This window comes from Corynebacterium axilliensis (assembly GCF_046097495.1).
GTDB lineage: Bacteria > Actinomycetota > Actinomycetes > Mycobacteriales > Mycobacteriaceae > Corynebacterium.
This window is the reverse complement of the sequence record NZ_CP175768.1, coordinates 57522-113532: the sequence shown is the minus strand read 5'-3', so window position 1 is coordinate 113532 and position 56011 is coordinate 57522. Positions and strand designations below refer to the sequence as shown.

58 protein-coding genes (2 of these 58 only partly in view) are annotated in these 56011 nt (G+C 64.0%); 26 read left to right on the top strand and 32 right to left on the bottom strand.

Annotation, left to right across the window (positions count from 1 at the left end; translation table 11 throughout):
- Positions 1-538: the 3' end of an acyltransferase family protein gene (locus tag ACKFR8_RS00655; protein ID WP_408930304.1), read on the top strand. 2966 nt of this gene lie to the left of the window's left edge; the window shows 538 of its 3504 coding nt (coding positions 2967-3504); its start codon lies off the left edge, out of view; the stop codon is at positions 536-538.
- Between the two features lie 98 nt (positions 539-636).
- Here ACKFR8_RS00655 and ACKFR8_RS00650 read toward each other — a convergent pair whose 3' ends face one another.
- Both ACKFR8_RS00650 and ACKFR8_RS00645 read right to left on the bottom strand, forming a co-directional pair.
- On the bottom strand, positions 637-960 hold the full coding sequence (locus ACKFR8_RS00650; protein ID WP_408930303.1) for a putative quinol monooxygenase: 324 nt from the start codon (positions 958-960) through the stop codon (positions 637-639).
- A 101-nt stretch (positions 961-1061) separates the two neighbouring features.
- Entirely contained in the window at positions 1062-1622 is a 561-nt protein-coding gene (locus ACKFR8_RS00645) for a hypothetical protein (RefSeq protein ID WP_296132018.1), read from the bottom strand.
- A 174-nt stretch (positions 1623-1796) separates the two neighbouring features.
- Between ACKFR8_RS00645 and ACKFR8_RS00640 the strand changes: the two genes are divergently transcribed.
- Positions 1797-2711, top strand: a complete 915-nt coding sequence (locus ACKFR8_RS00640; protein ID WP_408930302.1) for an AEC family transporter — start codon at positions 1797-1799, stop codon at positions 2709-2711.
- Here ACKFR8_RS00640 and ACKFR8_RS00635 read toward each other — a convergent pair.
- From ACKFR8_RS00635 to ACKFR8_RS00615, 5 genes are all read right to left on the bottom strand, one after another.
- On the bottom strand, positions 2708-4576 hold the full coding sequence (locus tag ACKFR8_RS00635) for an ABC-F family ATP-binding cassette domain-containing protein (protein WP_408930301.1): 1869 nt from the start codon (positions 4574-4576) through the stop codon (positions 2708-2710). The genes ACKFR8_RS00640 and ACKFR8_RS00635 overlap by 4 nt on opposite strands.
- Before the next feature lie 68 nt (positions 4577-4644).
- Positions 4645-5571, bottom strand: coding sequence for a 4-(cytidine 5'-diphospho)-2-C-methyl-D-erythritol kinase (locus ACKFR8_RS00630; protein WP_408930300.1), 927 nt, complete (start codon positions 5569-5571; stop codon positions 4645-4647).
- Positions 5568-6419 carry a 16S rRNA (adenine(1518)-N(6)/adenine(1519)-N(6))-dimethyltransferase RsmA gene (rsmA, locus tag ACKFR8_RS00625; protein ID WP_408930956.1) on the bottom strand — a complete coding sequence of 284 codons (852 nt, stop codon included), beginning with the start codon at positions 6417-6419 and terminating at the stop codon, positions 5568-5570. Before rsmA ends, ACKFR8_RS00630 begins: the two co-directional genes overlap by 4 nt.
- Before the next feature lie 42 nt (positions 6420-6461).
- A complete protein-coding gene (locus ACKFR8_RS00620; protein ID WP_408930299.1) occupies positions 6462-7610 on the bottom strand; it encodes a transglycosylase family protein in 1149 nt (382 codons plus the stop codon).
- Positions 7611-7844: 234 nt separating this feature from the next.
- On the bottom strand, positions 7845-8669 hold the full coding sequence (locus ACKFR8_RS00615; protein WP_296132034.1) for a TatD family hydrolase: 825 nt from the start codon (positions 8667-8669) through the stop codon (positions 7845-7847).
- Between the two features lie 47 nt (positions 8670-8716).
- Between ACKFR8_RS00615 and ACKFR8_RS00610 the strand changes: the two genes are divergently transcribed.
- The gene (locus ACKFR8_RS00610) at positions 8717-9106 is read left to right on the top strand and encodes a GNAT family N-acetyltransferase (RefSeq protein WP_408930298.1); all 390 of its coding nucleotides are present in this window, start codon (positions 8717-8719) and stop codon (positions 9104-9106) included.
- A gap of 8 nt (positions 9107-9114) precedes the next feature.
- Positions 9115-9618, top strand: coding sequence for a GNAT family N-acetyltransferase (locus ACKFR8_RS00605; protein WP_296132041.1), 504 nt, complete (start codon positions 9115-9117; stop codon positions 9616-9618).
- 32 nt (positions 9619-9650) lie between these two features.
- Here ACKFR8_RS00605 and ACKFR8_RS00600 read toward each other — a convergent pair whose 3' ends face one another.
- From ACKFR8_RS00600 to rsmI, 4 genes are all read right to left on the bottom strand, one after another.
- Entirely contained in the window at positions 9651-10850 is a 1200-nt protein-coding gene (locus ACKFR8_RS00600) for an MFS transporter (protein ID WP_408930297.1), read from the bottom strand.
- 15 nt (positions 10851-10865) lie between these two features.
- Positions 10866-12698 (bottom strand): methionine--tRNA ligase, encoded by a 1833-nt coding sequence (gene metG / locus ACKFR8_RS00595; protein ID WP_408930296.1) that lies wholly within the window; start codon positions 12696-12698, stop codon positions 10866-10868.
- 98 nt (positions 12699-12796) lie between these two features.
- Positions 12797-14632, bottom strand: a complete 1836-nt coding sequence (locus ACKFR8_RS00590) for a BCCT family transporter (RefSeq protein ID WP_408930295.1) — start codon at positions 14630-14632, stop codon at positions 12797-12799.
- A 255-nt stretch (positions 14633-14887) separates the two neighbouring features.
- Positions 14888-15751, bottom strand: coding sequence for a 16S rRNA (cytidine(1402)-2'-O)-methyltransferase (rsmI, locus tag ACKFR8_RS00585; protein ID WP_408930294.1), 864 nt, complete (start codon positions 15749-15751; stop codon positions 14888-14890).
- Positions 15752-15846: 95 nt separating this feature from the next.
- Between rsmI and ACKFR8_RS00580 the strand changes: the two genes are divergently transcribed.
- Entirely contained in the window at positions 15847-17403 is a 1557-nt protein-coding gene (locus ACKFR8_RS00580) for a dolichyl-phosphate-mannose--protein mannosyltransferase (protein WP_408930955.1), read from the top strand.
- A gap of 35 nt (positions 17404-17438) precedes the next feature.
- Here the strand turns inward: ACKFR8_RS00580 and ACKFR8_RS00575 are convergent, their stop codons facing one another.
- Complete coding sequence (locus ACKFR8_RS00575; RefSeq protein WP_408930293.1) at positions 17439-18134, bottom strand: zf-HC2 domain-containing protein; 696 nt, start codon at positions 18132-18134, stop codon at positions 17439-17441.
- A complete protein-coding gene (locus tag ACKFR8_RS00570) occupies positions 18121-18534 on the bottom strand; it encodes a DoxX family protein (protein WP_296132059.1) in 414 nt (137 codons plus the stop codon). Before ACKFR8_RS00570 ends, ACKFR8_RS00575 begins: the two co-directional genes overlap by 14 nt.
- 19 nt (positions 18535-18553) lie before the next feature.
- On the opposite strand from ACKFR8_RS00570, the gene ACKFR8_RS00565 reads away from it, so the two are divergent.
- Positions 18554-19069, top strand: coding sequence for a methylated-DNA--[protein]-cysteine S-methyltransferase (locus ACKFR8_RS00565; protein WP_296132062.1), 516 nt, complete (start codon positions 18554-18556; stop codon positions 19067-19069).
- Between the two features lie 151 nt (positions 19070-19220).
- Positions 19221-19823, top strand: a complete 603-nt coding sequence (locus ACKFR8_RS00560; protein ID WP_296132065.1) for a DNA-3-methyladenine glycosylase I — start codon at positions 19221-19223, stop codon at positions 19821-19823.
- Here the strand turns inward: ACKFR8_RS00560 and glpR are convergent.
- From glpR to ACKFR8_RS00540, 4 genes are all read right to left on the bottom strand, one after another.
- The gene (gene glpR, locus ACKFR8_RS00555) at positions 19820-21202 is read right to left on the bottom strand and encodes a divisome protein SepX/GlpR (protein WP_408930292.1); all 1383 of its coding nucleotides are present in this window, start codon (positions 21200-21202) and stop codon (positions 19820-19822) included. The two genes, ACKFR8_RS00560 and glpR, sit on opposite strands and share 4 nt — an antisense overlap.
- A 216-nt stretch (positions 21203-21418) precedes the next feature.
- Positions 21419-22129, bottom strand: a complete 711-nt coding sequence (locus ACKFR8_RS00550; RefSeq protein ID WP_408930291.1) for a GNAT family N-acetyltransferase — start codon at positions 22127-22129, stop codon at positions 21419-21421.
- A 4-nt stretch (positions 22130-22133) separates the two neighbouring features.
- Complete coding sequence (gene glp, locus ACKFR8_RS00545; protein ID WP_296132073.1) at positions 22134-23432, bottom strand: molybdotransferase-like divisome protein Glp; 1299 nt, start codon at positions 23430-23432, stop codon at positions 22134-22136.
- 56 nt (positions 23433-23488) lie between these two features.
- Positions 23489-24421, bottom strand: a complete 933-nt coding sequence (locus tag ACKFR8_RS00540; RefSeq protein WP_408930290.1) for a UTP--glucose-1-phosphate uridylyltransferase — start codon at positions 24419-24421, stop codon at positions 23489-23491.
- A gap of 70 nt (positions 24422-24491) precedes the next feature.
- On the opposite strand from ACKFR8_RS00540, the gene ACKFR8_RS00535 reads away from it, so the two are divergent.
- The 3 genes from ACKFR8_RS00535 (at position 24492) to mscL (ending at position 26457) form a co-directional block, all read left to right on the top strand.
- The gene (locus tag ACKFR8_RS00535; protein ID WP_296132079.1) at positions 24492-25058 is read left to right on the top strand and encodes a 5-formyltetrahydrofolate cyclo-ligase; all 567 of its coding nucleotides are present in this window, start codon (positions 24492-24494) and stop codon (positions 25056-25058) included.
- 56 nt (positions 25059-25114) lie between these two features.
- A complete protein-coding gene (locus ACKFR8_RS00530; protein ID WP_296132082.1) occupies positions 25115-25795 on the top strand; it encodes an SAF domain-containing protein in 681 nt (226 codons plus the stop codon).
- Positions 25796-25980: 185 nt separating this feature from the next.
- Positions 25981-26457 (top strand): large-conductance mechanosensitive channel protein MscL, encoded by a 477-nt coding sequence (gene mscL, locus ACKFR8_RS00525; protein ID WP_306507671.1) that lies wholly within the window; start codon positions 25981-25983, stop codon positions 26455-26457.
- Positions 26458-26567: 110 nt separating this feature from the next.
- Here mscL and ACKFR8_RS00520 read toward each other — a convergent pair whose 3' ends face one another.
- From ACKFR8_RS00520 to ACKFR8_RS00490, 7 genes are all read right to left on the bottom strand, one after another.
- On the bottom strand, positions 26568-26846 hold the full coding sequence (locus ACKFR8_RS00520) for a hypothetical protein (RefSeq protein WP_296132088.1): 279 nt from the start codon (positions 26844-26846) through the stop codon (positions 26568-26570).
- Positions 26846-27439 (bottom strand): MogA/MoaB family molybdenum cofactor biosynthesis protein, encoded by a 594-nt coding sequence (locus tag ACKFR8_RS00515; RefSeq protein WP_296132091.1) that lies wholly within the window; start codon positions 27437-27439, stop codon positions 26846-26848. The genes ACKFR8_RS00520 and ACKFR8_RS00515 overlap by 1 nt, the downstream gene beginning before the upstream one ends.
- 120 nt (positions 27440-27559) lie before the next feature.
- Positions 27560-29065 (bottom strand): S1C family serine protease, encoded by a 1506-nt coding sequence (locus ACKFR8_RS00510; protein WP_408930289.1) that lies wholly within the window; start codon positions 29063-29065, stop codon positions 27560-27562.
- A 143-nt stretch (positions 29066-29208) separates the two neighbouring features.
- A complete protein-coding gene (locus ACKFR8_RS00505) occupies positions 29209-30762 on the bottom strand; it encodes a HAMP domain-containing sensor histidine kinase (protein WP_408930288.1) in 1554 nt (517 codons plus the stop codon).
- Positions 30759-31457, bottom strand: a complete 699-nt coding sequence (locus tag ACKFR8_RS00500; RefSeq protein ID WP_296132102.1) for a response regulator transcription factor — start codon at positions 31455-31457, stop codon at positions 30759-30761. Before ACKFR8_RS00500 ends, ACKFR8_RS00505 begins: the two co-directional genes overlap by 4 nt.
- A gap of 232 nt (positions 31458-31689) precedes the next feature.
- Positions 31690-31863 carry a 50S ribosomal protein L32 gene (rpmF, locus tag ACKFR8_RS00495; protein WP_296132105.1) on the bottom strand — a complete coding sequence of 58 codons (174 nt, stop codon included), beginning with the start codon at positions 31861-31863 and terminating at the stop codon, positions 31690-31692.
- A 15-nt stretch (positions 31864-31878) separates the two neighbouring features.
- Positions 31879-32148, bottom strand: coding sequence for a type B 50S ribosomal protein L31 (locus ACKFR8_RS00490; protein ID WP_070520710.1), 270 nt, complete (start codon positions 32146-32148; stop codon positions 31879-31881).
- Positions 32149-32553: 405 nt separating this feature from the next.
- On the opposite strand from ACKFR8_RS00490, the gene rpmB reads away from it, so the two are divergent.
- The 6 genes from rpmB to ACKFR8_RS00460 all read left to right on the top strand — a co-directional run bounded on the left by rpmB (position 32554) and on the right by ACKFR8_RS00460 (position 35351).
- A complete protein-coding gene (gene rpmB / locus ACKFR8_RS00485; RefSeq protein WP_005279911.1) occupies positions 32554-32790 on the top strand; it encodes a 50S ribosomal protein L28 in 237 nt (78 codons plus the stop codon).
- Between the two features lie 2 nt (positions 32791-32792).
- Complete coding sequence (gene rpmG, locus ACKFR8_RS00480; protein ID WP_010187624.1) at positions 32793-32957, top strand: 50S ribosomal protein L33; 165 nt, start codon at positions 32793-32795, stop codon at positions 32955-32957.
- A gap of 3 nt (positions 32958-32960) precedes the next feature.
- On the top strand, positions 32961-33266 hold the full coding sequence (gene rpsN / locus ACKFR8_RS00475) for a 30S ribosomal protein S14 (RefSeq protein WP_408930287.1): 306 nt from the start codon (positions 32961-32963) through the stop codon (positions 33264-33266).
- Between the two features lie 15 nt (positions 33267-33281).
- Complete coding sequence (gene rpsR, locus ACKFR8_RS00470) at positions 33282-33536, top strand: 30S ribosomal protein S18 (RefSeq protein ID WP_296133631.1); 255 nt, start codon at positions 33282-33284, stop codon at positions 33534-33536.
- Positions 33537-33738: 202 nt separating this feature from the next.
- Positions 33739-34527, top strand: a complete 789-nt coding sequence (locus ACKFR8_RS00465) for a hypothetical protein (protein ID WP_408930286.1) — start codon at positions 33739-33741, stop codon at positions 34525-34527.
- Positions 34528-34628: 101 nt separating this feature from the next.
- Entirely contained in the window at positions 34629-35351 is a 723-nt protein-coding gene (locus ACKFR8_RS00460; RefSeq protein WP_408930285.1) for a TetR/AcrR family transcriptional regulator, read from the top strand.
- Here ACKFR8_RS00460 and ACKFR8_RS00455 read toward each other — a convergent pair.
- Positions 35348-36031 carry a DNA-binding response regulator gene (locus tag ACKFR8_RS00455; RefSeq protein ID WP_408930284.1) on the bottom strand — a complete coding sequence of 228 codons (684 nt, stop codon included), beginning with the start codon at positions 36029-36031 and terminating at the stop codon, positions 35348-35350. The two genes, ACKFR8_RS00460 and ACKFR8_RS00455, sit on opposite strands and share 4 nt — an antisense overlap.
- Positions 36032-36156: 125 nt before the next feature.
- Positions 36157-37350, bottom strand: a complete 1194-nt coding sequence (locus ACKFR8_RS00450; protein ID WP_408930283.1) for a serine/threonine-protein kinase — start codon at positions 37348-37350, stop codon at positions 36157-36159.
- Positions 37351-37496: 146 nt separating this feature from the next.
- On the opposite strand from ACKFR8_RS00450, the gene ACKFR8_RS00445 reads away from it, so the two are divergent.
- Positions 37497-38291 carry a hypothetical protein gene (locus ACKFR8_RS00445; RefSeq protein WP_296133640.1) on the top strand — a complete coding sequence of 265 codons (795 nt, stop codon included), beginning with the start codon at positions 37497-37499 and terminating at the stop codon, positions 38289-38291.
- 24 nt (positions 38292-38315) lie between these two features.
- On the opposite strand, the gene ACKFR8_RS00440 is transcribed toward ACKFR8_RS00445, so the two are convergent.
- A complete protein-coding gene (locus ACKFR8_RS00440) occupies positions 38316-39236 on the bottom strand; it encodes a hypothetical protein (protein ID WP_296133643.1) in 921 nt (306 codons plus the stop codon).
- A complete protein-coding gene (locus ACKFR8_RS00435; protein WP_296133646.1) occupies positions 39236-40060 on the bottom strand; it encodes a hypothetical protein in 825 nt (274 codons plus the stop codon). The genes ACKFR8_RS00440 and ACKFR8_RS00435 overlap by 1 nt, the downstream gene beginning before the upstream one ends.
- Positions 40061-40248: 188 nt before the next feature.
- On the opposite strand from ACKFR8_RS00435, the gene ACKFR8_RS00430 reads away from it, so the two are divergent.
- On the top strand, positions 40249-41109 hold the full coding sequence (locus tag ACKFR8_RS00430; RefSeq protein WP_408930282.1) for a hypothetical protein: 861 nt from the start codon (positions 40249-40251) through the stop codon (positions 41107-41109).
- Between the two features lie 117 nt (positions 41110-41226).
- On the opposite strand, the gene purH is transcribed toward ACKFR8_RS00430, so the two are convergent.
- The 3 genes from purH to ACKFR8_RS00415 are packed head-to-tail and all read right to left on the bottom strand — an operon-like array spanning position 41227 to position 44916.
- The gene (gene purH / locus ACKFR8_RS00425; RefSeq protein WP_408930281.1) at positions 41227-42759 is read right to left on the bottom strand and encodes a bifunctional phosphoribosylaminoimidazolecarboxamide formyltransferase/IMP cyclohydrolase; all 1533 of its coding nucleotides are present in this window, start codon (positions 42757-42759) and stop codon (positions 41227-41229) included.
- Between the two features lie 31 nt (positions 42760-42790).
- Positions 42791-43396: a phosphoribosylglycinamide formyltransferase gene (gene purN, locus ACKFR8_RS00420; RefSeq protein ID WP_296133651.1), complete on the bottom strand. Its 606-nt coding sequence runs from the start codon at positions 43394-43396 to the stop codon at positions 42791-42793.
- A 38-nt stretch (positions 43397-43434) separates the two neighbouring features.
- Positions 43435-44916, bottom strand: a complete 1482-nt coding sequence (locus ACKFR8_RS00415) for a cell division protein PerM (RefSeq protein ID WP_408930280.1) — start codon at positions 44914-44916, stop codon at positions 43435-43437.
- 592 nt (positions 44917-45508) lie between these two features.
- Here ACKFR8_RS00415 and ACKFR8_RS00410 point away from each other — a divergent pair.
- From ACKFR8_RS00410 to ACKFR8_RS00390, 5 genes are all read left to right on the top strand, one after another.
- Complete coding sequence (locus ACKFR8_RS00410) at positions 45509-46258, top strand: M23 family metallopeptidase (protein ID WP_408930279.1); 750 nt, start codon at positions 45509-45511, stop codon at positions 46256-46258.
- 190 nt (positions 46259-46448) lie between these two features.
- Positions 46449-46994 carry a PadR family transcriptional regulator gene (locus ACKFR8_RS00405; protein WP_408930278.1) on the top strand — a complete coding sequence of 182 codons (546 nt, stop codon included), beginning with the start codon at positions 46449-46451 and terminating at the stop codon, positions 46992-46994.
- On the top strand, positions 46991-47707 hold the full coding sequence (locus tag ACKFR8_RS00400; RefSeq protein WP_296133657.1) for an ABC transporter ATP-binding protein: 717 nt from the start codon (positions 46991-46993) through the stop codon (positions 47705-47707). Before ACKFR8_RS00405 ends, ACKFR8_RS00400 begins: the two co-directional genes overlap by 4 nt.
- Position 47708: 1 nt before the next feature.
- On the top strand, positions 47709-50396 hold the full coding sequence (locus ACKFR8_RS00395) for an ABC transporter permease (protein WP_408930277.1): 2688 nt from the start codon (positions 47709-47711) through the stop codon (positions 50394-50396).
- 376 nt (positions 50397-50772) lie between these two features.
- Positions 50773-51528 (top strand): M23 family metallopeptidase, encoded by a 756-nt coding sequence (locus tag ACKFR8_RS00390; RefSeq protein ID WP_296133660.1) that lies wholly within the window; start codon positions 50773-50775, stop codon positions 51526-51528.
- 26 nt (positions 51529-51554) lie between these two features.
- On the opposite strand, the gene pcrA is transcribed toward ACKFR8_RS00390, so the two are convergent.
- On the bottom strand, positions 51555-54047 hold the full coding sequence (gene pcrA, locus ACKFR8_RS00385) for a DNA helicase PcrA (protein WP_408930276.1): 2493 nt from the start codon (positions 54045-54047) through the stop codon (positions 51555-51557).
- A 121-nt stretch (positions 54048-54168) separates the two neighbouring features.
- Between pcrA and ACKFR8_RS00380 the strand changes: the two genes are divergently transcribed.
- From ACKFR8_RS00380 to ACKFR8_RS00370, 3 genes are all read left to right on the top strand, one after another.
- The gene (locus ACKFR8_RS00380; protein WP_296133664.1) at positions 54169-54525 is read left to right on the top strand and encodes a chorismate mutase; all 357 of its coding nucleotides are present in this window, start codon (positions 54169-54171) and stop codon (positions 54523-54525) included.
- 236 nt (positions 54526-54761) lie between these two features.
- Positions 54762-55664 (top strand): hypothetical protein, encoded by a 903-nt coding sequence (locus ACKFR8_RS00375; protein WP_408930275.1) that lies wholly within the window; start codon positions 54762-54764, stop codon positions 55662-55664.
- A gap of 98 nt (positions 55665-55762) precedes the next feature.
- Positions 55763-56011, top strand: partial view of a trypsin-like serine protease gene (locus ACKFR8_RS00370; RefSeq protein ID WP_408930274.1) — the 5' end (the start) only. Its footprint extends 636 nt past the window's final position; only the first 249 of its 885 coding nucleotides appear in the window; the start codon lies at positions 55763-55765; the stop codon falls past the right edge of the window.

Below are 56011 nucleotides of genomic sequence, written 5' to 3'. Positions count from 1 at the left end.
CACGGAGGCAGCGCCGAAGCGCGCGATGCCGACCGGCGCCGAGATGAACGCCGTGGGTGACTCGGTCATGCTCGCGGCCTCTGAGGGACTGAATGAGAGGTTCCCGGGCATCGTCATCGACGCGGCTATCTCCCGCCACTACACCGCCGTCATCCCGATTCTGCAGGCTCTCAAGGACTCCGGCCAGCTGCGCTCCACGGTGCTCATTGGTTTGGGCACTAACGGCGCGTCCCTGGACAACCAGATGAACGAAATGCTCGACATCATCGGCCCCGACCGTACCGTCATCATGGCGCTGCCCAACGGCGACCGCGAGTGGATGGTTCCGGCACGCCAGGAAATCATCGACACTGCCCGCGAGCACGACAACGTCTATGTGGCCGACTGGTGCGGCATTGCTCAGGAGCACCCCGAGATGGTCTACGACGACGGCATTCACCCGATGCCCGAGGGTGCGGGTCTCTACGCGGACGCCTTCGAGGATGCGCTCGAGCAGTACGTCAACGACGACAAGAACCTCACCTCCCGCTGCGGCTAAGGCAGAGGAACGAAACCTGGAAATGACAGAAGGGGCGCCGCACACTGTGTGCGGCGCCCCTTCGTGTAGGCGTCTAGCCGGTGTGGTGACCGCCGGAATTACTCAACGGAGAACTCAGCCATCTTGTCCCACTCGGTCTTGCCGTCGATGTGGGTGTTGATGATGTTCGGGGTCTCCACGAGGTACTTCGGCAGCTCCTCGCAGGAACGCTTGAAGTGGTCGGTATTGACATGGTCGACATCCTTGCCGTCAGCGTAGGACTCCAGCAGGAAGTAGCGCTGGGGATCCTCCGGATCACGGAACCACTTGAAGTCAATGCAGCCCGGCTCAGCAGCACACGCGGAGGTGTACCAATCGATTTCATCGAGGAAGGTCTCAGCGTATTCGGGCTTGACGTGGAACTGTACGTTGATCAAAATCATGCCGCCCACTGTAGCGCGTCTGTAGAAAACGCGCTGCGCCCCGGCTCAAGCACAGGAAATGCGTGGTCTGGGGCGCGACAGGCAGGTTGTAGCGTGGCTATCTACTTGTTGAAGAAGTACTCCGCCACGTAGACGTAGGTGCCGTCGAAGGACTGGGCAACGCCGAAGCCGGTGCCGTCAGACTTCGTCACCGGCACATCGCGGTTGAGCCAGTTAACGCGGTCCTGAGCCTCAGACACGGTGAGCTTGTAAATGTTGCCGGTGCCTTCTTCGAGGTGGGTCAGGCCATCGCCCGCGTTGCCCTCAAAAGTCACCTGGCCGGCAGCGGCCTGGTTAGCCCACTCCTGCGCAATGTTCTTGGCATTAGCGTCATCGTGGTGGCCCTGCTTGATCAGGTGATCGTGGGTGGCGGTGACCAACTCACCGGCAACGGCCGGGGTCGGCTTCTTGATGAAGTCCGGCAGCTGCACGTTGTACTGCTGCGCCAGATCGTAGGCCTGCGCCGGCAGCTCGATCTGCAGCGAGTTGATCTGCTGGGTTGCCTGGGAGGACAGCTGATTGAGGTCCTGGGCCTGAGCCTGGGCCGCGGTGGCGCCGCTGAGCGCGACGGCTGCGGCTACAGCGGAAGTAGTGAGACGGGAAACACGACGGAATGCATTCATGACCTCTACCGTGCCACACCTGCGCCGCAGCTGGGAAGCGGTCTCACTGTCTGCCCGGGAATTCGATATGGCATTGTTATTCTCCGGAGTTGTTTTGCCCTCTTCGGGGCTGTTTTACTCGTTGACTCGCTGTACTCGCTGCCGCAACTCCCTACTTCGAAAGGAAAGTCACTCGTGCTGGACGTGTTAACAGGCTTTGCCATCATCTTCGTGGTCATCGGGGTGGGCTTCGTGCTGGCGCACCGCGGCGTGATTGGCCAAGGAGAAGCGCGACTCCAGTTCAACCGGGTGGCGTTCTGGGCGGCGACGCCGGCGCTGATCTTTTCCAGCGTGGCGAAGTCAGATACCTCCGCCTTCGCCTCGCCCGTGGTGGCGGTTATCGCGATCGCATCGGTGGCCACCATGTGCCTCTACGCGCTCTTGAGCCTGCTGTTCTTCCGGCGCAGCGGCGCGGAGACCATGGCTGGTGCTGCGGCCTCTAGCTACTACAACTCCGTGAACATCGGCCTTCCCATTGCCACCTATGTCATCGGTGATGCCACCTTTGTCGTCCCTGCGCTGGTGCTGCAGATGGCGGTGCTCTCCCCTTTCATCATTGCTGGCCTCAACGCCCAGGGAACGAGCCTGCGTTCAGTTACACAGTCAGTGGTATCAGGCATTACCGCCCCCGTCGTCGTTGCAGCCGTGCTGGGATTTATTGTCTCCGCCGCGGGCTGGCAGACGCCTGAGGTCATCATGGCTCCGCTGGAAATCCTCGGTGGCGCCTCCATTCCCATGATTCTCATGAGCTTTGGAGCGTCCCTCAAGGGCGAGGGCCTCCTCGCCCACGACCGTCTGCCTTCGCTGACCGCGACGGCACTCAAGCTCGTCGGCATGCCGGCCATCGCTCTCGCCGCTGGCTTGGCGCTGGGTCTGGGCGGCAACGAGCTGTACGCAGCGCTCATTCTGGCGGCGCTGCCCACCGCGCAGAACGTCTACAACTACGCCGCGACCTACCAGGTGGGAGAAACCGTGGCGCGCGATACGGTCTTCCTCACCACGTTTCTCTCCCTGCCTGCCATGCTGGGTATCGCCGCGCTTTTTGGCTAGCCTTCCAGCTTCTCCCCTAGCTCGAGCCATTCCATCTCGAGCTCTTCGCGCTCGCCGGCCACGGCCTTCACATCGGCATCGAGCTGGGCCAGTTCGGCGGAATCGCCCTCGCCGGAGGACATCTTCTCTGCGGCCTCAGCCATCTGCGCGTTGAGCTTCTCCGTCTGCGCGTCCAGCTTGGCCATCTTGCGCTCCAGGGAGTTCATTTTCTTGGTGATCTCGCGCTCCTCCTGAGAGCTCAGGCGCTTCGCGGGAGCCGTGCCGGCAGTGCCGGCAGTGTCGGTCGAGTCGGCGGCATCGGCCGAGTCCTCCCCTGCCGGAGACTTCTCTCCCAGGTCAATGGGACCGCGCCCGGCACCGGCCTCCATCTGCTGGCGGCGGCGCAGATACTCCTCAATGCCGCCGGGCAGGTTCGTCAACCTGCCATCTCCGAAGAGGGCGTAGGTGTTATCCGCAATACGCTCGATGAGGTAACGGTCGTGCGAGATGACCACCATGGTGCCCGGCCAGGAGTCCAAGAGAGACTCCAGTTCCTGGAGGGTATCGATGTCGAGGTCGTTCGTGGGCTCGTCGAGAAGCAGCACGTTCGGCTCGGCCATGAGCACGCGGGTGAGCTGCAGTCGGCGGCGCTCACCACCGGAGAGGTCGCCCACCGGGGTGCGCTGGCGCTTGGCGGAAAAGCCCAGGCGCTCCGCTAGCTGGGAGGCCGACAGTTCTTTCTTGCCCAGCTGGACGTACGTGGCGACGTCCTCCACGGCGTCGAGAAGCCGGCGCTGCGGATCCAAGTCATCGAGTTCCTGCCGCAGCCAGCCCAGGCGCACCGTCTTGCCCTCGATGCGCTTGCCGGCAGCCAGCGACACCTCACCGGCGAGCGCGCGCAGCAAAGTAGTCTTACCGGAGCCGTTGACGCCGACAAGACCAATGCGCTCGCCCGGCGCCAGCCGCCACGTGAGGTGGTCCACCAAGGTACGGCCGTCCGGCGTCGTCACCGTGGCGTCCTCCAGCTCGATCACCACGCGGCCTTGGCGCTGCTTGGAGAAGGCCATGAGCTCAACCTTGTCGCGCGGCGCGGGTACGTCGGCGATGATCGCCTCAGCGGCCTCGATGCGGTAGCGCGGCTTCGAGGTTCGCGCCGGCGCACCGCGGCGCAGCCAGGCCAGCTCCTTGCGCGCCAGGTTCTGGCGGCGTTGCTCCATGGCATCGGCCTGACGGGCACGCTCGGCACGGGCGAAGGTCCAGTCGTTGTAGCCGCCTTCGTAGGCATCCACCACGCCATCGTGCACCTCCCACGTCGTGGTGGCCACGGTGTCCAGGAACCAGCGGTCGTGCGTCACCACGACCACGGCTAGCTTGCGGTCCAGCAGGTGCTGGGCTAGCCACTGCACTCCCTCCACGTCGAGGTGGTTAGTGGGCTCATCCAGCACCACGATGTCTAAGTCCTGGACCAAGGCCGCAGCCAGGTTCACGCGGCGACGCTCACCGCCCGACAGCGAACCCACGGGAGTCTCCAGCCCGAGATCCACGATGCCGAGGCCGCCAAGGACGTCGCGGACCTTGGCGTTGGACGCCCACTCGAAGGTCTCTAAGCCCAGCGGCTCAATAATGACCTGGGAAATAGTAAGGGCAGGGTCCAGCTCGAAGCGCTGGGTCACCACCGCCATGCGCAAGTCCGAGTTGTGGGACACGCGCCCCTGATCCGGTGGCTCGATCCCCGTGAGGACCTCCAGCAGGGTGGTCTTACCGCCGCCGTTGACGCCGACGATGCCGATCCGGTCCCCCGTTTGAACGCCGAGGGAGACCCCGTTGAGAAGGGTCTTGAGGCCGAAGGACTTGGATACGTTTTCCAGGTTAATGAGGTTCGCCATAACGAGAGTCCATCTTAGTGCCTCGCGGCGCATGCCCCAGAACTAGATCAGCGCTACCGGGCCAGGGACTACTCCACCAACGCTGCGCCACTGGCGGGACCAGTGGTGACCAGTCCGCGGGTGCCGCGGTTATCGGCGCATACCTGGGCTACCACCTCGTGGGCGGTATCCGTATCTTCACAGAGGAAGGCGCACGTTGGGCCAGAGCCGGACACCATGCCCTTGAGCGCGCCGGCGGCCTCACCCGTATCCAGCACCTTGCGCAGGTCGGGGCGCAGGGACAGCGCGGCTGCCTGCAGGTCGTTGTGCATCGCCGCCGCAAGCTCGTGCGGGCTGCCGTTTACCAGCGCCTTGCCCACCGCCTCGGTGTCGAGGTGCGGGGAGCTGCCGCGGCCGGCGGCGCGCAGCTCATCGAGCTTTCGGAATACGCTCGGGGTGGACAGGCCTTGCGCGTTCGTGATGATGGCCCAGGTGTAGTTCCCGCGCGCCAGCATCTGCGTAAGCAACTCGCCGCGGCCGCGGCCCAGGGCCGTGCCGCCCATGAGCGTAAAAGGCACGTCCGAGCCGAGGTCTGCGGCGATGCGGTAGAGGATTTTGTGGGCCACGGGGGCGCAGCCGATCTCTTCGCTTATGGCCTGGTTGGCCAGGAGTAGCGCTGCCGCGGCATCCGCCGAACCGCCCGCCATCCCGCCGGCGGCGGGGATGTTCTTAGTCAGGCGCAGCGTGCCGGTGGCGGCATCCGGCTTGCCCAGGGTCTCTGCCACTGCAGTGATCGCGCGCCAGGCCAGGTTGTCGGGCGTGGTCGGAACACCAGCGGCGTGCGGGCCGGTAACCACAATCTCGGTCTCGGGGCCAGGGGTGAAGGAGACCTCGTCGTGCAGCTCCAGCGATTGAAACACCGTGGCCAGCTCGTGGAAGCCGTCCTCGCGGGCGTCACCGACGCCGAGGTGCAGGTTGACCTTGGAATGTGCGCGCGCAGTCCACAGGCGGCTCATGAGTTCTCCGCCAGACGCACGAAGTCCTCCACCGCAAGCTTCTCGCCGCGCAGGCGCGGATCGATATCCGCTGCGCGCAGCGCTTCCTCGGCCGCGGCGGCGGAGCCATAGTGCCCGGCCAGGGCCGCGCGCAGGGTCTTACGGCGTTGCGCAAAGGCGGCGTCAACCAACGCGAAGAGCTGCTCACGTAGCGCGTCGTCGTACGGGTGGGTGCAGTCGATGCGCACCAGGCCGGACTCAATCTTGGGTGCTGGCCAAAACACGTTCTTGCCAATCGTGCCGGCCTGGCGCACCGGACCGTAGAAGGCTGCCTTCACGCTGGGCACGCCGTAGACCTTGCTGCCCGGTGCGGCGGAGAGGCGCTCTGCTACCTCCAGCTGCACCATGACGAGCACGCGACGGATCGAGGGGTAGAGCTCCAGCAGGTACAACAGCACAGGCACCGCGACGTTATAGGGCAGGTTTGCCACGAGCGCGGTGGGCTGACCAAGCTCACCCGGCTCGACGGCTAGCGCATCCTTGTGGACCAGCCTCAGGCGATCAGCCTGCTCTGGGGCGCGCTTGGCGACGGTGTCGGGCAACTTCTGTGCTAGGCGCGGATCGATCTCCACGGCGGTCACGTGCTCGACCTCCCCCAACAGACCCAGAGTAAGCGAGCCTAGGCCGGGGCCGACCTCCACCACGCGGTCCTCGGGGCTGAGCTCCGCGGCGGCGACGATGCGGCGGATCGTGTTGGGATCATGCAGGAAGTTCTGGCCCAACTTCTTCGTCGGAGTCACGTCGAGCTCGGCAGCGAGCTCACGGATCTCCACCGGGCCCAGCAGGTGGGGTTGTGTCATGTCTTCCAGACTAATACGCGCCGCGACAAAGCTGACAAAGCTGACGAAGCTTTAGCGCAGTCCGAGCTTGGCGGTACAGGCGGGCCATGCGCCCCAGCCCTGAGCTGCCTGCACCTTCTGAGCCACGGCGATCTGCTGCTCGCGGCTGGCCTGCCACGCCTCCGGCGCGTACTCGGTGCCACCAAAGGATGCCCACGTCGACGGGGTGAACTGCAGGCCGCCGGAGAAGCCGTTGCCGGTGTTGATGGACCAGTTGCCGGTGGCCTCGCACTGCGCGATGGAATCCCAGACAGACCCTGCAGCGACATCCGGTGCGGTGGACTTCGGCTTGGTGCCGCGCGCGATAAGGGCGGCGACGGGCTCGGTGTGGACGTCTTCCTTGATGACGTCGTTGGACTCTTCCTTGCCGTTGACCTTGACAATCTTGTGGGTCACCGTGCGCGAGCCCGGAGTGCCTTCCTCGCGGACCTCCTCGGTACCTTCCTCCAGCTCCGGGTCATCGACGTAGTTAGCGGGCGCGTCGAAGTCCTCGGTCTTTTCTTCCTCGCTCACCTCGACGCGGTCCACGGTAATGGCCATGCCAGGGGTGACCTTGGTGTCCAGGCTGGGGCTGACACGGTCATCCTTGTCCACGGTGATGCCGCGGGCCTCCAGCACGCCCTTGACGTCCTTAGCCGCCACGTTGGCGTAGGACACACGGCCGCCATCGGAGACCTTGACAATCTTGGGAGAGACGACCTCGATATCCATTCCTTCGGTCACCACCTCGTCTTCGTCTACGGCCTTCTCCCCGGAGGTTACCGCCGCACCCGGCACTACGCCGTCCAGGCCGTTAAGCAGGTCCGACACCGTGAGGTCGGTGGAGGACATCTGCTTCTGTACGCCATCGATGGTCACGGCGACCGGCTTGGCGGTGCGCACGGTGATGGAGTCACCGTTGGCCACCTTCTCAGTCAGGGCCGGGTACACAACGTCGTCGCCCTCGACGCTGACGCCGGCGGCCTCCAGCGCACCGTTGACATCGCCGGCAAAGGTAGCCAGCGTGGTGGTATCGCCGTTGACATCCAGCGTGATGTCCTTCTGGGTACCAGCGGCTACGACGCCGCCCACGGCGAGCGTGCCCAACACGCCGCCGGTTGCCACGCGCAGCGGCAAGGAGCGGGAGCGATTAATACGCTTGATCTGCTTCTTCGGGGACATAAACCTCTTACTCTTCTGTACAACGATAAGAGCCGGGCTTTAGCCGGCATCTGGTGAAGGCGCGAAGATTCGCGCGCCCTAGCCGTAACAGGGGCCGGGCAACTTTGAATAACATTACGGTAACAGCGTCAAGCGATCGAGGAGTAATCCCACGCCGCATGCACTGGCAACACTCTCGTCACAACAGGCACGCCCGCCACCGGTGGCCAGCGCGTTTTCCCAAAGTGAAGATCGTCACACACCGAATACCCGGCCGAAGGTTTCCTGAACTTCGGCGGCCAGATCTTCTACCGCCTGGCCACGCGCCTCGGCCACGCAGCGGTAGGTGTGCCCGATGAGGGACGGCTCGTTGCGCGCGCCACGGAAGGGCTCCGGGGTCATATATGGCGCATCCGTTTCGATGAGCACCTGGCCCGCTGGCGCTAATGCTGCGGCCTGGCGCATCTCCTCGTTGCGCTTAAAAGTCACGTTGCCGGCGAAAGACAGCACGAATCCGCGCTCCAGCGCCTGCTTGGCCACCTTAAGCGGCGAGGAGAAGCAGTGCAGCATCACCGTCGGCGGCTCAGCGCAGTCCCCCAGGATGCGCAGGAGTTCCTCGTCCGCCTCACGATTATGAATCATGAGCGTCTTGCCCACCTTGGCTGCCAGCTCGGCGTGCCAGCGCAGCGCTTCCTCTTGGACCTCCAGGGGTGCTGTGGTTTCCGGCTCGTGGTGGATCCAGTACGTGTCCAGGCCGGTTTCACCGATGGCCACGCAGCGCGGGTCGGCGGCCATCTCGCTCAGGCGAGCCCGCGTCGCCTCATCCAACTCCCCCGCCTTCGTCGGGTGGATAGCACAGGCGGCAAACACGTTGTCGAACTCGTGGGCGGCGGCCAGGGCCTTTTCAGCCTCTGCCAGGCCGTCACCCACCGTGACTAGGCGCTCCACTCCGGCGTCGTGCGCGCGGGCCACGAGGTCGGCGTCGGCATCGCGGCAGGAGGCGAGGTGCGTGTGGGCGTCGATAAGCTGGCTCAGGCCCTCGGCGGGCACGGGCGTGGGGCGTGGCTTCTTCTTGGACATGGCTGCGAGTGTAGTCCTCCTACATCTTTCGCACCGATCCCGCCACCGTGGAAGAGCGCACGGAACACCTCCACCAGCTGCGCCGCGACAGCTGCCCCTGTTTCATCGCCTGCGCCGACGACGGCACCTATCTGGGCTGGGCGCTCTACCACCCCTACCGCGACCCTAAAGTGTGGGTGGGCTGCTACGACACCACCATCTACCTCGAGCCCGCTGCACAGGGACGCGGGGTGGGCACGCGCCTGCTCGACGCCCTGGTGTCCCACGCCCGCGCGGCGGAGAACGTCCATACGCTGCTGGCACTCATCGTGGCCGACAACGTGGCGTCCATCAAGTTGCACGAAAAGTTCGGCTTTGCCAGTGTAGGTACGTTCCAGGAAGTCACCCGCAAAGCTGGGCGCTGGCTCGACCTCACCCATTTGCAGCTCATGGTTTAAGGAGAATCATGCACGTTCGTCCCGCAGTGCTTGACGACGCCCCCGCGATCGCCGCCATCTACAACGCCGCCTCCGCCGCGAAGCCCGCGGCGAACTTGGTGACGTGGCAGGAATCCGTTGAAGACCGCGAACAGTGGCTGGCCCAGATGGACAAGGACGACTACCCCGTATACGTCGCCGTGCACGACGACGAAGTCGTCGGCTGGGCCGCCTACTTCCAGTTCGTCACCCCCGCCATCTACTACGGCACCGCGGAGGACTCCATCTACATCGCCGAGTCCGCGCGCGGCAAAGGCGTGGGCCGGGAGCTCATGGACACGCTCATGGAGCATGCCAAGGACAACGACTACGTCCAGACCATGATCACCTACATCGTGGACACCAACGAAGCATCGCTGGCGCTACACAAGAAGTTCGGCTTTGTGGAGACCGGCCGGATGCCCAACATCCACACCAAGGACGGCCAGCGCCTGGGCCTGGTGCACCTGCAGCGCGATTTCGACCGCTCCTAGCAGGGCGTGCCCTGGTAGCGGAAGCGGGCTTATTAGTGGGCGCCGGCGAGCTCGTCGTCGATATACACGTGCTTCGTCGCCCGCAGGCCGGCGACCAGCATGCCGAGCGTGAGCACCATGAGCCCGATGAGCACGGCGTTCCAATTTCCGGTAACACCGCGCACCATTCCCACCAGTAGCGGCACGAGACCGGCCAGGATATAGCCGCCCGGCTGAACAAACCCGGATAAGCGCGCCGTCGTCAGCGCGGTACGAGTGCGGGCGGTCAGCAGCGCCAAGGCGAGCGGGAAGCACATTCCGCCGATGCCCAGCAGCGTGGCCCAGACCAGCGGGGCGTGCTCCGCGGCCAAGAGCACCCCGGCCCAGCCGGCGCACGTGCTCAGCGCCAGCACCACGGGCACGGGCGCCAGGCGGTCCAGGCGGGCGATGAGCCACGGCATGACCACACCACCGACGATGTTGAACACGCCGATGACGGCAAGCGCGACGCTCGCAGTGTTCTCGCCCACGCCCTTCTCCACGAGCATGCGCGGCAACCAGCCCATCTGGACGTAGGCCATGGTGGATTGCAGCCCGAAGAAGAACAGCATGGCCACCGCGGTCACAGACGTGTAGATAGGCCGCGGGGCCTCCGCACCGTCGACCGCACCGTGCGCGACGTCCTTGCCCGCGCGCGGCAGGATAACCAGCCAGACCGCCAGCTGCGCGGCGGCCGGCAAGCACCAGATCCACAGCGCCGACTGCCACGAGTTACTGGTCACGGCAGATAGTGGCCCCACCGCGCTGGATACGCCCAGCATGGTGGTGTAGGTGGTCATCAGCGCCACCAGAAAGCGGCCCGAGCCATGTTGCTTCACCCACGCGGGAAGCAACACGTTGGCCAGCGCAATGCCCGCCACCACGCAGACGGTGAGCGCAACAAAGAGCGCAAAGTTTCCCACCCAGGGGCGCAGCGCCAAGCCCGCGACAAGCGCCACCGAGCCGAGCGCCAGGGTGCGGCTTAGCCCCAACCGGCGGGCAATCGGTACGGCCGCCAACCCCATGACGGCAAAGCACAGTCCCGGCAATGCGGTCAGCAGGCCGGCCTGCCCGGAGCTAATACCAAAGAAGTCCTGGATTTGCCCCAACACCGGCGCCACCGAGGCGATGCCGGAGCGCAGATTCACCGCCGTAAGACACACGACGGCAAATGCGAGTGCGGGCGCGATCCTGCGCGCCGAAGATGAGGACACTACTAGCCTCCGCGGCTACTTCTGAACAGGCGCCCACTCAGGGCCGGTCTCCCCCAGCTCCGGATCGAGCTTGGCCACCAGCGGCTTCGGCTTCTGCAGCGGGGTGCCCGGGGCAACGTCCACGCGCTGCCAGGAGGCCTGCTGCGCGCAGTAGTCACCGGTGATGATCGGGTACGGGTGGTTCTCCGGCGGCAGTCCCACGCCGACGAGCTCAACGGGCATGTCGTCCACCACGTCCTCGATGCGCGGCTGCGCTGCCCACTCGCCCTCTCGTCCCAGCGTCTCGTGCACCTTCTGCGCGGTAAACGGCAGGAACGGGGTGAGCATGACGTTGCAGTCCGAGACCACCTGGAGCGCCGTCCACAGGACGGTAGCCAGGCGCTCGCGCTGCGTCTCATCCTTGGCCAGCTTCCACGGCTCCATGGCGGCGACGTACGCGTTGGCCTCGCCCACCACGTGCATGATGGCCGTCATGGCCTGCTTAAACTTGGACTGCTCCAGGAACTCTGCAGCGGTAGCGAAGGTCTCCTCCGCCAGGGCCAGGATGTCCGTATCGGCCTGCTCCAGCGCGGCCGGGGCGGGGACCTCACCGAAGTTCTTGTACGCCATCGACACCGTGCGGTTGACCAGGTTGCCCCAGCCATTGGCCAGCTCGTTGTTGATGCGGCGGACGAACTCATCCCAGGTGAAGTCCGTGTCGTTATTCTCCGGACCGGCTACGGAGATGAAGTACCGCAGCGCGTCCGGACCGAACTCCTTGAGGAAGTCCTTGACGTAGATAACCACGCCCTTGGAGGAGGAGAACTTGGAACCAGACATGGTCAGGTACTCGGAAGAGACGATCTCCGTGGGCAGGTTCAGCTCGCCGTAGGTGTGCAGCTCACCGCCCTTGGCGCCCTTTCCGGCATATCCCAGCAGCTGGGCGGGCCAGATCTGGGAGTGGAAGGTGATGTTGTCCTTGCCCTGGAAGTAGTAGTGGCGGGCTTCCGGGGTCTGCCAGTACTGCTTCCACGCCTCCGGGTTGCCGGTGCGGTGTGCCCACTCGATGGAGGAGGACAGGTAGCCGATCACCGCGTCGAACCACACGTAGAGCTTCTTCGCGCCGTTGTCCTGCCAGCCCTCGACCGGAATCGGGATGCCCCAGTCGATATCACGGGTCATGGTGCGCGGGCGCATGTCCTCGAGCAGGTTGAGGGAGAACTTCAGCACGTTGGGGCGCCAGTCCTCGCGGGTCTTCAGCCACTCCTCCAGGGCATCCTTGACCGCGGGAAGGTCGAGCAGGAAGTGATCGGTCTCAATGAACTCAGGGGTCTCGCCATTGATCTTGGACACGGGGTTGATGAGGTCGATCGGGTCCAGCTGGTTGCCACACTCATCGCACTGGTCACCGCGCGCGCCATCGGCGCCACAGATGGGGCAGGTGCCCTCAATGTAGCGATCCGGAAGGGTGCGGCCGGTTGAGGGCGAGATGGCACCCTTAGTGGTCTCCTTGATCATGTAGCCGTTCTGGTACAGGCCCTTGAACAGCTCCTGCACCACCGCGTAGTGGTTGCGAGTGGTGGTGCGGGTAAAGAGGTCATAAGACAGGCCGAGACCAGCCAGGTCGGTAACGATCTGGCGGTTGTAGCGGTCCGCCAGCTCGCGGACAGTCACTCCCTCCTTGTCGGCCTGCACCAGCAGCGGAGTGCCGTGCTCATCGGTACCGGAGACCATGAGGACGTCCTTGCCACGCATTCGCTGGAAGCGGGCGAACACATCGGAGGGAACGCCGAAACCCGCCACGTGTCCGATGTGGCGGGGTCCGTTGGCGTAGGGCCAAGCAACATTAACGACAACTGTCTCAGTCATGGCCTCTACTCTATCGAACACCCCCTCACCGTATACACAGTGAGGGGGTGATTGATGCAGGCTAGGCTTCTAGGGCCTAGCGGACAAGCGCGGGCTGATTAAGCCTTGTGCTTGTGGTGGTGACGGCGGGCCTTGTAGGCCTGCTCGCGCTGGAACTCGCGGTGCAGACGGCGCTCGCGGGCCAGCTTGCGCTGGAAGGCCTGCGACTCGCGGTACTCCAGGTAGATGACGTCGTTGCTCAGATCCTTGTAGATGGCGAACATGAGGCCCACCACGATAAAGAGGAACGGCAGCGCTGCCACGATGGTGACGTTCTGCAGGTTGGACAGGGAGTCCTCGCTGGACAGCAGCAGCGTCAGGCCAACAGCTGCGGTGAGCAGGCCCCACGCGGCGGACAGCCACGGCTTAGCGGTGGTGGCGCCGGACTGGGACATGGAGCCGATGACTGTCGACGCCGAGTCGGCCGAGGTGATGAAGAACGTGGCCAGCAGGATGGCGGCGATGATGCCGGCGATGAAACCGCCAGGCAGGTTGTGCAGCAGGTTGAACAGCTCCTGCTCGGAAGAGTCGCCGGAGATGGACTGACCGTTCTGCTCCATGTGGATGGCGGTGCCGCCGAAGATGGCGAACCAGATGGTGGACACGCCAGCCGGAACCAGCAGCACGCCGATGCAGAATTCGCGCACGGAGCGACCGCGGGAGATGCGTGCCAGGAACATACCGACGAACGGGGACCAGGACACCCACCATGCCCAGTAGAAGATGGTCCAGGTGGACAGCCACTCGCCGGCGGTGCCGTTGTTGGACTCCGCGGTACGGGCGATCATCTCGGTGAAGTTGGCCAGGTAGTTACCGATGGAACCCGGGATCTGGTTAAGGATGGAGACCGTCGGGCCCAGGATGAACACGAAGATGGCCAGCAGTGCTGCCAGGATCATGTTGGCGTTGGACAGGTACTGGATGCCCTTACCCACGCCCGACATGGCGGAGAGGATGAAGGCCAGGGTCAGGACCAGGACGATGCCGACGACAACACCCTGGGACGGGTTCTGGATGATGCCGGAGGCCTGCAGGCCGGCCTGGATCTGGGTAGCGCCCAGGCCCAGGGAGCAGGCGGTGCCGAAGACGGTGGCAAAGATGGCCAGAATGTCAATGATCTTGCCTGCCGCACCGTCGGCGGCGCGCTGTCCGATGAGCGGCACGAAGGCCTGGCTCAGCAACTGCTTACGGCCAATACGGAAGGTGGAGTACGCAATGGCCAGGCCCACGATGGCGTAGACAGCCCACGGGTGCAGCGTCCAGTGGAACATGGCGGTGGCCATGGAAGTCCCCACCTCGTGCTCGCCGTGGCCCGGCACGCCGTTCTTGAAGTAGTTCAGCGGCTCGGAGGCGCCGTAGAACATCAGACCAATGCCCATGCCGGCGGCAAACATCATCGCAATCCAGGACACCGTGGAGAACTCAGGTTCTTCGTCGATGTTGCCCAAACGGATGGTGCCGAACTTGGACGAGGCAATGTAGATCACGAAGACCACAAAGACGGTGCCGAACAGCACGTATGCCCAACCAAAGTCAGTGACTACGAAGTTCAGAGCATCGCTAGCAAAAGAGCCAAAGTTGTCGGGAGCGGCAAGGCCCCACGCCACAATGGCGGCAACCAGGATGCCAGCGACACCTACGATGCCCCAATCAATGGGCGAGTCGATGCCGCCAGGGCCGAACTCCTCGTCCTCGTCGTACTGCTCCTCCACGGCCGGGGCGGCCGCAGGATTGAAATCCTTGTTGGACAGCATGTCCTGGAGCTGACTCGTGGCGGACGCCGCCTCAAGGCGCTCGTCGACGGTCTCGTAGTCTGTGCGGTCAGTGTGCGAACTGGGAACGCTGGGCGAGGAACCCACATCCTTTACATTGTCACTATTGGTCGAGTCTGTCATAGACCTGACTTTGGTAACATCTCCGCAGCGAGTCAAACCGAAACGGGCACAAGTCCACGCCCTTTCACCGCATAAGCGCCATGCCAGCGCCTCCCCCTATACCGCTTTCCTCTCCCGCATTTTCGTAAATGACGCAGATAGCGGCGGATTTTACGAGCACTGGCAGGCTACTCACAGCTGAAATCTATAACAATTTCGTAACAGTCGCGTATTTTCGGGTCACCACATACGACCACTGACACCGACACGGCCTCCCTACTGCTCAGCCTCCTTGTCGCGGGCGGCAAGATACGCATCGTACAACTCACGGTTGGACCACTCGGTGCCTGCCGCCGCGTGCTTGCAGGCTTCCTTCGCGCGCACCCCGCGCCCTACCTCGGCCACGACCTGTGCCACCAGTTCTTCCAGCGAGGCCGGCTCCGCCGCCCCGCCTTCGATAACAACGGTAATCTCACCGCGCGCGTTGTCCTGGGCCCACTCGGCAAGCTCCCCCAGGGTGCCGCGCTGTACCTCTTCGTAGGTTTTGGTCAGCTCGCGGCAGACGGCGGCGGGGCGGTCGGGGCCGAGGATCCGGGCGGCGTCGCCCAGCGTCTGCGCTACGCGGTGCGGGGATTCGAAGAAGACGATGGCACGGCGCTCCCCCACCAGCGACTCCAACCACGCCGCTCGCGGACCGGGTTTGCGGGGCGGGAAGGCGTCGAAAAGAAAATGCCCCACGCCCAGCCCAGACAGGGCCAACGCCGTAGGCACTGCCGACGGCCCCGGGAAGCAGGTCACCGGCACACCCGCTGCAGCCGCGGCGGAGACAATGGAGTGCCCGGGATCCGACACCAACGGCATCCCGGCATCAGTGACCACTAAGACACTGCCGGTACGAGCCTGCTCCACCAACCGCTGCGAACGCTCTGCCTCATTGTGGTCAAAGTTGGAGACCACCGAGCCGCGAATCTCTACGCCCAATGCCTGCGCGAGGTTCCGCACGCGCCGCGTATCCTCCGCTGCAACCACATCGGCGTTCGCCAGGGCGTGGATGAGACGCGCAGAGGCATCACCCGGATTGCCCAAGGGAGTGGCGGCAAGGATGACACCGCGCGGCAGGGGATCAAGCTGAATACTCATACACCCCAGCATGGCACACCCTGTCGGCGGCGCACGCTAGACTCTTCCGGGTGAGTATCGCAACGTCCCCCGCTCCCCACCGCGCCGCCCGCCCCGTGCAGCGCGGCGAGCACCCACGCCCAGCACCGCCGGCACCCCGCCCTTATGTGTGGGGCAGGGCAGATACCATCAGCACGCTGGTGATAGCACTCTTGGCGTTAATTACGCGCTACGTCGGTCTCACCGACCGCGTTTCTGACGGAACCCCGGTCTTCGATGAGAAGCACTACGTCCCGCAGGCCTGGGACATCGTGACGAGTTGGACCAACCTGTTCCTCGGCGGAATCGAGACCAACCCGGGCTACGGCCTGGTGGTCCACCCGCCGTTGGCCAAGCAGATCATTGCCATCTCGGAGGCCGTCTTTGGCTACACCCCGCTGGGGTGGCGCTTTATGACAGCGCTCTTTGGCGTGGGCACGGTGCTGTTGACCATGGCGCTAGCGCGCCGCGTCTCCGGTTCCTGGCAGGTGGGCTTCCTGGCCGGTCTTATCGCCGTGTGCGATGGTGTCTTGCTCGTGTCCTCGAAGTTCGGCATGCTCGACATCTTCCAGGTCTTCTTCGTCGTCGCCGCCGCCTGGTCCTTGGCGCGTGACCACCAGCAGATGCGGGAGCGCCTGCACGCGGCCTATCTCAACGGCAGCATGGGGGATTCTCCGTTTGGTCCGCGCTTTGGCTTCCGCTGGTGGCGTTTTGCCGCCGGCATCTTCTTGGGGCTGACGTTGTCGGTGAAGTGGTCCGGCCTGTACTACATCATGTTCTTCGGCCTCATGAGCGTCTTCTCTGATCTCGCCCTTCGCCGCCTTTACGGGGTGCGCCGCTACGTCACCGGAACCCTGCTCCGCGATACGCCTGCCGCACTGGCCTCCCTCGTCCTCCTCCCCGCAGTGTTGTATGTGTGGTCGTGGCGCGCATGGTTTGCGGACGAAACCGCGGTGTACCGCCACGCCAAGGTCGACGGCACGATTGAGGACGGTTCCTGGCTGCTCAATCTTCCTGAGCCGGTAGCCGGATGGCTGCACTACCACATCTCCGTGCTGGAATTCCACGCCTCGTTGACGTCTTCGGCGGGGCATCACCACCCCTGGGATTCCAAGCCGTGGGCATGGCTGGTGGCTGCGCGCCCTATCCTCTACTACTCCGATACGGAGGCCACGTGCCGGGGCGGTGGCTCGTGCCGCGAGATGCTTTTCCTCTTCGGTACCCCGGCCATCTGGTGGCTGGTTATCCCGGCGGTGCTGTGGGGCCTGTGGTCCCTGCTGGTGCGCCGCAACCGTGCGTTCCTCATCCCGCTCATCGGCGCGGCCGCGGGCTTCCTGCCGTGGCTTACAGTCTTTGACCGCCAGATGTACTTCTTCTACGCCACCGCTTTCATCCCCTTCGTCATCGTCTTAATTTCCTTGGCGCTGGGGCAGATGATCGGCCGCGGGCACAAGCTGCAGTGGGGCTTTTTCCGCTCCCTCTACGGCGGTTCGGTCCCGGTCGGCACCGTGGTGGCGGTCTGCTACGTCGCGCTGGTGGTGGCGATGTTTATCTACTTCTCCCCGATTCTCTACGGCTATGCCATTCCGGAATCGTGGTACCAGTCCCTCATGTGGCTGCCCTCCTGGCGCTAGCAGGCGGTGAACCAGGATTACGCCCAGCCCGCGGCTTAGCGCGGGTTGGCGCTTAGCCCCCGGAAGACCTCGCGCGGCACAAACCCGCGGTCGGCGGCCCAGGCCCAGCCCAGCGCCGCGGTAGCCAGCCCGGTGGCTACCAAGATGTAGACCTGACCGGCGCTGGCGGTGCCCAGGGCGAAATCTCGCATGGTAAAGCCGCACAGGAACGCGAACATGGTGCAGGCCACCGGCATGAGACCGGGGGCGGACGCCGGCCGCCACGCGGCGAAGCCCAGGCCGCTGGCCAAGGCAAAACGCAAGGCGGCGGCCTCCATGAGCAAGCGGGCTCGCTCCGGGTCGGCGTCGGCAGCCAGGGTGCCCTCCGTGCCGGTCGTTGCCAGTCCGGAGGCGCTCACCACGACCACCACGGCCCACACTGCGAACACGAGAGCCAGCAGCCCCAGCGCGATGCGCGCCAGCGTGAGCGAAGCCTGCCGGGCACTCGAGGCGCGCTGCCACTCCGGCTCTACGCCGGCCAGAATGATGTCAGACAGATCCTTCGGCGGAGCCATTCCGCCGTCTGGTTCCACGAAGTTCAGGGAGCGGGACAAGGCCGCCGCCTTGTCCCGAAATGCGGCGCACTCGGCACAGTGCGCGATGTGCGCCTCAATTACATCAGGCGCAAGCTGCGGCTCTTCACCGTCGAGCTGCGCGGAAATCGCCGCCTGGACCTGCTCATGCGTCAGCACGGCTCAACACCCCATCGACGCTGGCGCGGCCGGAGCCGAACACCACGATCATGAGCAATCCCGCAATCAGGACGAGGGGGTATTCAAATCCGCCATCGGCGGCAAACAGCCCGTGGCCCAAGTGCACGAAGTACAGCGCGCAGGCCATCAGCAAGGCCAATGCGCCCGCCACGAAGGTGGTGAGCAGCCCCACGACTAGTGCGGCGCCGCCCAGCATCTCCGAGATCGCCGCCAAATACGCCGACAGCTGGGGCTGCGGGATACCCATTGCAGAGAACTGTCCGGTGGTCTCTTCCATGCCGGCGAAAAACATCTTGTCCACACCGTGCGCGACGAAGATGGTGCCCAGCACAGCCCGAAAAATGAACAGGGCGGCATCACGTACGGCGGGGTTATTCATGGTTCATAGACTACCCTGGATGCCCACGCGCGAACGAAAGGACTCTCGCACCATGCAGACGTGGATGCCAGTGGAATCCCCGCTGGGCCGGCTTACCCTCGTGGGCAGCTCCACGGGCCTCACCAACGTGTACTTCAGCACCGAGTCACCCGATTTATCGGCGATGGAGCCAAGCCCAGCGCTGGCCGACGCCGCCCGGCAGATCACCGAATACTTTGCGGGACAACGAACCAGCTTCTCACTGAAGCTCGACCTCCCCACTGCCTCACCGCTTCCCTTCCGCGCCCGGGCCCAACGCGCGCTCTCCACCATTCCGTTCGGTGAGCGGTGGACCTATGCGCAGCTGGCCCGGGCGGCCGGCAGCGCCGGCGCGGTGCGCGCGGCAGGAAGCGCATGCGCCACCAATCCGCTGCCGATTGTGGTGCCGTGCCACCGCGTCGTGCGCGCCGACGGAACCATCGGCTCCTACCGCGGCGGGAGTGAGGCCAAACGCTTCCTCCTCGACCACGAGTCCGCGATACGCGCCACCCCGTAGAAACCAAAGCGCCCACCCCGCTAGTGAGACTTCCACACCATTTGGGAACCTGGGCACACGTTGCACAGTCTAAAAGTCCATGACACTCACGCACGAAACTCACCACGTCAATGCAACACCAGACTCACCGCACCACAGAGAGGAGACACAGATGAGCGACGAGACCGGATTGGTCTTTGACGCCGAGGGACGCGGGCGGCCCGCTTGGGCGGTGACCTCACCCCTGATGCAGGAGTACTACGACACCGAGTGGGGCATGCCTGTCCACGAAGAGTCCGCGCTCCTGGAGCGCATCTGCCTCGAGGGATTCCAGTCCGGGCTGAGCTGGGCCACGGTGTTGCGCAAGCGTGAGGCTTTCCGCGCGGCGTTTGCCGGCTTTGACGCCGACCTCGTCGCCAGCTTTGGGGAGGAGGAAGTAGAACGGCTCATGGCCAACCCGGATATCATCCGCAACCGGCTCAAGATCACCGCCACGCTCGCCAACGCGCGGGCCACCGTTGCGTTGCGCGAAGAGGGCGGGTTGGACGAGTTTATTTGGAGCTTCCTGCCGGAGCAGACACTTGCGCCGGAAAAACTCGAGGACATTCCCAAGTACACGGATGAGGCCGTGGACATGTCCAAGGCGCTAAAGAAGGCCGGCTTCAAGTTCGTCGGGCCGGTGACGTGCTTCTCCCTCATGGAAGCCATTGGCATGATCGATACGCACCTGGTGGGCTCACACCGGCGCGGCTGCTCCGGGGTCTGGGAGAACTAGCCCACGCGGCGTGCTGCGAGGTCATCGCGGCGCTGGCGCGAGGAGGCATGCGGCCCGTCGAAGCCGCCGTCGGTGTCATCGCCGTCGTGCACGGGCAGGTAGTCGAAGTCCGGGCTTTCATCGTCGATCTCCAGCACCAGGGCACCCGGGCGGCGCAGGTTACGAGGCAGAGTCTCCGCCGGGTTGTCCGCGTGACGCACGCCCAGACGGGCGCGGCGCAGGTGATAGACGCGCTGGCGCAGCAACTCCTGCTCGCGGCGCACCTGTGCGCGCAAGGCAACCAGGTAGACCACGGTGATAACACCCGCGATGGCGGCCAACCACCAGGTCCAGCCACCGACGACGATGCCCAGGGCCACAGTGGCCACCACAGCCACCGCGAGACCGATCAGGGTGCGCTGGCGGCGCTGGTACCGGGTAGCAGACGCCTCCTTCTCCTTGACCGGATCCCAGCCACCGCGGCCCAAGCGGCGCTGCGCGAAAGCAACCTCTTCCGCAGAAAGCTCGGTGTTCTCCGCGCTATCGACATCGCGCGTGGAGTCCTCGTCCGCGCTATCAGCGCTCACCGGTACCGCGGAGCCTTCCGCAGTCGAAGCGGCAGCGTCGTCGGCCTCGTTCTCGGCGCCGGCCTTCTCCTCTTCCGCGTCCACTGCACCCGGGTACATCAAATCGACCGGGGAGGTGTAAGAGTCGTCGAGATCGTAGGCGTCCTCCGCCACGGTGGCACCAGCCGGGATGGTGAACACCTCCGCGTCGACGGCGTCGACATCACCCGCCGCCGCAGAATCGGCAGTTTCCGCATCCGCGCCGTCGACAAGCTGCGTGGGCTCGTCATCAACAATGAGGTCATCCTCGTCCTCGTCGTCCGCGTCATCAGCGGCGTCATGTGCCGTGGCTGCCGCGATGGGCTTCACGCGCTCTGCTTGAGGTGCCCCCACGGTGCGGCTCTTCTCCGCCCCCGAGGATTTGCTATCCGCGCCGGCTGCGCCGTCTGCGCCGTCAGCATCGTTGGTGGTGTTGGTGGTGTCGACATCACCACTCGTCACCAGCTCGCCCTCGATGGTCTCCTCGGCACCCGCCTGGGCCCCGTCGGAATTTCGGGCCGCCTTCGCGGCATCGCTGTCCACCTCATCTGCGGAGACGAGCTCGTAGTTCTCCTCCGCCTCCGCCGCGCGGTTGCTCCGCGCGCGCACATCGCCCTTGCCCAGGCGTGGCTTGCGGCGACCAGCTACCTCTCCCGAATCGCCCTCAAAGAGAACGCGGGTCTCCTCGAAGGCTTCACCGGTGTGGCTCATCGGGCGCTGAGAACGCAGCAGCATCGGAGCCAGGATGAACAGCCACACGACGATGACGAGGATGATGGGGACGGTAGTCATCATGAGAGGGATTCCCACTTTCACAAGTGTCGACGAAGGGAAAAAGGGGCGGAATATAGCTAAAGCTCGTCCACCACCCTATCGCTCCGCGGGGCCGGCATGGGGCCAACCAGGCCGAAAATTACAAGGTTGTGACTCATGTGAAAGCAGAGGTAGTAGCCCTCAAGCGCGCGGACGCGCTGGGGGCTGATTCGACCTCGGAGTGGAGTCGGTCGAAGGTTAGTCCACGCGCCCTGCGGCGCGCAGGCGCTCCACCGCCCCGGACGCAAAATCTTCGCGGTTAAGAGCCAAGAAGTAATGATCCCGCCAGGCGCCGTCGATGTGAAGGTTGCGCCGCAGAAACCCTTCATCCCGGAAGCCGTTGCTGTGCAGCACCTTGCCGGAGGCCGGGTTATCGGGCAGGTAGGTTGCCGTCACTCGGTGCAGACCCACTCGGTGGAAGGCATGGTCAACGCCTAGGGCGCACGCAGCGGTGGCCACACCGGCGCCGTGGACTGCGGAATGCACCCAGTAGCCCACCCAGCATTCGCTGACACCGCCGTGCTGGATATTTCCCAGGGTTAGCTGCCCAGCAAAGCGGCCCTGCACCTCAATAACGAGGGGCACTACCGTGCCGGCGCGGGCAGATTCCCGCAGGTACATGAGGTGATTCCACCAGGCGGTCTGGTTATGCGCCTCCTCCCAGGAGGTCGGCAAGGTAGGCTCCACGGGCTTGAGAAAGTCACGGTCGGCGCGCCGCTGGGTGCGCCACGCCTCGCCATCACGGCGCATCAGTGGGCGCAGGCGCACCTGGGCACCGCGCGGGAAAACGTCGGAGGGGCTCAGCCGCACCGCCGGCGTCGCCTCCGGCCAACCCGGGTGATCCGGATTCACCTCCCCCACGGCAGGGTGCGCCATCCGCCCTGCGGCGGTACCAAAAGGATCGAGCATAGCCCTAGGTGCGCTGGGTCAAGAACAGGACGTCAACCACGTCACCGGGGCGGATCTCAGTTACGTCCTCCGGGATCCGGATCATGGCGTTTGCCTCCGCCAGGCCGGCGAGCAAGTGGGCCGGCGCACCGGCTGCGCCGCCGAGGCCCTCCACCAAATAGTCGGCGGTCTCCGCATCCCGCATCAAGCGGGCACGGATAAACCCGCGGCGCCCGGGACGAGACTCCATGTGGTTGAGCACGCGGGCGCGCACGACGCGGCGCTGCCCCTTACGCTTGCCCAAAGACACGCGGATAAGCGGCCGCACAAACACCTCGAAGATGACCAGCGCGGACACCGGATTCGAGGGCAGCAAGAAGGTGGGGATACGCTCCTCCCCCAGCAAGCCAAAGCCCTGGACAGAACCCGGGTGCATGGCCACGCGGGACGTATCAACATCTCCCAGCTCATCGAGGACAGCGCGCAACTCCTCAGCGCCGGCGCCGCCTACCGCGCCGGAGATGACGAGGACTTCGCTGCGGGACAGGTAGGTCTCCAACGCCTCGCGCACGCGGCGCGGCTCGCCGGCGGCAATACCCACGCGGTGCACATCCGCGCCGGCCTCCTTCGCCGCGGCAGCCAAGGAATAGGAGTTCACGTCAAAGACCTGCCCCAATCCCGGCTCCCGGTCAATGTCCACGAGCTCCTTGCCGTAGGAGACAATGGTCACGCGCGGGCGCGGATAGGCCAGCACCTTGGAGCGGCCCACGGCGGCGAGCAGGCCAATTTGTGCAGGCCCCAGGATTGTTCCGGACGACACCGCCACATCGCCCGGCTGAATGTCGTCGCCCACGCGGCGGACGAAGTCACCCGAGCGCACCGGACGGTGCGAGGTGACGCGCTTGCGTCCGCGGTCGGACCATTCGAGGGGCAAGACGGCGTCGGCAAGCGTCGGCAGCGGCGCCCCGGTGTACACACGCACCGCCTGCTTGGGCTGCAGGCGCAGCGGCTGACGGGAACCTGCTGGAACCTCGCCCACCACTGGAAGGGAACGCTCGACTTCTGCCGATTCCTGCTCTGCAGTGGCATCGTCGGCATCACCGGCTGGCCGGGGACGCGCCTTCAATGCTTTCTCGCCGCCCACGTCCACGGCACGCACCGCGTAGCCATCAATGGCCGCTTGGGGAAATCCCGGCAGCGGCTGGTTGGCCTGCACTTCCTCGGCGCACTTGAGCCCCAGCGCGTTCGCAATTGCGATGCGCACGGGTTCCGGAGTCACCGCCGCATCAAGAATGAACGCCAGCTGGTCATCGACCGAACGCATGAACCGCCTGCCCTTTCTTCTGGGATTTATCGGAGCGTGGAAATCTTCCCTCGAGTCTAGCTGTCCGTCAGGCCCTTCTCTGCCTCATACTCACTCAAAATGTGCTTGAGCGCCTTGTACAGCGCCGGACCATACGTTTTATCGTGCAGGCCAAAGTCCACATTGGCCGGGATGTAGCCGCCCGGGTTACCCAGGTCGTGACGCTTGCCCTGGTGAACCACCACGTGCACCGGGTGGCCCTCCTGGATGAGCAACTCGATGGCATCGGTAAGCTGCAGCTCCCCGCCCTTGCCGGGCTTGATGCGGCCCAGCGCGTCAAAAATCTTGCGGTCCAGCAGGTAGCGTCCCGTGGCCACGAGGTTCGACGGCGCATCCTCCGGATCCGGCTTCTCCACCATGCCCACGACCTTCTTCACGCACGGAACATTGGTGTCCTCCACGTCAAAGACGCCGTAGTTGAAAGTCTCCTCGCGGGAGACCTCAAAGGCGCAGAGCACGCTGCCGCCCAGTGCGGCGCGCACGCGTGCCATCTCCCCCATCACCGTAGCGGGAAGCACAATGTCATCCGGCAGCATAACGGCGAAGAACTCCTCGTCCTCCTCCAGCACGGATTCCGCCAGGCCCACAGCGTGGCCCAAGCCCAACGGCTTTTCCTGCGGCACGGAAATGGGGTGAATGAGCTGCCCGGCGCGCTTGACCTTTGCCACCTGCTCGTCTTTGCCACGCGCATCCAGGGTTTCCACCAGCTCCGGGAAGGCCTCGAAGTGGCGCATCACTTCCTGCTTATTCGGGGCGGTGATGACTGCTAGGCGCCGAGCGCCCACAGATGCGGCCTCTTCCGCAATGAGCTCAATACCCGGCGTGTCCACAACGGGGAGCAGTTCTTTCGGCACGGTTTTGGTGGCTGGCAGGAAACGGGTACCCAAGCCAGCAGCGGGGACAACAACCGTAGTGATTCCGGATTGGGAATCCTCGTGTGCAATAGCCATAAAGGCCAGTCTACAATGCGGCCTCCGCACTCCTGCGGTGCGCTACGCGGTGCATCTATGATTTATATCCATGACAACTTCCGCCAAGGACGCTGTAAGGAAAGAGTTAACCAGCGCCCGCCGCAGCCGCAGCCCGGAGCAGCGCGCCGCCGACAATGCGGCGTGGTGCCAGGGAGTGCGCGAGCTCCTCACCCCGAGCATGCGGGTGGCCGCCTATTCTCCTTTGGGCAGCGAGCCCGGCGGTCCGCAGTTTGTCGACACCGTCGCCGCCCTGTGCAGCGAGGTCTACCTGCCCCTTTCCGGTGACGCAGGGGAGCTAACGTGGACGCGGTATACCGGCGCCGAGAACATGGTGCCCGGTGCGCTGGGCATTGCGGAACCGGTCGGAGAACGCCACCCCAGCGCACTTCTGGCAGAGCTCGACCTCATCCTCGCCCCCGCCCTCGCCGTCAGCAGCAGCGGCATGCGCCTAGGCAAGGGCGCGGGTTACTACGATCGTGCGCTTGACCCCCTGCCGGCGGGATGCCCACCGGTAGTCGCCCTCGTGCACTCCTCCGAGGTGCGTGCGGTCCCCTTCGATGACCACGACCGGCCCGTGGACGGCGTCCTCACGGAGCAGGAATTGCGCTGGTTCTAAAGTCCAATCGCTGCGGGCCGGGAACCGTGTCGCCCTGGGTGCAGTCTAAGAAGGACATGAACCTGCTTTCCGTCCTGCGCACCCCGGGCCACCGGCGCAGCGTCCTTGTGCGGCGCATGGTGGCTTTACTCTTGTTGCTGGCTGCAGCGATCAGCGCGGTGACGGCCGCCCAGGAGCAGCCCCGCACGGTGGTGCTGGCGCGCGACGTGGCGGCGGGGCAAGAGCTGGTGCTGGGCGACGTCTCCGTGGCCCGCATCCCCTCCTCCGCACTGCCCGCCACGGCCCTGGGCAGCGATCCCGAACAAGCCGTCGGCCGCGTGCTCGTGGCCTCCGCCGGGGCCGGAGAAATCCTCACCACCACGCGATTGCTCAGCGCCGACTTGGTCGCCAACTTTGGGATGGAGGAAGCACACCTTATCCCCATCACACTGGCGGAGCCGGAGATCGCCGGCAACCTACACCATGGAGATACCGTCAACATCGTCGCCGGCGACGCCGGCCCCGGCCCCGCGCCTGCTCCGGTGACTGACGTTGACGCTAACGGCGCGGTCTTCGATGCAGCAGCTTCCACCATCGCTACTGGAGCGCGCGTGGTGTCGGTAGGTGCGGCAGAGGACAGCGGCCGGCGCACCACACTGCTCGTAGCGTTACCTGCGCAGGCAGCAGAGACAGTGGCGGCGGCTTCCCTGGCCCGACCTCTTACCGTCGTCATCGTCGGCGACCGCGCCTCTGGCTAGCCCGCACGCTCGGCACATGTTGGTGACGCCAACTTGTGCGTACTACTCTATGTGCTGACCGCACGGATTCTGGGTGCAGCACGGCTCCCTTATCGCGGCCTGCGCAGCAGCGCCCCCGCGCGGTTCGTCTCCACAGTGTTTTCACCACTTTCACGAGTTTTCACCTAGTCAGAAAAGGGATACCTATGCTCAAGGGCTTTAAAGACTTCATCATGCGCGGCAACGTCATCGAGCTGGCCGTCGCTGTCATCATCGGTTCCGCATTCACCGCCATCGTCACCGCAGTGACCGACCACCTCATTCGGCCGCTGATTAACTCTGTAGGCTCGGCCGACGTGGGCCGCCTAGGCTTCGCTATCACCGATAGCCCGGACACCTTCCTAGACTTCGGCGCAGTCATCACCGCCGCCATCAACTTCCTGATCATCGCTGCCGTTGTGTACTTCGGCATCGTTGCCCCGATCAACGCGCTGACCGAGCGCGCCAAGCGCCGCCAAGGTGTGGACCCAGAGGAGCCGGCGCCGACCACCGAGCAGCTGCTGTCCGACATCCGTGACCTGCTCGCAGCTCAGAACGGCACCACCGCCGGCACCGGCACCAGCACCAGCAGCACTGAGGCTGGCTCCACCGGAACCGGCACCACCCCGCCGACCGCGAAGTAAGCCCCCGCCGGCACTGCATATATAACAAGCCGCATGCTCCCCACGTGGGACATGCGGCTTTTCCTATGGTGACGCTTAGTGGCGTTTGTAATGACGCTATTGGAGAGACGCTACTGCGTCGTTCCGAAGTGCGGAGGAATATTTTCGCGGTAAAAGGCCTCCCCGGTCGGGTCGTCCTCGCCCGCCGCGGCAGCTGACGCCACGTCGGCGTCGTCAAAGACGACGGAGCGCATCTCGTCATCCCCGCTACGACCTTGCCCGGCGAATACTCCCGCAGCACCTGGGCCCGTGGGGGTGTCGAAGCTGCGGTCGTAGTTCTCCGCGGTGGAGGTCCGGGTAGCGCGGCGGCGCTGTCGCGGCCCCCGCCCCGGACGGTGTTCCTGCGGCATTAGACGCTGGTCTTCTGCAGCTGATCGACGAGGTGATGAACCAGCGGGGTCAGCGTGGCCATGCCATCGCGCACGGCTGCACGCGACGACGCCACGTTGACGATCACCGTGGAGCCGGAAACGCCCGAGATGCCGCGCGACGTGCACGCATCGACCGCGCCGCAGGCCTGCCCGGAAGAGCGCAGCGCCTGCGCCACTCCCGGAACCATCTGATCCAGCACTGCCCGCGTGGCCTCCGGGGTCTTATCTCGCGGGCCCACTCCGGTACCGCCAATGGTGAGGACAAGATCGACGCCGCCGACCACGCCGGTCTCGATGGCCTGGCGAATCTTGGACTTCTTCGACTTCACAATGACAGCACCGTCGACAGTAAAGTCCGCCTCTGTGAGCAGCTCACCCGCCAGGCGGGAAGTATCCTGCGCAGAGTCATCCGGATGGTCCGTCACGATAACAACCAGCGCGCGGCGCGGCGCTTGAACGCTTTGCTCCTGCTCGCTCGCAATGAGAAATGCATCATCGGGCTCGGTGACGTTATCCAGCTCGTGCGAGGCATCACGCCCCAGCAGCTTGGTCGCGTCGTTGTTCTCTGCCACGGGAGGTCTCCTTAGTGGGTGGAAGGTGTCGGTGCCTGTGTCGTGCTCTCTGAATTGAGTGGGCGCCCCACAGGGCGCCCCTTAGTGCGGTGTACGCGACACCGCCGGCTGACTGTTAACTTACTCGCTTGCCAGCGTTACCTCTACCTGACGAGTCTCATCGCTATCCTCGCGCTTGACCTCCAGCGTGACCTTCGCGCCGAACTCCTGGGAACGGGTGGCCGCGATGAGGGAGTCCGAGCTCTCGATGAGGCGATCGTTAACGCGGGTGACCACGTCTCCGGACTTCAGTCCTGCCTTGTCCGCCGGGCTATCGGGTTCGACCTCCACGATTTGCGCGCCGTAGACGTCGCTCTGCGCGCGCACCTTCACGCCCAAGGTGGGATGCTTGACCTCACCGTTGTTGATGAGCTCATCGGCCATGCGCTTGGCAAAGTTGGAGGGGATGGCAAAGCCCAAGCCAATGGAGCCGCCTTCACCACTCACGCTGCTTGCCAGCGACGCAATCATCGAGTTCATGCCCACGATGTTGCCGTCCATATCCACCAGCGGGCCACCCGAGTTACCGGGGTTGACCGCGGCGTCGGTCTGGATAGCGTCGATCAGCGAGGACTCGCCTCCCTCCTGGGAGGCGCGCACTGGGCGGTTCTTCGCCGAGACGATACCGGAGGTCACCGTCGCGTTCAGGCCCAGCGGGGAGCCCACGGCGACGACCTGCTGTCCCACCGTCGCAGCGTCGGAGTCACCAAACTGCAGGTACGGCAGATCCTTCACGTCCTCGATCTTGATCACGGCAACGTCTGTCGTGGCATCGGAGGCCACAAACGTGGCGGTGTGGCGGGAGCCATCGTTCATGGTCACCTCAAGGTGGCCGCCGTGGTCCGCACCGGCGACCACGTGGTGGTTAGTCAGCACGTAGCCGTCGGGCGAAATGACAGAGCCAGAGCCCTCTGCCCCACCGCTGGGGTTGAGGTTATAGATGGACACCACTGCAGGCAGCACCTTTGCCGCCACTGCCTCGACCGAGCCATCCGCCGGTTCCTTGCCCGTGCTGTTGGCCACCGGCTGATTCTGCAGGACCTCGTTGACCGTGGCCGTGGAATCATTGTCGTTGGTCGCAGCCCCCACGACGGCACCTGTGACACCACCGGCAGCGACGGCACCAACCAGCATCATGAAGGCAGTGCCCAGTCCTACGGAGCGCTTCTTCTTGGGCTCCTCCGCAATCCGGGCCTGCAGGCCCTGCGCACCGTGAGGCCCGGTGTAGGGCTGCCCTGCATACGCCGGAATTTCCCGCGTCTGCTGCCCCTGGGTGTGCTGGCCGGGTACCGGCTGGCCACCGAAGCCGGTGGCGCGCCCCTGGTTACCCGGCACCTGGCCGGCGTACGGCTGCTGGCCGGAATAGGGGGTGTGCCCTGCGTAAGGCACCTGACCAGCCTGCTGGCTGTGTGACTGACCTGCGCTGGTGTCGGAGCGCGGTTGGTTCCATCCATTCGACGAGGTGGCACCGTTGTGTCCCACAGAGTTCCCAGCTGTATTGTGGGCCGCATTCTGAGCTTCATTGCGAGCTGCGTTGTGTGCGCCGTTGCCCTGCGGGTTATCCATGTTCGAGTTCCTCATGTTCATGCCTCTTAGTCTGCACCATCGTGCTGACGCGCGTCTGTTACTCCACTGCAAGTGTGCTAGGAAAAGCTGAACGTTTCCTGTATGGAGTGACCTGGGGTGTTAGCCAGCTTAACGTCGCCAAGCACACGCGTCACGCCGCCTGCTTAACCCTGGTTGAACCACCGCTCGGCGAAGATGGCTCCGCGGTCCTTTTGCTCATAGTTATCGAAATCATTGGGCTGTTCCTCCAACCCGTCAACCATGGCCTCACCCTCGCCCGGCTTGCCTGGCAGGATAACCTCCATGCGGGTACCGCCGTCGGCCGATTCCTTGATGGTGATGACACCGTTGTGGCGCTCCACCACCGCCTTAACAATGGCCAAGCCCAGGCCAGAGCCCGGCATCGAGCGAGCCTCCGCAGAACGGTAGAAGCGCTCGAAGACTTTCTCGCGCTCCTCCGGAGCGATGCCCGGACCAGAATCATCCACGCGCAGGCACACCTTGTCGGGGGCCACCTGGCGCATGGACACACGCACCGTGCCAGTCGACGGAGACCACTTCGCCGCGTTATCCATAAGATTCAGCGTGGCGCGGCCCAGCGCAAACGGATCGCCGTCCAACTCCCACGGAATAAACCGCACGCGGAAGTCCACGTCCGGGCGGCGCCGCCGGGCGCGGTTGAGGGAATTCTCCAGCACCTCGTGGAGTTCCACCGGCTCCGGTTCCTTCTCCGTGGCATCTTCGCGTGCCAAGTCAACGAGGTCACCGATGAGGGTAGACAGCTCAGACATCTGCGCCATCACGTCTTCCTCAAGATCGTGCCGGTCCTCGGCGCTAATGCCGAAACCGCCGCCAGACTTGTTGAGCATCATGAGCAGCTCAATGTTCGTGCGCATCGACGTCAGCGGCGTTTTCAGCTCGTGGCCGGCGTCCGCGACGAACTGCGACTGCTGCACGCGCGCGTGCTGCAAGGCAGAGAGCATACGGTTGAAGGAGACGGTCAGCTGCGCCATCTCGTCGTTGTTCTCCACCTCGATGGGGCGCAGGTCGTTGGTCTGGGTCACGTAGTCCGCCGCGCGCTTCAGGCGGGCGATGGGCTGCATACCTGTCTTGGACACCACCATGCCGGCGAAGATGGCGAGCAGCACGCCGAAGGCCACGATAATCAGCAGCACGGAACCCACCGCAGAAATCAGGTCTTCCGTGGAGGAAAGCCCTTTGGCCAGGACCACCACGGCCCCGCCGTCCTGGCGCTTGGCCACCACGCGCTCGCCGCTCACCGTGCGGATCGAGGTCTCGGTGGTGTCACCGTCACGCTTGAAGTCTCCGCCCACCGGCAGCGCGTCACCGTAGGTGAACATTCCTTCCGGCGGGGAGATAGAAACCCGCGTGGAAGGGTTATACAGCTTGAAGGACGCGATCTCCTGATCAATGTTCTGCATGAACACTGGATCCTGCGCCTGGTGAATCAGCAGATCGGCCTGTTGTTCCATCTGCTTGTCCACGCTCGCTGTCATGGACGCAGCAACCAACCAATAGGTCACCAGCGTCATAAGCGCCACGGAAATCGCCACGACGGCGCCCGTGACTAAGGACAAGCGCCAGCGCAACGGCGCCCGTGAAGCAAACCCGCGGCGGCGGGAAGAGAGGGCGAGCCCGGGGGCCGCATCCTCGGCTTCAGAAGGCACCGCGCCAGGCACGGGCCTTCGCAAAATCACGCGGTGGCCTCCCTCAGCACGTAGCCCACGCCACGCACGGTGTGAATGAGGCGAGACTCGCCGTCTTCCTCGGTCTTCTTACGCAGGTAACCGATGTACACCTCGAGGGCGTTGCCCGAGGTGGGGAAATCGTAGCCCCACACCTCCTCGAGGATGGTGTTGCGGGACAGCACCTTGCGTGGGTTCTCCATCAGCAGGTGCAGCAGGGCAAACTCGGTACGCGTCAAGGAAATCTGGCGGGTACCGCGGGTAACCTCACGCGTATCGGCGTCGAGCTTGAGGTCCTCGAAGCTCAGCTGGGTCTCTGCCGGAGGCTTGGCGCCGATGGAATCAGCAGCGGCACGCCGGACGAGGGAGCGCACGCGAGCGAGCAGCTCCTCGAGCGCAAAGGGCTTGGGCAGGTAGTCATCCGCACCGGCGTCCAAGCCGGCCACGCGGTCCGAGACTCCATCGCGCGCGGTGAGGACGAGGATGGGACGGTCCCATCCCTCGCTGCGCAAGGTACGGCACACTTCGAGGCCGTCCATGTTGGGCATCATCACGTCGAGGATGAGCAGCTCTGGGTTGTCACTGTGTACGGCCTCGACCGCTTGGACACCATCAGCAGCTAGCGCGACGTCGTAGCCATTGAACTTGAGGGATCGGCGGAGGGATTCGCGTACAGCTTGCTCGTCATCCACGACTAGAATCTTCATGGTGTCAATTATGGCTTATTCAGGGCATTTTCACGAAGTTTCACGTAAGATTTTGCCCCCTTAAATTCCCCCCTCACGGCACTACCACTGTATTCACGAAGCACTTTTAGGAAAATACATAAGTATAAAACGACAACAACCCCGGAAAGTCCGCCATTACACGGGACGATTCCGGGGTTGCGCTCTGTATGAAAGCGTTAAGCCGCGTTAAGCCACAGCGGGCACAATGGGCTTAGAACTGCTCCACGTCGACGAGGCCGAGCTTGGCAGCCTTGACCAGGCGGCGCGGGATGCGCACGGTCTGGCCGTCGATGGTGACTTCCTGGAGGGCAGCGTTGTCTGCCTTCCACTGGGAACGGCGAGAGTGGGTGTTCGCGCGGGACTTCTTAAACTTAGGAGTTGCCATCTTTTCCTATCCTCCTTACGCGTTCTTCTTCTTGCGGCGGGCCATTGCGCCGAAGCGCTGGTTGAACTTCTCAACGCGGCCGGCGGTATCCATGACGCGCTGTGCACCGGTCCAGAACGGGTGGGACTCAGCGGTCACGTCGACGACGATGAGCGGGTACTCGTTGCCGTCTTCCCACTCAACGGTGCGCTCGGAGGTGGCGGTGGACTTGGTCAGGAAGGAGTGGCCGGTACCGGCGTCCTTGAAGACCACCGGGTGGTAATCCGGGTGGATATCTTTCTTCATATGTCGATTCCCTCAGGGTTGAACTTCGGGTCGGTTCCACACGCCTTGGGTGTGGATCGTGCCCGAGTTGGGTCTCAATGCTTACAAACTGTGCGGCTTAAGCCGACAACTTGAGATATCCTACAGGTCTACGGCTAAAAAGCTAAATCCCCGTCCCGCAACCGCTTCCCTATCCCTTTATCGCGCCGACTCGGGGGATGCGAGGCAGCGATTAGGTTCTGCGCCAGCTGGCATGTAAGATTTCCCCTTGCTGTTGTCAAAGTAATCGTTTTACGCCCCATCAACTGGTGTTCAACGGATATATGCCTCCTGCTCAACCTCACTTTTTAGAGCGCCGCGCCTCACCGCGGATATAGGCACTCCGTTAGTCGCTTTCGATGTGGGCGGCTAGGAGAAAGAAGACCCATGTCGGCTATTTGCCAGGTAACGGGCCGCAAGCCGGAATTCGGCAAGCAGGTCTCGCACTCGCACCGCCGCACCTCGCGCCGTTGGAACCCCAACGTGCAGCGTCGTCGGTACTACCTGCCCTCTGAGGGCCGTACCATCACCCTGAATGTTTCCACCAAGGGCATGAAGATCATCGACCGTGACGGCATCGAGTCCGTTGTGGCCAAGATTCGCGCACGTGGGGAGAAGATCTAAAGATGGCACGTAATGACATCCGTCCAATCATCAAACTGAAGTCCACTGCGGGCACCGGCTACACCTATGTGACCCGTAAGAACAAGCGCAACAACCCGGATCGCATCACTCTGAAGAAGTTCGATCCGATTGTCCGCAAGCACGTCGAATTCCGCGAGGAGCGATAATTTATGGCTAAGAAGTCTAAGATCGCCAAGAACGAGCAGCGCAAGGAAATCGTCGCCCGCTACGCGGAGCGTCGCGCTGAGCTCAAGGCAATCATCAAGAACCCGAACACGCCGGACGACGAGCGCCTCGACGCGCAGTTCGAGCTGAACCGTCAGCCGCGCGACGCCGCCCGCGTCCGCGTCCGTAACCGCGATGCAGCTGATGGCCGCCCGCGCGGTTACCTCCGCAAGTTCGGCCTGTCCCGTGTCCGTATGCGCGGCATGGCTCACCGTGGTGAGCTGCCGGGCGTTCGCAAGTCCAGCTGGTAAAGGGGTAACCACACAATGGCTGTCAAGCGTAATAACCACAAGAAGTTCCGTATGGAGCAGACCCGCCGCCCGAAGAAGAACCCGCTCAAGGCCGAAGGCATTGAGAAGGTCGACTACAAGGAGGTGAAGACCCTGCGTCTTTTCATCTCCGATCGTGGCAAGATCCGCTCCCGTCGCGTCACCGGTCTGACCCCGCAGCAGCAGCGCCAGGTTGCTACTGCCGTCAAGAACGCTCGCGAAATGGCTCTCCTGCCGTTCACGTCCCGCTAAACACTAGCTGGTTTCAACAGCGCACTTTTGCCGCTGTACTCGTGACTCACTAGGACAGGACAAAAGAGCTTCCCAACCGCCGCCTTCCTCCGCTCACCGTGGAGGCAAGGCGGCGGTTGTCGTTTTCACACCAGCAAATCTGTTCTGGCCAGCTAACATCCAGTGCTAGATTGATCCGCTCGATAGAAGGGGCACCACTTTCATGTCGCTGCACAAGTCACTGACTGACTTAAGCGAGCTAGCCGCCCGCTGCCACTCCCCTGCCCACGCGCGGGGAGTACTGGAGGAGGCCCAGTCACTTATCCGCAACGCCACCGAGCACCGCGCTGACGGTGTGGAGTTGGCCGCGTGGTTCTCAAGGATTGTCACGGACGTGGTGCGCTCGCCAGGGTTGTCTAGCCCTGTCCGCCTCACCGGCCCGGCCGCCCGCGGCGACCTGTTGCCTTCCATGCGCATCACGTGGCTAGGCCACGACGAGCAGCTGTTAAGCGTGATTACTGACGCCGGGCTGCGCTGCGCGGCCGTCGAGGAGACTGCCGCCACGCGCGCCGACGCGGGGCTCCCGCTGGGTACTGGTGGCGAGGACGAGCTCTATGCGGACGCCCTGGCCAAGCGCCCGGCCCCGCTCCAGTTGGTCGATTGTCTACCGGACCGCACCGCACAGGTCGCGGTGCGCCCGTCACTGCTGGCACCGGTGGCTGCTCTCGCGCGGTGGGCTGCGCCGGCGCCCCTCCCCACCCCGGACCGCCTGGCCATCGGCGTAGAGCGCGAGCTGCTCACTACCGGTGAAGCCGAGGGCCTTACGCTGGCGTGGGGCACAGGTGTGGCACTCGAGCTGGGGCGGTGGCACGATGGCGTCGACAAGCACAGCGTCACCCTGGCGGACCTGGCTCCGCTGGATCGCACCGCCTACGGCTCGGCGTGCCGTACCGTCTCCGCTGCTGTCGAATCGATTGTGACCCGGCACGGTAGTGTGGTCGGTAGCAACTAGGAGTGCGTACGGGACCGAATTAAATTCTTTGCACCCCGCGGAGTACGATAGCGGAGTTGAAAATAGTTGTTGTCTGATCCTCGTCGAAGGGAGTTCGCCGCATGGCAGGTACGGTAGGTAGGCCGCGCAAGAACAGTCCGCGCCGCCGCGGAAACACCGCGCGTGAGGAGATCCTGGACGCATCCTCGGAGCTTTTTACCACCCAGGGTTTTGCTACCACTTCCACGCACCAGATCGCGGACGCTGTAGGTATCCGCCAGGCCTCCCTGTATTACCACTTCCCCTCGAAGACGGACATCTTCCTCACGCTGCTCAACGCCACGATTGAGCCCTCCCTGGAGCTGGCAGAAGAGCTTGCCGCCTCCGATGCGGATTCCGCCCAGCGCCTGTGGTCACTCGTGGCCGCAGAGTCCCGCCTGCTGCTTACCTCAGCGTGGAACGTCGGCCGCTTGTACCAGCTCCCGGTAGCTAATTCCCCGGAGTTTGGTGAGTTCCACGCGCAGCGCGACAAGCTAAGGGAGCACTTCCGTTCCGCCGCCGCCGGCATCGTCGGCGCGGAAGACCCGCGCATTGAGCTGCCGTTCCACATCGCGCTCTCCGTGATCGAGATGCGCCCCAACGATGGCACCGCCCCGTTCGATGCCTCGCAGCGGGTGCCTGAGCAATCCGCCATGTTGGCGGACGCCGCCCTGGCCGTCCTCGGCTCTACCCCTCCTGCCGATGCGGAGACGAAGACGCTGGAGCTGCTCAAGAATCGCAATGATTCCATCTCCTCCGCCGCCGCGGCCGCCGCGGCGCGGAAGAAGGCGCCGAAGAAGTCCTAGCGCAGTCGCTGCAGCGCGTAGTGCGCGAGGTAGGTCTTATAAGGCTTGTACACCTTCTCCCCATCGGCCTTGAGGCTTTCGACCAAGCGATCCATCTTCTGGTTCGTCTTCTTCTCCGTCCAGCCCAGGGCCTCGGCGACCTCCCGGACAGAAGGAATGTCCGCGTCGGTGGCGCCGGGCTTGCGCAGGTAGCTGGCTAGCTGGCGCAACAGCTCCTCCTGCTCGTCGTTGGGGACGTGGCGGGTGCGGGTGCGCTCATCCTCATCGAATTCATACGTGCGCTGGGTGCGGCGGGCGTTGTGGGCGTTTTCGACGTCGAGGTAAAGCTCATAGGGGCATTCGGGGGTCTCGAACGTGATGCGCGATGGCCCCGGCGGCACAGCAGCTACCGCGCGCGGGCCTAGGTCGATGCGGGAAAACCCGCTGACCCCGCGCAGGTCAATGCGCAGCGGAATGTGGCGCCCCATGTTAGTGATCATCCAGCCCTGGCCGCTGTACCAGAGATGGAAAAGGCGGCGGTGCAGTGACAGGTCGTCCTCGCCAACGCGGAAGTCGCCGGCACGCCCGACGACGAGTTCCTCCCCCGGAGCAATGACCCGCACGCCACCAATCAGGTCATCAATGCGCAGCCTCGGCCCTGTGTGCTGCCCTGGCTGGGGACGGGATTCGTGCTGGCTCATGTGCGGGACACCTCCGAATTGCGCGACAGGCATGGCGAAAGGCCATACCGGAAACTACACACAGTGTAGCGGCTGCAACATTCTCCGCCGCGCTAGGCCAGCGCTCGGTGCGGTCTATGCCGCTCCTACGCCACTATGGCCCACGTCACCAACGCGATGAGGATGATGACCACGACGGTGATGGCGATGATCAGCGCGTTGGTACTGTCCTTCTTTGCGGGACTGCTCTGGGCACCGGGCGAGGCGGCAAAGGACACAGCATTCGCAGACGGTGTTACCGCGCCGTCGTACTGAACATTCTGTGGGTGGTAGGCAGGGCGCTGCGCGGAGTTGAGGTGAAACGGATTCGCGGCGTACTGGAACTGCGGGGCCGGCGCATGCGCTGCAGCAGCCGCGCTTGCCGACGCCTCACCGCTCCCCACCTGAGCGCTGCGCTCCAGCGCGTCGATGAAGTCCATCGCCTTGGGAAAACGCCGCATAGGCACGCTATCGAGGGCTTTGTCCATCACCTGGTGCACCTGCCCGGCAACGCGAGCAGTCCCCGGCTCGAGGAACGCTGCAAAGGCATCGCTGGTCAGGTCCGGCACGCGCCGCGTTCCCCACCACTCGCTGCGCGGCATCGTGTCCTTGAGATGATGCAGCGTAAGCATCTCAAACGCGATGAGCGCCAAGGAATAGTCGTCCGCCCGTGCCGATAAGTCGTCGTCGCCATACGCTTGGCCGTTGTTTTCCGGGGCGGCATACTTCTCGGTGCCCACGATGTGGCCGATCTTGGTCATGCGCGATTGGCCCTCTTGGATACTGATGCCGAAGTCACTGAGCACCGCCGGCGCCAAGGAGCCGGGGTTGCGACGCAACAGCACGTTGGCCGGTTTGAGGTCGCGGTGGACCCACCCCGGGCTCAGCTCATGGTGCATGTAGTCCAGCGCCGCGGCAATGGGCCGAAGGTAGTAGACCACTTCTGCCACCGAGAAACCAGTGCGCGTCTCGGCGCGGTTCCGGATGGCCTGGGCCAGGGTTCCGCCATCGACGTACTCCATGAACATTGCCGCATCGCCGCGCGGCGTGGTGTCCCTGGAATAGAGCTTCACCACTCCGGGGTGCTGCCCAATCTTGGTCAGCGCTCGCATCTCATTGTTGAACCGGGCGGTCGCTGCCTCATCGCCAACGCCTTCCAGCAGAAACTTCACGGCGTCCTCGCGCGCCAAGTCCGGCTCGGTGGCGTGAAAGACCTGTCCCATACCGCCTTGCCCCAGCTCATACACGTCTGTGCAGCGCTTGTGTTGGGTCAGCCAAGTGGCGAAATAGGAATTAGTCACTGCACCATTGCACCATAAGCGCAGCGTGTGACAAGGATCCCCCGGTCCCTCTTCCCCCGAATGGAGGGTAATCCCCCGCGGTTCCAGCCCCGCGGGCAACACCCGTTATGCTACGTGTTGTTCTCACACTGATTTCCAAGGATTCTATGACCACCCCAGGATTTGGTACTAACCCTTTCTCCGAGCCATCAACGCCAACGCCGCCTACCCCCACGCCGGCGTCGGCAGCTCCTGTACCCAATCCAGCGAATCAGGCCCATCAACCCCGTCAACGCAGCCTCGTCCCGGTCGTGTGCGCCATAGCCATCCTTCTCGCGCTTGTCATTGCCGGCGTGGTCATCTGGAACGACGTCCGCTCCGCCAGCCAGAACCAGCCGGGCGGCGCTGATAGCGGCGCTGCCGTGGCGAAGAGCTTTACCCCGAACTCCGCTCCCGAGAACGCCGGCAGCTCCGCGGCGCAGGGCGCTGCTTCACAGTCTCCGAGCACTGAGGCTTCCGGTCCGACGCCTCCGGCAGAGAGCGCTGTGCAGAACCCGTCCCCGCAGCCGCCGACGACTCGTTCTTCTCCTGCGAAGAAGACCTCCACCCGCACCCAGTCGCAGGACTCGGACGATCGTCCGGCGGGACTTGCAGCCAGCGGTTGGTCCGGCCAGCCTGGTGCCCGCTGCCAGTACGGTGAGAACATGGTCTTCGCGGCTAAGTCTGACAGTGATCCCAAGGCGTATATCGTCATCTGCGACAAGGCGGGCGGGCTGTACTACCGCGGGGTCTGGCCCAAGGGCGCCGCATTCGGGCCGGCGAAGGGCGGTGGTGACACGTTTAGCGTCGACGTGCTCAACCCGGAGAACGGAAATTCCTCCGGCCTGATCCTCAGCATCCGCGGAAACGACTATGACATCGACGGCGACGCCGGCACGTTCGATGTCCATTGGAGCAACTAGCCGGTCGTACCCGAAGGCAGCGGCCTACACCGCTGCCTGGTGACAGTCGGCCTCAGGCCAGGTGACGTCGGCAGCCGCCAGCTGCTCGGCAAGCCGCGTGAGCATCTGTTGCGCCTGGCCGTAGTCCCCTGTGGGCGCCTTGGCGTAGATGGCCACGGCGACGGTCTTGCCGCTCAAGGTAACCAGCCCCATCTGCCGGGCCTCATATCCCCCGTCGGCGCTGGGACCCCAGCCGCCCTTCTTCAGCGCGCCTTCGAGGGTGCTCAGGCCGTAGGCCTGCGCAGGATCGGCATCTCCCATGGCCGCCAGGACGGGCTCAGCGCCGTCGAGGCACCCCAGGGAGGCCGCAAACTCCGCCTGGTCTGCCACCGACCACTGGGTTTGGCCGAAGGCGCTAAAACCTTCGCGCGGCGGCGTGGCCGGAACCGTGGCCGTACCGATGATGGCTTGGGTTGCCTGTGCCGCCTGCTGGCCGCCCCCAAGGCTAGTCCATAGCGTATCGGCGGCCGCGTTATCGGAGAAGGTAATGGCCCGCGATACGACCTCAGGGTCCGCCACCCCGGCGCGCTCCGCGGCGATGGCTAGCGGCACCTTCGCCGTCGACCACGCCGCTACGGGCTGTGTAACGCCCGCGCTAACGACCTCGCCTCCACCCGCTACCGCTATCCCGGTGCCTGGGTTGTCGGCCACGATGGCCTCAATGGCTTCCTGGGGCGTGCGTGCGGTGCTCACTGGGGTGTCCTCCGGATGCGTTGTGGGGGCGGTCGGTGCGGCAGAGGCGCTGGAGGACAGCGTGGGCTCCGGCCCGGCGGCCTCCGAGTCAGACGCCGGCGCCGGTGCGGAGACATCGCCGATGGTGCACGCGCTGAGCAGCGCCGCTGCGGCAGCTGCAGCGACAACGGTTGTGTGCTTCTTCGCCCGCGGCGAATTCGGTAGGGCGCGCATTAGAGGATGTACACAATCGCATTGTTGCCACCCTTGCAGGTGACGAATTCCCCGTTATCCGCACAGGTCATCGTGTAGGTGATTTTTGTGATCGGACTATAGGCGTCGATGGTGGCGTTGAGCTCCCGGGTCTCTAGGTAGTGCTTGACGTATTCATCACGCACGACCTCCGCAAACGGCGCCGTGGTCAGGACGGAGTCGCGGTAGACGCTGTTGAAGTTGCCGGCCGGCTCGTTGTTGCGCGCGGCGTCGTTGACTGGCACCGCGCCGCTGGGCAGCTGCGGGTGCTCCGGGCGCTTTTTCGCCGTGGAGGTCGTGGCCGGTGCCTCCGAGGACGCGGTGGCTTCCTCTGTGGTGGCAGCGGCCGATTCCTGGGCTTGGCCGGTGGCCTCCGCCGCGGTGCTCGTCTGGGCGGGCGCTGCCTCATCGGTGCCAGAGCTCTTGAAGAAGACGATGTAGGCCAGTGCCGCAATGACCAAAAGCACGGCGAGGATCAGCACGCCGATGAGCACCGCCTTGCCGCCGTTGCCCGGGCCCTCACCCGACGGCCCGCCCTGCGCGTAGCCGGAGGGGTAGGCGCCGCCGGGCTGCTGCCCGGAGGGCTGGTTGTACTCCGGCTGCAGCGACTGACCACCGTTGCCGGCAAATGGGTTGGAATACTGGGGCTCGCTACTCGCGTAGGTGCTGGGGCGCTGCTGGGTGGGCGGCGCTGCCTCAAAGTCCGCAGTTTCAGGGTGGGTCTCCTGATTGCGCGGCGCGGCGTTGTCGCCCCATCCTTGCGGGCGGGGCGAGCCGAATCCTTGGTTGTGGAATGGATCAGTCACCGAGTCCTCCATGTTCGCTGTGGGCTTGTCTCTACTCCTAAGATACTGCGCGCCGTCGCGTGCTCCCTAAGCCACCGGCAGCGCACGGGGAATGCCCCTTATTTTCGCCCGTGGTGCACACGCGGGTGGGTTTTCGGTTTAAGTTGTTAGGGACAGACCCTCACTTGCGGAAAGGTGTTCTTTCTCTCATGACGTTTCCTTCCGGCCCGTCGGGCTCCTCTTCGAACAATCGCGGCAACCCGTCCGGGTTTGGTTCCCCCTCCTCCGGGTTTGGTTCTCCGGGCCCGTCGTCTGGCGTGGGCGGCGGTGCGCAGTTCGGTGGCGCGGGTAACCAGCCGCCGTTCGGCGCGCGTCCGGGTGGTGCGAACTCCCGGCCCGCGTTTGGTGGCGCACCGGCGCAGCCCGGCGGCCAGCCGACACCGCCGCCTCCTAACCCGGCTTCGGGCCGCCCGCAGCAGGGCCCTACCGCTACACCAGCGAAAGGCAATGGCCGCTTCAGCGCGGCGATCGGCGCCCTTCTGGCCATCCTGGTGGTCCTCGCCATCGTTCTGGGCGTGGGCGCCTGGTTCATCTGGGGACGCGATTCTTCCGGCTCGGGCTCTGCGGCAGACTCGTCTGCCTCGTCGGCGCAGCAGTCCACGACCACGGTTGAGGGCTCACCCTTGACCATGCACGGCAGCATCAATACGGATTTGAATCCGGGGCCCGTCACCATTTCCGGAATTGAGTTCCCCGATTCCTACGTGTCTCAGGGCGGCAGCACCAACGTTGCCGAGGTAAAGCTGACCGACGACGCCAGCCAGCTCATTGCCGTCTATGGCTTCGTGGATGACCGCGTAAATCAGGACGCCCAGACCGCCACGGTCAACATCAACACCCCTGACGGCGAAGAGCTCAACACCTTCGAGGTCAGCGCTGACGAGGCGCTGAAGATGCCCATCGATGTCAACGGCCACACTGATTTGAGCTTTACCTTCACGTACAAGGACTCCGACGGCAATCCCGTGGAAGACTCCGGCTTCGCCGTGGCCTCCCTCCACGTGCTCTAGGCCCTGAGTCTTAGCCCACCATCGGGCCCCGGATACAGCCATCCAGCACCTAAAAAGGCCGCCTTGCGCACTGCGCAGGGCGGCCTTTAGGTTACTTTCTTCAGCTGGCCTCAAGCCTTAGTGGAAGAAGTGGCGGGTACCGGTGAAGTACATGGTCACGCCTGCCTTGTTGGCGGCCTCGATGACCTCTTCGTCACGGATGGAGCCACCCGGCTGGACCACGGCCTTGATGCCGGCGTCGAGGAGCACCTCGAGGCCATCGGCGAACGGGAAGAAGGCGTCGGAGGCGGCGAAGGAGCCCTCGGTGCGGTTGGCGCCTTCGGCCAGCGTGTTCGCGCGCTCGACGGCGAGCTTGGCCGAATCCACGCGGTTGACCTGGCCCATGCCCACGCCCACGGTGGCGTTGTCCTTGGCCAGCAGGATGGCGTTGGACTTTACCGCGCGCACAGCGCGCCAGGCGAACTCGAGCTGGGCCAAGTCGGACTCATTCAGGGCCTCGCCGGCAGCCAGGGTCCAGTTGGCCGGGTTATCGCCCTCTGCCTGGTAGGTATCCGGTTCTTGGGTGAGCATGCCGCCGGAGATGAACTTCACTTCCTCCGCCGGTGCTTCATGTTCTGCCTGCAGCACGCGCAAATTCTTCTTGGCCTTGAGCACCTCAATGGCGCCCTCCTCGTAGGAGGGAGCCACGATGACCTCGGTGAAGATTTCCTTGACCTGCTCGGCCATCTCCACGGTGACCTCACGATTCACGGCGATGACGCCGCCGAAGGCGGACATCGGGTCGCAGGCATGTGCCGCGCGGTGGGCAGCCGCAATGGACTCCTCAGATACCGCAATGCCGCACGGGTTGGCGTGCTTGATGATTGCCACGCACGGGCGCTCATGGTCCCAGGCGGCGCGCCACGCGGCGTCGGCATCCTGGTAGTTGTTGTAGCTCATTTCCTTGCCGTTGAACTGCGTCGCGTTGGCCAGACCGGTAGTACCGATGCGGGTCACGGTCGCGGACTGGTGAGAGTTCTCGCCATAGCGCAGCGGAGTGGTCACCTCGCCCTCGCTGAGCTGCTCCACAAACCAAGAGGAGACAGCGGCGTCATAATCTGCAGTGTGCAGGAAGGCATCACGAGCCAAGCCACGGCGCTCCTCCAGGGTGAAACCACCGTTGGCCACGGCCTCAGCCACATCGCCGTAGCGGGACGGGTCCACGACGACTGCCACAGACGGGTGGTTCTTCGCAGCCGCGCGCACCATGGACGGGCCGCCGATGTCGATCTGCTCCACGCAGCCGTCGAAGTCCGCACCGGAGGCAACCGTCTCACGGAACGGGTACAGGTTCACTACGACGAGCTGGAAGGGCTCGACCTCCAGCTCAGCCAGCTGGTTGAGGTGGTCTTCCTTGCGGGTATCCGCCAGGATGCCCGCATGCACGCGCGGGTGCAGGGTCTTCACGCGGCCCTCGAGGCACTCCGGGAAGCCGGTGAGCTTTTCTACCGGGGTGACCTCAATGCCCAAGTCCGCAATCTTCTTCGCGGTGGAACCGGTGGAGACAATCTCCACGCCAGCCGTATCGAGGGCCCGGGCAAGGTCCTCCAAACCGGTCTTGTCGTAGACGCTAATCAGGGCGCGCTTGATGTTCTTACGGTCTTCGCTCATGGTGTGGGGACGTTAAGCCTTCCTGAGGTTGTTAGAGCTGGATGCTAAGTGCTGTACCCTGCACGCGGGTGGCGCGCAGGACTGCGACAATGAGTTCTCTCTCGACCACTTTGATGCGCTCGTGCAGGCTGGCTTCGTCGTCCTCAGCCAGGATTCGCACGGGTTCTTGGGCAATGATGGAGCCGGTATCCACGCCGGCATCCACAAAGTGGACGGTGGAGCCTGTGACCTTGGCACCGTAGGCCAGCGCATCGCGCACACCGTGCGCGCCCTTGAAGGCGGGTAGCAGGGCCGGATGCGTGTTGATGGTGCGACCTTCGAAGCGGTCCAGGAAGTCCTGTCCCAGAATCTTCATGAAGCCCGCAGAAACAACAACGTCTGGCTGCGCAGCAGCAACTGCAGCAACCAGACGTTGGTTCCATTCGGCGCGGTCAGCACCCATCTCCACCACTTCGGTGGCAATGCTTGCCGACGCCGCGCGTTCCACCCCCATACACGGCACATCCGCCACAACCTTCACCACGCGGTAGTTCTCATCCTGGCCATCGAGGATGGCCTGGAGCAAAGAACCGGTCCCAGAAACGAGGACCACGACGTTCAAGCGGGCAGAAGCGGAGGGCTGGTGCGGTGTAGTCACGCGCTACAGCCTAGCCGGTGAGCACCGCCGCGCGGAATTTACGTGTCTTTTTCTTCGCTCTCCGGCACCTTTTCGGACGCTTCTTCGTCGTCTTCTATGCCGACATCAGTGTCGGCAGCAGTGTCGTCTTCTGTGTCAGCATCAGTATCGACTTCGGCAGCCACCATGTGGGACACCGGGACCGCAGCCGCCGCGGTCTCCCCTACCTCGGCTTCTTCGGCGCTATCCTCCTCGACCACCGCGTCTGCAGAATCGTCAGCAGCGCCTTCTGCAGCGGCGTCGTCAGCATCGCCAGTGCCGGACGTCTCGGCGTCGACAGTCTCGGCGTCGATGACCTCGGCAACCTCGCCCTCCGACGCGGGCACGGCGGCCGCCGGCTCAGCCTCGTGAGCCTCCGCGTCGGCTGGTTCAGAATCCACTTCCGCTGCCGCCGCGCGCCGCGCACGCCATGCGGTGAGTGCGTTGGCCGCGGCGAACCCGGCACCGGCCACCAAGCACCACAGGGCGATAAGTCCCACGGCGCTAAGGAGCTCGGGTCCGGTGTAGCCGTAGATTCCCAGCTCGCCAGAGGTCGCAAACACCACGACAAGCGCGGCCAGCGCGCACGCCACGGTTGCCACGGCAGCCACGGTGAAGGTCACCCGGGAACGCTGACGTGCAAAGACATATACCGCCGCCAGTCCGGGCACCACGAACAGCGCGATGCCCCACGGGCTCACCGAAGGCGGAATGGCCGCCATCAGCGGCAGCGGCGGCAGCGGCGTCATGTGCCCGCTAAAGAGGCTGACGCTGGTATCCGGCCCCACGTGCAACTCCGAACCGCTCAGCACGGCAGCCGTAGACACCGCCGCGTTGGGCAGGTAGCACAGGCTGATAAGCACCAAGCCAATAGTGCCCAGAGCATCGAGGTGCGGGTAGCTAGCCAGCATCTCCGACTGTCGCGACCAGCCGGCAATCCACAGGATCAGGGTGAGCACAAGGCCCACCGCACACAGGGCGCCCAAGTAGTTGAAGCCGATCCGGGCGGCGTCGACCAGCACGCGCGGCACCCCGCTGCGCTTAGCCAGGGCTTTCCACAAGCGCGTTCCCATGCCGTAGACCAGCGCCGCGGCATGCAAGAGCAGCATTCGCGGCAGAACCGACAGGTATCCCGGTGGGGACACGTCATAAACCTTGCCCGCGTCCCACAACATGAACCAGGCAATAGAAGTAAGGACGAAGGGAACGGCGAACACACAAGCTGCTAGAACCATCAGGTCATTGATGCTGACCTTGTCTTTCACCGCCGCGCGCACGCGGCGGCCCACCAGCCACGCCAGCAACAGCGCCGGCAGCGCCGGGACAATGCCCAGATCTATGCCCCCGGCACGAATCGGTGCCAAGTTAAACACCATCCAGGCTTCGCCGACAACGGTGGGCAACCAGGCCATGGGAGAGCTGGAGAGCAAAAGCGCTGCCAGCGCCACGACGAGAATGCCCAGCACGACCACCAGGTTGGGCACGGCGACGACCGCACTCATTCGACGCAGGCGGCCGAGTGGCGTGGTCGGACCTGATGCGCGACGCGCTTGCGCCCGGGCGGTCTCCGCTCCTTTAATCCTTTGAGCGGAATCTCGGCGCTCGCGGCGGGCAGCCGGCGCGCTCCGGTCGGCGTGCCCGACGCGTTCTCCATGCCCCCGCACCTGAGCGCGGGGCCGCGACGACGACCGTGACTGAGGGCTCCTGTTCTTATTCATCGGCGTCCACTTTGCCACGCGGTGCCAGTAGGACGAGGGTGGCGCGGCGAGCACCCGCCTGAAAAGGTGCAGATAAGCCCCGCCACACAGGAAAATTCTTAGCTTGAGAATTCAATCTCTCAGCTTTCGCCAAAGTCGCTTGCAGTCTATCGGCGCAGAAATAACACAGTTCACAGAAATACCCAGTAGTACCGTCTTTGCTAGGATTTGCAGCACATCGCAAAGAAAAACTGCAATCTGGCTTGCTCAACCATTTCTGAGACGCTACTGTTACATCTCGTTGGTAACAAGAAGGTCACAATCGGATAACCAACCGGGCGAGAACGTAACACTTCATCCGGTGTGGACGATGGTGAATGAAGATGGAAGAAGAGTAATGCGAAGCAAGACTCAGCGGAGCGCAGCACGCCACCGCAAGATCACCACCTCGCAGACGGCAAAGGGGCGCCTAGCGGTCGTCACCATCGCCGCGGGCGCCGTATCCTCCGCCGGCGTAGGCGGTGCCACTGCTGGCACCATCCAGTCTGACAACGCGGGCGAGACCAAAGCCCAGTCGGTTGACTACGCCTTGAAGGCCGATGTCGACCCCATCAAGGACGCTCAGACCGCCATCGAGGACGCGGCCCCGCAGATCCTCGCCATCGCGGAAGCCAAGCCGGTTACTGACCTGAACGCGCAGCTGGACAAGGCCATTCAGGCTGCCGACGCACGCGCTGCCGCCGACGAGGCCAACCGCGCCCCCTCCGTCGCCCGCCCGGCCGAAGGTGCCTTCACTTCCGGCTTCAGCCCGCGCTGGGGCTCTTTCCACTCCGGCATCGACATCGCGAACACCCCGGGCACCCCGATCCTCGCCGTCATGGACGGCACCGTCATCGATTCCGGCCCGGCCTCCGGCTACGGTCAGTGGATCCGCATCAAGCACGATGACGGCGCCATGAGCGTGTACGGCCACATGCAGACTCTCGACGTCGCCGTGGGCGAACGCGTCCACGCCGGCCAGAAGATTGCCGGCATGGGGTCCTTGGGCTTTTCCACCGGCTCCCACCTGCACTTCGAGATTCACCCGACTGGCGACGGTGCCGTCGACCCGGTGCCGTGGCTGGCAGAGCGCGGCATCAACGTCTAAACGCACTATTCTTTAGCACCTTCTTAACCCGCGAAAGGCGGCGCAGAGCTTCGGTTCTGCGCCGCCTTTCGCGTAACCTCACCACCCCCGACTCCCCCTGCAAGCCGTTGACTACCCCAAAGGTTACCGGGTAACTTACCCGGTATGCACCATTCTGACTTCCTTCCTTTCTCCCCGCCGGGAGGTGACCATGTCCACCAAGCATTCCGTGCTCGCGCTGCTCAGTGACGGCCCAGCCACCGCCAGCCACATCAAGAATCGCTTCGCCGAGTCCTTCGACGAACTCTGGCCGCTCAACATGGGCCAGGTTGCCCAGACCCTCAGCCGCCTGGAACGCGATGGACTCATCGCCAACGCCGGGGAACTCACCGGCCCCACTGGGCGCCGCGCCACAAGCTATGCCATTACCGACGCCGGACGTGAGGAACTTGAAGCCTGGTGGACCAGCCCCGCACACAAGCCCGCGATCGAACGCGATGAGCTTGTCCTGAAAGTCACCCTGGCCGCCCAGCGCTCCGATGTCGACGTCATCGCTGTCCTCGACGCCCAGCGCTTCGCCACCGTGCGCCAACTGCGCGAACTTAACCGCCAAATCTCCGAACTTCCTGCGGAGCGTAGCGCCCAGCGTCTGGCCGTAGAGCGCCACATCTTCGACCTGGAATCTCTCTCACGCTGGCTTGACCGCGTGGAATCCCTAGCAAACCCAACCACCACAACCGAGGAGGATCCGCGATGACCCCCGATTCCATGCCCGCATCTGAGCACCGTCCTTTCCCGCTCGAGCTGGACAACATTACCTGCGTCTTCGGCAGCGGAGCTCGCCAGGTCACTGCCCTGGATTCCGTCAACCTCCAACTGCACCCAGGCGAGTTAGTGGCCGTCATGGGACCTTCTGGCTCCGGCAAGTCCACGCTGCTCAACGTCGCGGGCTTGCTTCAGCCTCCGACATCGGGACGCGTGCTTCTCGACGGCGCCGATGCCTCCGAACTTTCCAAAGCCAAGGCCGCTATCGCTCGCCGCCGTCACCTGGGCCTCGTGTTTCAACACTTCAATCTGGTGTCTTCCCTGACCGTCGGCGAGAACGTCTCTTTGCCTCTTGAGCTGGATGGCCTGTCACCTGCGCAGTGCCGCGAGGCTGCTGAGGAAGCTCTCAGCGAGGTCGGCCTCGATGGCACCATTGACCGCTTCCCTGAGGAAATCTCCGGCGGCCAGGCCCAGCGCGTGGCCATTGCGCGCGCTCTCATCGGACCGCGTAAGGTACTGCTCGCCGATGAGCCCACAGGCGCCCTGGACACCTCGACGGGCGAAGACATCATGAAGGTCCTACGTGCGCGTATCGACGCCGGCGCTTCCGGACTTCTAGTCACTCACGAGCCGCGTTTCGCCGGCTGGGCCGACCGCGTAGTCATGGTCCGCGATGGGCGCCTGACCGGTGAGGAGGCGCGTTAACATGTCAGCCATTAATGCTGCCACCCGCCCAACACGACGTGACCTCTGGCGCCACCCGTGGCGCACGTGCGCGGCGGTCATCCTCATTGCTTTACCGGTCGCGCTCGTGGTGGGATTCTCCTTGTTCCAGGCATCCTCCACGTTCAATACTTTCCTTCTGTCACCTGATCGCAGCGTCCAGGTCCTCAGCGACCAGAAGGAGACCACCAACGCCGATGTTCCCGAGCTCGCGGCTGAGATTCTCCCCGAAGGAACAACCGTCTCACCTATCACCAGCTTCGACAACACGTCGGTGCTCGTAGGCGACCGGTCAACCAGTTCCTGGCTGGTGCAGTTTGATGCAGAGAATCCACCGGAGAAGGCCAGGGAGGTCGTCGACAAACTGGGGCTTGGGCCGAACGAGATCGTCCTATCCCGCAGCTCTGCCCGCGAGCTCGATGCCCAGGTGGGCGATACCGTGACGTTCCTGGGGCGGTCCATCGACGGCGAGCGCCACGCCACCGTAGCCGCCATCGGGCCAGATAATTTCGATTTCGTCACCGCCCCTGCCTTAGGAGATCCCCCGGATCACACATCTGTCAGCACGACGTGGGCCATCAACGGCGATGTCCAGCTCACCTCTGAGATGGAAGACGCCGCCGCGCAGCAAGGACTCGACCTGTGGGGCCCCGAACTAAGCGAATCACTCCCAGCCCAAGAAAACACGCCCAGCCCCGGGGACGCACTGGAAGCCATCGTGTTCTTCGTGTCCTTCGCCAGTGTCTATATCATCGCGGGCCTCCTCATTCTTTTCCTTCTCGCTCCTGTATTCACGCTCGCCATGGGGCGCAACACACGCCTTTACGCACTCATGTCCAGTCAAGGAGCAATGCCGCGCCACATCATGCTGGCGGTTATGGCCTACGGTTTCTTCATGGGCGTCCTAGGCGCCACAATCGGCTTGGTGCTCGGCTTGGGCGTCGTATGGCCGGCGTGGACTGCACGTTATCCGGACTTCCCTGTCCACGTGCCATGGGCCGAGTGCATCATCGCGTGGCTCGTCGCGGTCGTGGGATCAGTGGTGGTGTCCATCGTCCCGGCATGGCTGGCTCAACGCAGCGCCTTGGCCGCGGCTATTCAGGGCGGCGCTCCCGACCGTCTACTGCGCTTCCGGCCATGGATGGCCATCGGCCCTGTGGCGTTGCCGCTCTTATTGCTCCTCAGCTTCACTCCACTGGGCAGGACGTTTTCCGCCCTCATTGTGCTCTTCGGCATGATCGCCATCGCCGGCTCCGCCCCCGCACTGGTTTTCCTCTGCTCAAAGATTGCCCGACGCGGGCCTTTGACGCTCCGCCTTGCAGGTCGCAGCCTGACCCGCCGCAGCATGCATGCGTTGCCGACGGCCATCGCCATTGTTGCTGTCTCTTTCGTGGCAACAGTGTTCGGCGTGTCCACCATGACCGCGGACGCCAAGCACCGTGCCGAAGAGCAGATCATCATGCCGAGGACCTCGGCGCTCATCCAGAGTGAAACGTATGGCGATCCTGTGAAGGAATCGACCGAGGCGGAGCGCGCAGCTGCCGACGCCGTCATCGACACCGCCCCAGGCTCCATTCACCCCTATTACACGTACCCGTCCCATGGGGTTTACTTCTGGTCGGAAGAAGATCGAGAGGTCTACGACCTCAGCACCGAGTTTGATTTTGAGTGCGAGCAGGTTGATATCACCGTTCCGGTTGAAAGGGCCGTGTTCATCGACTCGCAAGGACGGCGCACCGATGAATCGGAGGAAGCGCGCGAGGAGTGCGCACACGAGATGATGACATCGTTCGTCAGTAACTCGATGATCTCTGATACCCGCCTCATCCAGGCTGATTCCTCGCAGCTAGACCTGTGGCAGTTCGATACCGAAGAGGACCGCCAGGCCGCTGCCCGCACACTCGATGCCGGTGGCATCGTACTTGCCCACAATTCTCATGTCGGCACGCACACTGAAGGCACGGTGACCGTGGACACATTCGAGGATTCTTCAGCCACCGCAAAGAGCGACACACGGTCTGCCGACCTCCCCATCGCCGAGGCTTTGCCCACCATGGCACGTGACATTGTGCTCATCAGCCCGCAGGCAGGCGAGGCCCTGGGAATGGAACCGTTCTATGAGGGGCGCGCTATTGCTTTTAACGACGTTCCGGATAACACGATGCGCGAAGAGCTTAGCGACGCCGCCGCCCAAGCCTCCCAGTCCCAGTACTACCTTGCCTGGGCCTCAGGTCCCGTTGAGGACGTTCGCTTCTACCCCGCCCTCGGCATGGGTGTGGTCTGCTTGGTGGTTCTGGCGCTCATCATCGCCAATGCCGCGACGAGCATGCGCCAGGAGAACAACGTGTTCCAGTCCATCGGCGCCGACCCGGGGCTCATGTCACGGGTGTCGGCATGGCAGACCTGGCTGGTGGCCACGGCAAGCATGCTCTTCGGTGTGCTGGCTGGCCACATTGGCACGTATGTCTTCTCCGATAACCCGCGCTACCTCCTTGATCCGCCGCCCTATGCACTGCGCGGGCAGGATTACTTTGTGCCGGACTGGTGGTCCTTCCTCGCCGTACTCCTCGTACCGCTGGTGGCTGCTGCACTTGCCGCTGCCGTGAATCACACGCGCGAAGGAGCAGCACTTACTGCTCGGGATCGCAGCGAAAGCAGGTCGTTGACTTAAGGAGCTTTTCGCCTCGGCGCACCTGATGGTGGCCGAGGCGTTCGCTATTGAGGCACCCCCACAACCTACCCCCATTCTCTAAGCCACCACTTTACCCCCGTAACACTTTTCGCTTCTTTCACACGCGTAACACGCTGGGATGTTCGATAACTTTTCGAACAATACCTGTATTTACCTGCAATTTTACGGATTGCGCGGGGTGATAGCTCGGGATAGTTTGTATCTCGTTGCCCCAGAACCTCGGCACTTGGCTGCATCCGCACCGGCGTGTCGCAGGCCACGAGGCTCACCGCGACTGTTATGGCCGCACCCTATCGCTCGCCTGCCGCATACGTCGGCACAAGCAAGCTACAGCAGGACTTAAGGACGTGAAGTTATGAAGCGCACGCTTAGCGCACTCGCCGCCGTGGCGGTCACCACCGCCACCGTGACGACCCCAGCGTTCGCCGCCGAACCGGCAGCAAGCGTGGATGTCTCCGATGGGTCCTCCCAGGGGCCCACCACCGACGACATCGAAGTCAAGGAAGACTCCAAGGCCGACCTCTTCAAAGCATTCTCCGGGCTGCTCGTTTCGACGGCCGGCGTTCTCAACGGGGCCTCCACCCCAGAGATCAACACCACGCAGGACGGCTTCGAAATCGTCCTCGATCCTTCGAGCATTCCTGGTCTCGCCGAGGCCTTCGCCCCGCAGGGTGATCACTCCGGCCTCACGCCTACTCGCGGCCAGGATGCGAACGGTAATACCGTGGTATTCCCGACCTCCGGAACCTTCACGTCTGGCTTTGGCCCGCGTTGGGGCTCGTTCCACAACGGCATCGATGTAGCCAACCCAGTCGGCACGCCTATTTACGCCGTCATGGATGGAGAGGTCATCTCCTCCGGGGCAGCACAGGGCTTTGGCAACTGGATCCGCATCCAGCACGACGACGGCACCATCACCGTCTACGGCCACATGCCCAGTGATCAGCTCTTGGTCAACGTCGGCGACCAGGTTAAGGCCGGCGACCAGATTTCCGTCATCGGCAACGAGGGCCACTCCACCGGCCCGCACCTGCACTTCGAGGTACACCCGGGCGGCGGCCAGGCCGTCGACCCGGTGGGTTGGTTTGAAGAGCGCGGCATCAGCGTCTAGCGCTCCGCGGCTGTGGCGGGCAGGCGCTAGAGCTTTTCCATCGGCACGCCGCCGATGAGCATCAGCCGCACCTTGCCCGCCGAGCCGAAGTCCACGGTCACCGTCGCCCGCGCGCCGGTACCGGAGGCTTCAATGACCGTGCCTAACCCGTACTTCGCGTGGTTGACACGGTCCCCCACCACCAAGTTGAGGTGGTTGTTCTTCGGCATGGAGGTTGCCTTCGGCGCCTTGCGGGCGCGCTGCGAAGGGGAAGACGCAGCGCCCTGCGAGTAGCCGCCGCGGGACTTTGACCCCCAGCCGGACCAGTCGGAGCCATACGTGCGGCCGTACTGGTAGGAGTCATCTCCACCCCACGCGCTCGACAGCGAGCTATCTGGTTCTTCGCGGCGCCAGTCGATGAGGTCTTCCGGGACCTCGCCGAGGAAGCGACTGGCCGGATTCGTCACCGGATTGCCCCACGACGAGCGAAGGATGGCGCGCGTGAGGTAAAGCTGCTCGCGTGCACGGGTAATGCCCACGTAGGCCAGACGACGCTCCTCACTCAGCTCCTTGGGATCCCCCAGGGACCGCATGTGCGGGAACTGCCCGTCCTCCCAGCCGGTCAGGAAGACGACGGGAAACTCGAGCCCCTTGGCGGTGTGCAGCGTCATGAGCGTAACCACCCCAGACTCGTTATCCGGGATCTGGTCCGCATCCGCCACCAGCGACACCTTCTCCAAGAAGGCCTGCAGCGAACCGGGCGCAGCCTCACCTTCTGCTAGTTCTGGGTTCTCCTCCGCGTCGGCGCCGGTAAACGCCATCTGGTTGGCCGCATCCGAGCTAAACTCCCGGGCCACGGATACCAGCTCATTGAGGTTGTCCAAGCGCGACCCATCCTGCGGGTCGTTCGACTTCTCCAGCTCCGCGCGGTAGCCGGTAGCGTCGAGCACAGCGTTGAGCAGCTCCCCCAAGTCCGGCTGGCCGGTGACCTCATTGATCATCCCCGGCACCTGCGCGCGCACACCCTCCATCATTTCGTTGAACTTGGACACGGCATTGACCGCGCGCGTTCCCAGGCCGGCCACGTTCCCGGCGGCGGCATCCCGCAACGCCGCCCCGAAGCTCACACCCAAGTTCTCCGCGTGCAACGCGATCTGCGCCTGGGCCTTGTCACCAATGGCCCGCTTGGGCACGTTGATGATACGCCGCAGGCTCACCGTGTCATCGGGGTTATCCATGATGCGCAGGTAGGCCACCAAGTCCCTAATCTCGCGGCGCTCATAGAAGCGCGTGCCGCCCACCACCTTGTAAGGAATACCGGAGCGCACGAAGATATCCTCCAGCGCGCGGGAGGCGTTGTTGGTGCGGTACATGATCGCAATATCGGAGTAATTCCTGCCGGAATCCGTCAGCGAATCGATCTCCGAGGCGATAAAGCGGGCCTCATCGTGCTCATTGTCAGCCACGTAGCCCACGATCTTTGCGCCCTCGCCGTGCGCGGTCCACAGGTTCTTCTCGCGCCGCCCCTCGTTCTTTGCAATCACGGCATTCGCGGCATTCAGGATGGTCTGCGTGGAGCGGTAGTTCTGCTCCAGCAAAATGGTATGCGCCTGCGGATAGTCGCGCTCGAACTCCTGAATGTTGCGGATGGTCGCGCCACGGAAAGCGTAGATGGATTGGTCCGAATCACCCACAACACACAGCTCCGGCGCATCCGCCGGCAGCTCTCCCCTACCCACGAGGGCGGAGACAAGTGCGTACTGGGCGTGGTTGGTGTCCTGGTATTCGTCGATAAGCACGTGCTTGAAGCGGCGCCGATAAAAGTCCACGACCTCCGGGTGCTGGGTGAAGATGCGAACCACCTCACCAATGAGATCATCGAAGTCCACGGCGTTGGCCGCCCGCAGGCGGCGCTGGTATTCCGCGAAGACGTTCGCCACTGTGAGCTCAAACGGGTTCTTCGTCTTCTCCGCCTCCGCGCGAGCCTCCTCCGGCGAAATGAGCTCATTCTTCCGATTAGAAATCTGATTGGCCAGCACGCGCGCTGAGAACTTCTTCAAATCCAGCTGCATGTCCTTAGCAATCATGGTGAGCAACCGGCGGGCATCATCGCCGTCATAGATAGTGAAGTTGGTATTAAGCCCTGGCACCAGCTGGGCGTTGTTGCGCAGAATGCGCACGCAGATGGAGTGGAACGTAGACACCCACATCCGCTCCGCCACCGGGCCAACAAGCTGGCCCACGCGCTCCTTCATCTCCGCCGCGGCCTTATTAGTAAAGGTAATGGCCAGAATCTGCCACGGCGCCACCCCGCGAGAGCGCATAAGGAAGGCAATGCGCCTGGTCAGCACGGCAGTCTTGCCGGACCCGGCGCCCGCCACGATGAGCAGTGGCGTCCCGGAGTGCGTCACCGCCTGTTCCTGCTGCGGGTTAAGCCCCTCCAGGAGGGGATCGGTGCCCGCCGGAGCGGGCGTAGTGCGCTCACTGACAGGGCGCGGGGAAGAAGACGGACGGGGGCTAAAAGGAGAGTCATTGTTCATAATGCACTCCAACCTACTAGCCCCCACGGACATTCCCTCCATACCTCCCCTGACCAGCCCACATTCCGCAACCACAGAGCGCTATTTTCTTTTGGCGCACGCGGTGGCAGAATTTGAGGGCATGAGCTCTTCACACTCCGCAGACGCGGGCTTAGACCCCGCGCACCAGGACCCCAATGTTGTGGACAATGGCCTGGATATCCGCATGCCCTCCGGCTCCGAAGATCCGCTCACTGACGCCGAGATTCAGCGCTACCGCGAAGAGATCAACCGCCTAGACCGCGTCATTTTGGACGCGGTGAAGCGCCGAACTGAGGTTTCCCGAACAATAGGTAAGACGCGCATGAGTTCCGGCGGCACCCGCCTGGTCCACACCCGGGAGATCGCTATCCTCAACGAATTCCGCGATGAGCTGGGAGAAGAGGGTCCCACCATCGCCTCCGCGCTCCTGCGGTTAGGCCGCGGCAAACTGGGCTAGCCCCTTCCTGTGCGCGGAAGCTATGAATTAGGTGGGTCTTGCCTATAACACCTAAGAGCGCAGGGGGTGGGGTTTTACCCCCACGCATACCGAACCTGTGGCAAAGTCTGAACTATTTTAGCCACCGGGCCGCGGTTCTAAGAGCCTCCTAAAGCTAGCAGCCACAGCCCTTAAAAGAAGCACAAAACATCCAGCTACCTGGGCAAACATCGGTTTCTCACCCTAATGTCACAGGTATGAGCTTCCTTTCGCACGTTCTCTCTCCCCTCGCCGCTGCGGCGCTGACTGCAGCACTTACCGTCGCCGGCCCCGCCGCCACCGTCAGTGAAGTCTCCGCACCGCAGGCAGGGTTCCTGTCTAGCTCCGGCCCCTCCGTGGTGCCGGGCTTCAACTCGGACGCGCTTGCCAGCGCCCCCGCGACCGACAAGACCGCAACGTCCCCCGCGGACGGAACGCAGAAGCTGCTCAAGCTCCCGCGCTCAATGCCGGACCCGGTGGTCACCCGTTCCGATTCCAGCCTGGCACCGAGTCTTAAGGACGCCGGTCAGCTGGCCCCGGGAACCGCCATCTACAACAAGCGCACGGGGATGCGCTGCTCCACCGGTCACATCGCGGGCAAGGAAGGCCACGTCTTCGTGGTGACCGCCGGGCACTGCGGCAACACTGGTGACACCTTTTATTACAACAGTGATTCCGGCCGCCGCGTCACCTTCGGTACCATGCGAGTGGAAACGGAGAACACGAACGTGAAGGGCTTTGTGAACTCCTCCGACATCGGCCTGATTGAAATCACCAACCCGCGCGCGAAGTACAACTCCTCCCCCAACCTGGACGGCGAGCTTGCCGGGTGGATCTCCAACGAGGAAGTGGAGCGCACCCGTCCCACCATCTGCCGCCTCGGCTCGACCACGGGTTTCTCCTGCGGCAACTACCTGGGCATCAACCGCGAGGTCGGCGGCTTCTACTTTGCCAACCACGCCGCCAAGGGCGATAGCGGTGGAGCTGTCTACGCGCTTGTCGACGGCAAGTATTACGCCGCCGGCGTCTACTCCGCCTACATCGAAGAGGTGGACTCCATGCACCTGGCCATGGAGCTAGGAACCACGCTGAACCAGCACGGTCTTTCCCTCTACAACTAGTCCAGCTCGCCTGATGCCCCGGGGAACCATCCCCGAGGCCTGCGCTTATCCGCCTACTACCCCGGCGCGCTGGGCAGGCGTGCGATAGTCTTCAGCCTATGCGTATTCTCTCTCGTGTCTCCGCGGTTCTTCTCACCGCGGCCGCTGCGTTTTCTCTGGCGTCCTGTTCCAGTTCCTCCGGCGGCACCAGCATTTCTACGACCTCCTTGGCCCTTCCTCCGGCGACGGGGGCCGAGGGCGGTGTGGATAGTGGCGGTGCCGGGTCGAACGAGGTGCGCGATAGCTCCTCCCTGTGGGACAACACCACGGAGATCCCGCAGGCCGAGCGCCCCGAGCCCCAGGTGGAT

Coding starts and splice junctions, on each gene's coding strand:
- ACKFR8_RS00650 (WP_408930303.1), bottom strand. CDS start 960: ATGATTTTGATCAACGTACAGTTCCACGTCAAGCCCGAATACGCTGAG.
- ACKFR8_RS00645 (WP_296132018.1), bottom strand. CDS start 1,622: ATGAATGCATTCCGTCGTGTTTCCCGTCTCACTACTTCCGCTGTAGCC.
- ACKFR8_RS00635 (WP_408930301.1), bottom strand. CDS start 4,576: ATGGCGAACCTCATTAACCTGGAAAACGTATCCAAGTCCTTCGGCCTC.
- ACKFR8_RS00630 (WP_408930300.1), bottom strand. CDS start 5,571: ATGAGCCGCCTGTGGACTGCGCGCGCACATTCCAAGGTCAACCTGCAC.
- ACKFR8_RS00620 (WP_408930299.1), bottom strand. CDS start 7,610: ATGTCCCCGAAGAAGCAGATCAAGCGTATTAATCGCTCCCGCTCCTTG.
- ACKFR8_RS00615 (WP_296132034.1), bottom strand. CDS start 8,669: ATGTCCAAGAAGAAGCCACGCCCCACGCCCGTGCCCGCCGAGGGCCTG.
- ACKFR8_RS00605 (WP_296132041.1), top strand. CDS start 9,115: ATGCACGTTCGTCCCGCAGTGCTTGACGACGCCCCCGCGATCGCCGCC.
- metG (WP_408930296.1), bottom strand. CDS start 12,698: ATGACTGAGACAGTTGTCGTTAATGTTGCTTGGCCCTACGCCAACGGA.
- ACKFR8_RS00590 (WP_408930295.1), bottom strand. CDS start 14,632: ATGACAGACTCGACCAATAGTGACAATGTAAAGGATGTGGGTTCCTCG.
- rsmI (WP_408930294.1), bottom strand. CDS start 15,751: ATGAGTATTCAGCTTGATCCCCTGCCGCGCGGTGTCATCCTTGCCGCC.
- ACKFR8_RS00570 (WP_296132059.1), bottom strand. CDS start 18,534: ATGAATAACCCCGCCGTACGTGATGCCGCCCTGTTCATTTTTCGGGCT.
- ACKFR8_RS00565 (WP_296132062.1), top strand. CDS start 18,554: ATGCCCACGCGCGAACGAAAGGACTCTCGCACCATGCAGACGTGGATG.
- ACKFR8_RS00560 (WP_296132065.1), top strand. CDS start 19,221: ATGAGCGACGAGACCGGATTGGTCTTTGACGCCGAGGGACGCGGGCGG.
- glpR (WP_408930292.1), bottom strand. CDS start 21,202: ATGATGACTACCGTCCCCATCATCCTCGTCATCGTCGTGTGGCTGTTC.
- ACKFR8_RS00550 (WP_408930291.1), bottom strand. CDS start 22,129: ATGCTCGATCCTTTTGGTACCGCCGCAGGGCGGATGGCGCACCCTGCC.
- glp (WP_296132073.1), bottom strand. CDS start 23,432: ATGCGTTCGGTCGATGACCAGCTGGCGTTCATTCTTGATGCGGCGGTG.
- ACKFR8_RS00540 (WP_408930290.1), bottom strand. CDS start 24,421: ATGGCTATTGCACACGAGGATTCCCAATCCGGAATCACTACGGTTGTT.
- ACKFR8_RS00535 (WP_296132079.1), top strand. CDS start 24,492: ATGACAACTTCCGCCAAGGACGCTGTAAGGAAAGAGTTAACCAGCGCC.
- ACKFR8_RS00530 (WP_296132082.1), top strand. CDS start 25,115: ATGAACCTGCTTTCCGTCCTGCGCACCCCGGGCCACCGGCGCAGCGTC.
- mscL (WP_306507671.1), top strand. CDS start 25,981: ATGCTCAAGGGCTTTAAAGACTTCATCATGCGCGGCAACGTCATCGAG.
- ACKFR8_RS00520 (WP_296132088.1), bottom strand. CDS start 26,846: ATGCCGCAGGAACACCGTCCGGGGCGGGGGCCGCGACAGCGCCGCCGC.
- ACKFR8_RS00510 (WP_408930289.1), bottom strand. CDS start 29,065: ATGAACATGAGGAACTCGAACATGGATAACCCGCAGGGCAACGGCGCA.
- ACKFR8_RS00500 (WP_296132102.1), bottom strand. CDS start 31,457: ATGAAGATTCTAGTCGTGGATGACGAGCAAGCTGTACGCGAATCCCTC.
- rpmF (WP_296132105.1), bottom strand. CDS start 31,863: ATGGCAACTCCTAAGTTTAAGAAGTCCCGCGCGAACACCCACTCTCGC.
- ACKFR8_RS00490 (WP_070520710.1), bottom strand. CDS start 32,148: ATGAAGAAAGATATCCACCCGGATTACCACCCGGTGGTCTTCAAGGAC.
- rpmB (WP_005279911.1), top strand. CDS start 32,554: ATGTCGGCTATTTGCCAGGTAACGGGCCGCAAGCCGGAATTCGGCAAG.
- rpmG (WP_010187624.1), top strand. CDS start 32,793: ATGGCACGTAATGACATCCGTCCAATCATCAAACTGAAGTCCACTGCG.
- rpsN (WP_408930287.1), top strand. CDS start 32,961: ATGGCTAAGAAGTCTAAGATCGCCAAGAACGAGCAGCGCAAGGAAATC.
- rpsR (WP_296133631.1), top strand. CDS start 33,282: ATGGCTGTCAAGCGTAATAACCACAAGAAGTTCCGTATGGAGCAGACC.
- ACKFR8_RS00465 (WP_408930286.1), top strand. CDS start 33,739: ATGTCGCTGCACAAGTCACTGACTGACTTAAGCGAGCTAGCCGCCCGC.
- ACKFR8_RS00460 (WP_408930285.1), top strand. CDS start 34,629: ATGGCAGGTACGGTAGGTAGGCCGCGCAAGAACAGTCCGCGCCGCCGC.
- ACKFR8_RS00455 (WP_408930284.1), bottom strand. CDS start 36,031: ATGAGCCAGCACGAATCCCGTCCCCAGCCAGGGCAGCACACAGGGCCG.
- ACKFR8_RS00445 (WP_296133640.1), top strand. CDS start 37,497: ATGACCACCCCAGGATTTGGTACTAACCCTTTCTCCGAGCCATCAACG.
- ACKFR8_RS00440 (WP_296133643.1), bottom strand. CDS start 39,236: ATGCGCGCCCTACCGAATTCGCCGCGGGCGAAGAAGCACACAACCGTT.
- ACKFR8_RS00430 (WP_408930282.1), top strand. CDS start 40,249: ATGACGTTTCCTTCCGGCCCGTCGGGCTCCTCTTCGAACAATCGCGGC.
- purH (WP_408930281.1), bottom strand. CDS start 42,759: ATGAGCGAAGACCGTAAGAACATCAAGCGCGCCCTGATTAGCGTCTAC.
- ACKFR8_RS00415 (WP_408930280.1), bottom strand. CDS start 44,916: ATGAGTGCGGTCGTCGCCGTGCCCAACCTGGTGGTCGTGCTGGGCATT.
- ACKFR8_RS00410 (WP_408930279.1), top strand. CDS start 45,509: ATGCGAAGCAAGACTCAGCGGAGCGCAGCACGCCACCGCAAGATCACC.
- ACKFR8_RS00405 (WP_408930278.1), top strand. CDS start 46,449: ATGTCCACCAAGCATTCCGTGCTCGCGCTGCTCAGTGACGGCCCAGCC.
- ACKFR8_RS00400 (WP_296133657.1), top strand. CDS start 46,991: ATGACCCCCGATTCCATGCCCGCATCTGAGCACCGTCCTTTCCCGCTC.
- ACKFR8_RS00395 (WP_408930277.1), top strand. CDS start 47,709: ATGTCAGCCATTAATGCTGCCACCCGCCCAACACGACGTGACCTCTGG.
- ACKFR8_RS00390 (WP_296133660.1), top strand. CDS start 50,773: ATGAAGCGCACGCTTAGCGCACTCGCCGCCGTGGCGGTCACCACCGCC.
- pcrA (WP_408930276.1), bottom strand. CDS start 54,047: ATGAACAATGACTCTCCTTTTAGCCCCCGTCCGTCTTCTTCCCCGCGC.
- ACKFR8_RS00380 (WP_296133664.1), top strand. CDS start 54,169: ATGAGCTCTTCACACTCCGCAGACGCGGGCTTAGACCCCGCGCACCAG.
- ACKFR8_RS00375 (WP_408930275.1), top strand. CDS start 54,762: ATGAGCTTCCTTTCGCACGTTCTCTCTCCCCTCGCCGCTGCGGCGCTG.